Here is a 57,053-nt window from a genome sequence, read left to right as displayed (position 1 = left end):
TATGCGCATTGCGACGTGCTGGTGCTGGGCGGCGGTGCGGCAGGCATCGCGGCAGCGCTTGCGGCGGCCGAGACCGGCGTGCGCGTCATCCTCGCCGACGAGCAGGCCGAGTTCGGCGGCAGCCTGCGTTTCGAGAGCGGCGCGAAGATCGACGGCCAGGACGGTTTTGCCTGGGCGCAAGCTGCCGTGGCGAAGCTCGCCGCGATGGACAATGTCCGCGTGCTGTCGCGCACGACGGCGTTCGGCTACTATGCGCAGAATTTTATCGGGCTGGTCGAGCGTGTCAGCGAACATCTGAGGACCCCCGGCCACGATCTGGCGCGCGAGCGGCTTTGGCAGGTCCGGGCCAAGCGCGTGGTGCTGGCCTCCGGTGCGATCGAGCGCCACATGGTGTTTGCCGACAATGACCGGCCCGGCATCATGCTGGCGGGTGCCGCGCGCACCTATCTCAACCACTATGGCGTCGCCGTCGGCAGGAATGTCGGCGTCTACACCGCCAATGATTCCGCCTATGCAGCGGCGATCGACCTGAAGAAAGCCGGCGTCAACGTGGCGGCGATCGTCGATCTGCGCGACAATCCGACCGGACCGGTGATCGACGAGGCGAGGGCGCTCGGCATCGAGGTCAATTTCGGCCGCGCGGTGATCCGCGCCGGCGGCAAGCTCAGGGTCTCGTCGATGACCGTGCAGCCGAAGAATGGCGGCGGCGAACGCACCATCGCGGTCGATGCGATACTGATGTCGGCCGGCTGGACGCCGTCGGTGCATCTGTTCTCGCAGTCGCGCGGAAAGGTCGCCTTCAACGACGAGACCAAGCGCTTCGTGCCGGGCATCTATGCGCAGGACTGCGTCTCGGTCGGCGCCTGCAACGGCACCGACGGGCTGTCTGCGACGGTCGATGAGGCCTATGCGGCAGGCGCCAAGGCGGCCAGGGATGCGGGTGCCAAAACCGCCAAGGGCAGCAAGCCGAAGGTAGACGCCTCGGAGAGCTGGTCGCGCGGCATGCTGGGTGCAGCGCCCGGCGCCGGGTCGGATACGACGGTGAAGGCCTTCGTCGATTTCCAGAACGACGTCACCGCCAAGGACATCCGCCAGGCGGTGCACGAAGGCATGCGCTCGATCGAGCACGTCAAGCGCTTCACCACCAACGGCATGGCGACCGACCAGGGCAAAACCTCCAACATGCACGGCTTGGCGATTGCCGCCGAGACGCTGGGCAAGCCGATCCCGGAAGTCGGCCTGACCACGTTCCGGGCGCCCTATACGCCGGTCACCTTCGGCGCGATCGTCAGCCATGCGCGAGGTCCGCTGTTCGACCCGACACGCAGAACCGCGATCCATCCCTGGGCCGAGGCGCAAGGTGCCATGTTCGAGGATGTCGGCCAGTGGAAGCGCGCCTGGTATTTCCCCAAGGCGGGCGAGGACATGCACGCGGCGGTCGACCGCGAATGCGTCGCCGTGCGCAAGACGGCTGGCCTGTTCGATGCCTCGACGCTGGGCAAGATCGAAGTGGTCGGGCCGGACGCGGCCAAATTCATGGAACTGCTCTACACCAACCCATGGGAGAAGCTGGAGCCCGGCCGCTGCCGCTACGGCATCATGCTGCGCGAGGACGGGTTCATCTATGATGACGGCGTCGTCGGCAGGCTGGCCCCCGACCGTTTCCACGTGACGACGACGACCGGCGGCGCGCCGCGCGTCATGAACCATATGGAGGACTATCTCCAGACCGAGTTCCCGCATCTCAATGTCTGGCTGACCTCGATCACCGAGCAATGGGCTGTTATCGCGGTGCAGGGACCCAAGTCGCGCGACATCATCGCGCCGCTGCTCGAAGACATCGACATGTCGGACGAGGCGCTGCCGCACATGTCGGTGCGCGAAGGCAAGATCTGCGGCGTGCCGACGCGGCTGTTCCGCATGTCGTTCACCGGCGAGCGCGGCTTCGAGGTGAACGTGCCGGCCGACTATGGCCAGGCGGTCTGGGAAGCGCTGTGGGCCGAAGGCCAGAAGCATGGTGCGGCTGCTTATGGCACCGAGGCGATGCACGTGCTGCGCGCCGAAAAGGGCTACATCATCGTCGGCCAGGACACCGACGGCACGGTAACGCCGAACGACGCCGGCCTCGATTGGGCGGTCGGCAAGAAGAAGCCGGACTTCGTCGGCATCCGCGGCCTGACGCGGCCAGATCTGGTCGCCAAGGGCCGCAAGCAATTGGTCGGCCTGAAGACCAGGGATCCCAAGGTGGTGCTGGAAGAGGGCGCGCAGATCGTCGAGGACCCGAAGCAGGCGATCCCGATGAAGATGATCGGCCATGTCACCTCGAGCTACTGGTCGGAAAATTGCGGCCGCTCGATCGCTCTGGCGCTGGTCGCCGGCGGCCGCGACCGGATGGGCGAGACCCTCTATGTGCCGATGCCGAACGGGGTGATCGAAGTGGAGGTTACCGGCATGGTGTTCTTCGACGAGACGGGAGGGCGCCTCAATGGCTAAGGCCGCTGCAAGAAAGACGGCTCCGGCTGCATCGCCTTCGGTCGAACGCCGTCCGGCGCTGGCTGGGCGCAGCACCACTGCCGCCAGCGTCAAGGTCGAGGTGCTGCCGCCGGCCGAGCGCGTTTCATTACGGGCGCCGGAGGCTTCGGTCGCAGCGCTTTCAAAGGCGCTCGGCGTGACCTTGCCGAACAAGCCGAAAACCGCTGCCGCGAACGGCGGGCGCACCGCTCTGTGGCTCGGCCCCGACGAATGGCTGGTCATCGATGAGGCCGACAACGATCCGCTCGCCGATTGCGCCAAAGTATCCGCGCTGCATTCGGCGGTCGGCGTCTCGCATCGCAACATCGCGATATCAGTGACGGGTGCCGGAGCGGCGGCGGCGATCAATGCGGGCTGCCCGCAGGACCTGTCGCTCGACGCCTTCCCGGTGGGAGCAGCGTCGCGCACCATCCTGGGCAAGACCGAGATCGTGCTGCTGCGCACGGGTAACGACGCCTTCCGGGTCGAATGCTGGCGTTCCTTCTCGGACTATGTCTTTACTTTGCTGTCCGAGGGATCGCGCGACGCGGCGGTCTGAACTCGGAACGTTTTGCAGGGCACGCTCGTTCTGCATCCGCACGCCGAGGGAGAATGCCGATGCCGTCGAATTCCGCGCCGAAGTCGCCGGTCATAAAGACATCGGCTGTCCGCTCGCTCGAACACGAGCGGCACGAAGCGCCGAGCGCCGAAGACGAACTCGAGGAAGGCCTCGAAGACACGTTCCCGGCCAGCGATCCGATATCCATCACTGGAACGGCCATTCCTGGAGCTCCGGCAAAACCAGGCAAGGCCAAGACCGTGCCCGGGCGCAAGAGGCGCAAGCCGTAGTTTCCATCGGGCAAGATCTCATCGGGCCTTCTCAATCCCCTTGGACATGCTATTTAAAGCGCTTTGGGAGATGAAATGCCGACAAAAGCGATCGTATGGGGCGAGAACGTCCACGAGCAGACCAATGAAGCCGTGCGGGACCTCTATCCCTTGGGGATGCACGGCACCATTGCCGCCGCCCTCAACCAGGACAAGGGCATCGAGGCGACCACCGCCACCTTGCAGGAACCCGAACATGGCCTGAGCGAGAAGCGCCTGGCGGCCACCGACGTGCTTTTGTGGTGGGGCCACGCGGCGCATGGCGAGGTCAAGGACGATATCGTCGAGCGGGTGCAGAAGCGGGTCTGGGAAGGGATGGGCCTGATCGTGCTCCATTCCGGCCACTACTCGAAGATATTCAAGCGGCTGATGGGCACGCCCTGTTCGCTGAAATGGCGCGAGGCGGGCGAGCGCGAGCGCGTCTGGGCGATCAACCGCGGCCACCCGATCGCGCAAGGCATCGGCGAGTGCCTGGAGATCGGCGAGACGGAAATGTATGGCGAGCCGTTCGCCGTGCCGGAGCCGCTCGAGACGGTGTTCGTCTCCTGGTACGAGGGTGGTGAGGTGTTCCGATCCGGGCTGACCTACCAGCGCGGTGCAGGACGGATCTTCTACTTCTCGCCCGGCCACGAGACCTATCCGATCTATCACAATGAGGGCGTGCAGCAGGTGCTGCGCAACGCCGTCCATTGGGCGCACAACCCGGCGCCGGCCTGGTCCGGCATCACCAACGCGCCGAACGTGCCGACGGATGCGGCCAAGGAGAAGATCGTGCAGAAGGGGCTGCGCCTGCATGCCGACGGCGACAAGGGCCTGAGTTGATTCGGGCCTGAGCTGATCGGGGCCTGAATTGCTTAAGGCGTGAGTTGATTGGGGCTTGGGGCTAATGCACCGAATTCTTCTGCTCGGCACCGGCGGTATCGCCGGGCATCATGTCGAGGAGTTTGCCGAGATCCCGGGCTGCAGCATCGTCGCCTGTGTCGACCAGGTGCCCGGCCGCGCCGCAGCGTTTGCCGCCGTCAGCAAGATCGGCGAATCTTTCGAGAGCCTGGAGGCGGCGATCGCCTGGGGTCAGTTCGATGCCGCCATCAACGCGACGCCGGATGGTGCGCATATGGCGACGACGCTGGCGCTGCTTGCCCAGGGAAAGCATGTGTTTTGCGAAAAGCCGCTGGCGCCGAACCACGCCGACGCGCTTGATATGACCGAAGCGGCCGAGGCTGCAGGGGTGGTCAACATGGTCAACCTGACCTATCGCAACTCACCGGCGATTCATGAAGCGCGGCGCATGGTGCTGGCCGGCGAGATCGGCGAGCTGCGCCATGTCGAGGCGAGCTACCGGCAAAGCTGGCTGGTCAGCCAGTCATGGGGCGACTGGCGGGTCGAGGACAAATGGCTGTGGCGCTTGTCCAGCCGGCACGGTTCAACCGGCGTGCTGGGCGACGTCGGCATCCACATCCTGGACTTCGCCACCTATGGCGCCGATCAGGACATCGTCAGCCTCCACGCCGATCTGGTGACGTTTCCGAAGGCCGAGGGCGAGCGCATCGGCGACTATCTGCTGGATGCCAATGACAGCGTGGCGATGACGGCCCGGCTCAGTTCCGGCGCGCTCGCCACGATCGCGGCGAGCCGCTACATGACCGGCCACGCCAACGATTTGTCGCTGGCCCTGCACGGCACCAAGGGCGCCATCAGGGTCGAGACCGACGGCAAGGCATCTAACCTGTCGGCCTGTCTCGGCGGCGATGTCGATCTTCAGCAATGGCGAACGCTGGCGCTGCCCAGTGTCAAGCGCAATGCGCGACGCTTTGCCGATGCGCTGGATACAGGCCGGAATGGCGATCCGTCGTTCCGGCGTGCCGCCGACATGCAGAAGCTGATCGACGCAGCCTTTGAGAGTTCAGCGGCGAAGCTGCCGATTTCGGTCGGCTGAAACTGGCCGGCTTGTGCCGGCCAGACGTGATTTCCGCAGATATCAGAATGCGCTCGGCACAATCCACGGATTGATGCTGATGCCGAGGCGCGGGCCCTTGCCTTCAGCGGTGTTTTGCGTGGCACCCTTCTTCTCGACCGAACCGGTCGAAGCGCAATCGAGCTTCACGTTGGTCTTGGTGTCAACGCAGGCCGCCACCGGCGCATGCTTGACGGGGTGGGTGGTGTTGGCGGCGAAGGCCGAGCCCGAAAGTGCCAGCACGGCGGCGAGGGTGAGGAGTGTCTTTTTCATTGTCAGTCTCCGTTTTCGACGGGTAAATTTCTCTCGTACATGTACGATACACTGTACATATACGCCCGTCGATCGCGAAGTTCAAGGAAAACCGTACGCGTACAATAAATTTTTTGTTAACCAAGAAACCCCCAGTCTGGAGGGGATACACAAACCAAAGGAAACGGGGTTCAGCAGTTGACCGGTGTCTCGGTCAGCGGCGGGACGTTTTGCGTGCTGAGCGTGGCGAGCGTGAAATCGCACATCCGCTTCACGAAGGCCTGCGGATCGCCGAAAGGGTAAAAAGGAAAGGTGATGAGCAGCGAGATCGTGCCGTGTCCGACCGCCCACAGCATGGTGGCGATGGCGCGCGGGTCGCCCTGCAATTTGCCAGCGGCGACGCAGGCCTCGACCCTGCTGATCAGCACCTTCATAGCGGGGTTGCTCTCTTCCATTTCGTTGTAGCCTTCTGGCAGCTTGGTCTTTTCGGTCATGAACACGGTGCGGTATTCGTTGGGATTGCCGAGCCCGAAGGCGGCGTATTCGGTCATCACCGCCTGCAAGGCCTCGATCGGATCGTCGGATGGATGCCCCTCGATGCGGCGGGCGAGTGTCTCGAATGCATCCTCGGCCAGAGCGAACAGGATGTCCTGCTTGTCGGCGAAGTAGGAGTAGACCGACATCGGGGCATAGCCGACCCGCTTGGCCAGCTTGCGAATGGTCAGGCCTTCATAGCCTTCTTCCTGGACGAGCTTGTGCGCGGCCTCGACCAGTTCGGAGCGCAGTTCGGCCTTTTGTTTCTCGCGGCGTGTCTGGACGCTCTGCGGCAAGATCTGGTGCCTTTGGTTGGTTGGTGGCTGGCTAAATTATATACGCTGTACGGAAACGGACAAGGGCACGGGAAGTTCCCAAGCGGTATGCTTCGGATCGTGCCCACGCTCGTCGAAGTTGGCGGCACCCGTGATCAGCACCTTTGCTCCGTCAAAGCGGCCATCACGCCTCCTTGTCGATCAGCTTCGCGGCAAGACGCGAAAGCAGCTTCACCGCCTCGCCATAGGTCCGGGCTTTTTCCGGATTGGAGGCATTGCCGTCCAGCGCCCGCTTGTAGACGCCTTGGCAGATCGCGGCCAGCCGGAAGAAGGAAAAGGCCAGGAAGAACGTCCAGTTGCCGATACCGGTGAGCCCGCGCCGCCGGCAGTAGGCGGCGACGTAGTCCGTTTCGGAGGGCAGCCCGAGCGCCGCTCGGTTGATGCCGCCCAGGCCGCGAAAACCCGACGCGTGCGGCAGCCGCCATTGCATGCACTGATAGGCGATATCGGCGAAGGGGTGGCCTGATGTCGACAATTCCCAATCGAGCACCGCCAGCACCTTTGGCCGGTCCGGCGCGAAGATCAGATTGTCCAGCCGGTAGTCGCCATGCACCAGCGAGATCCGGCCGTCATCGGCGGGCATATGCGTTTCCAACCAGGCAATCAGCCGGTCCATGTCGGCGACGGTGCCGGTTTCCGAGGCATGGTACTGGCTCGTCCAGCGCGCCAGCTGGCGCTCGAAATAATTGCCCGGCCGCCCGAAATCGCCGAGCCCCACTGTCCCGACATCGATTTCGTGCAGCGCCGCGAGGGTTTCGTTCATGGCATCGTAGATGGCGGCGCGTTCTTCGTTGTCGCCTGCCTCCGGCAGGGCCGGATCCCAGAAAATGCGGCCGTCCAGGAAATCCATCACGTAGAACATACGGCCGATGGGCGAGTCTTCCGCCGACAGATGCAGCATGGCAGGCACAGGCACGGCGGTGCCGGCAAGCGCGCTCATCACCCTGAATTCGCGGTCGACCTGATGCGCCGATTTCAGCAATTGCCCCGGCGGCTTGGCGCGCAGCACATAACGGCCGCTTGCCGCCGTCAAAAGGTAGGTCGGGTTCGATTGGCCGGATTTGAACTTCTCGACTGCAGCAAGCCCGGAAAAGCCCGGTATGTTCGCCTCGAGGTAAGGCGCAAGCGCTGCCTGGTCGAGAACGGGATCACTCATGCCGTCTCGGGCTGGCGTTCGATCAAGGTCAGCGTCAGCCAGCGCGCGGTCAGTGCCGGCTTCTTCGAACCCTCGATCTCGATCGTCACGTCATGCGCGGTCTGCACCCAGCCCGACGGCCTGACCTTGACGTCGGCCAGCACGAACCGCGTGCGGATGCGCGCGCCGGTTTTCACCGGCGCCAGGAAGCGCAGCGAATCGAAGCCGTGGTTGACGCCCATCTTGCCGTTTTCCAGCGGCGGCATGGTCTCGAAAGTCATCGCCGACAACAGCGACAGCGACAGGAAGCCGTGCGCGATGGTGCCGCCGAACGGCGTTTCGCGCATGGCCCGCTCCGGATCGCAGTGGATGAACTGGTGGTCGTCGGTGGCGTCGGCGAACTGATCGATCATGCGTTGCGTGACCGCCCGCCACGGCGACACGCCAACCTCCTTGCCGACACTGGCCAGAAGCACATCGAGACCGATCGGTTCCACGCTCATGTCCTCCAGTTCACCCCCGGCTTCTGTGGCCGGAAAATGTCATTCCTTGAACAAGGTCAGCCCATGCTGCACCGACTGTCCGCCGTCGATCGGCAGGATGGCGCCGGTGACATAGCTGCCTGCACGGCTGCACAAATAGAGCGTTGCACCGGCAATGTCATCCGGTGCGCCGATACGGCCGATCGGAACATGGCCGCCGACATGTTTGGCCTGTTCCTCGCTGCCGGTGAAGAAAGCGGTCATCCGGCTCTGGAAAGGGCCGGGAGCAAAGGCGTTGACGGTGATGCGGCGGGCGGCGAACTCCAGCGCCAGTGTACGCGTCAGATGGTGAACCGCAGCCTTCGAGGCCGTGTAGGAATAGGCGTCGTCGGCCAGCGGCTGCGTGCCCATCACCGAACCGAGATTGATCACCCTGGCCGGATCGGCGTCGCTGGCGGCAGCGTCGAGCAGCGGCAGCAATTCGCGGGTCAGATGGAAGACCGCGGTGACGTTGACGCCGAACACCTTGGCCCAGGCATGGTAGGGGAAGCTTTCCAACGGTGCACCCCAGGAGACGCCGGCATTGTTGACCAGAATATGCAGTTTCCCGGTCCGCGCCTTGACCGCGGCGACGAGTGCAGCGATGCCGGCTTCGCTAGAAACGTCCCCGGCGAAGCCCTCGGCCCGGCCCGGTGCACCAAGCTCGTTCAACTCTTCGGCGACCTGGATGCAATCCTCGCCCTTGCGCGACGCGATCATCACGCTGGCGCCGGCCTGCACCAGCGCGGTCGCCGCCATGCGACCGATGCCGGTCGCGGCACCCGTCACCAGCGCGGTCTTGCCGGCCACCGAAAACAGCTCGTCCAGATAGCTCATCACAATCCTCCGCGCTCGGCATGCGGGCAAACAGTTCGCGTTGACAAGGCTATCCGAAGTACGGTCATCCTTGCCACTGACAAAATGCCTGGCATGCATGAAGGGTTAGCGACCGATGACGGAGATGAATCTCGGCATGACCGAGCGGCTGAAGCCGATCCACGCGCGCGTCGCGGCCATGGTTCGCGACGAGATCATGCCGCTCGACAGGGAATTCCTGAGCGAGGTGGGCAAGGCAGGCAACCGCTGGGTCTACAGTGCGCGCCAGAGCGAGATCCTCGAAGGGCTGAAGAAAACCGCAAGGGAGCGCGGCCTGTGGAATTTCTGGCTGACCGGCTCGGAACGCGGCTACGGCCTTTCCACCGTCGAATATGCCTATCTGGCCGAGGAGATGGGCAAGGCGCATCTTGGCGCCGAGACCTTCAACTGTTCGGCGCCCGACACCGGCAATATGGAGGTGCTGGAACGGTACGGCTCGGCCGACCACAAGAAAGAATGGCTGGAACCGCTGATCGAGGGCAAGATCCGCTCGGCCTATCTGATGACCGAGCCGGATGTCGCGTCGTCCGATGCCACCAACATTGCCATGCGCTGCGAACGCCAGGGCGACGACTACGTGCTCAACGGCGAGAAATGGTGGGCTTCGGGCGCCGGCGATCCGCGCTGCGCCATCTACATCGTCATGGTCAGGACCGGCGGCGATGACGAGCCGCAGCACCGCCGTCATTCGATGATCCTGGTGCCATCAGGCACAAGGGGTGTGACCAAGGTCCGGGCCATGCAGGTTTATGGCGATGACGACGCGCCGCACGGCCACATGCATCTTCGCTTCGACAATGTGCGGGTACCGACATCGAACCTGATCCTCGGCGAGGGCAGGGGGTTCGAGATCGCGCAAGGGCGGCTCGGTCCCGGCCGCATCCACCATTGCATGCGCGCCATCGGCCAGGCCGAGATGGCGCTCGAGATGCTGTGCCAGCGTTCCTTGCGCCGCGAGGCCTTCGGCCAGAAGCTGGCAAAGCTCGGCGCCAATTTCGACATCATCGCCGAATGCCGCATGGAGATCGAGATGGCCCGGCTGCTCTGCCTCAAGGCGGCGTGGATGATCGACCAGGGCGACGCCCGCGCCGCAGCCCCCTGGATCAGCCAGATCAAGGTGGTGGCACCCCGCGTCGCGCTCAAGGTCACCGACGAGGCGGTGCAGATGTTCGGCGCGCAAGGCATCAGCCAGGACACGCCGCTGGCGCGGTCGTGGACGCATCTGCGGACCTTGCGCCTCGCCGACGGGCCGGACGCCGTGCATCGCCGTCAGGTGGCGCGCACCGAGCTGAAGAAATACACGCAAGAAAAGGTCTGAGCGCCGGCATCGTCATCTGGCGATGCCGACAGTCCAAGCACGGAGTGTTCCAATGGCCGTCCCCTCCGAAATGAAGGCGCTGCTGCTGGTCGGCGACGGCTACACCAGGACGCCGAGCGGCAGTGTGCTGGAGGCGATGGAGCCGTATCTCGAGCCGGGCAACATCGCGGTGCCGACACCCGGACCGACGCAGGTGCTGATCAAGGTCAGCCTCGCCTCGATCAACCCCTCCGACATCGCCTTCGTCAAGGGCCAGTACGGCCAGCCGCGCGCCAAGGGACAGCCGGCCGGCTTCGAGGGCGTCGGCATCGTCGTCGCCAGCGGCGACGAGACCTATCCCCAAAGCCTGATCGGCAAGCGCGTCGCCTTTGCCACCGGCGTCACCAACTGGGGCTCGTGGGCCGACTATGCCGTCGCTGAAGCTGCTGCATGCATTCCGCTGCTCGACACGGTCCGCGACGAGGATGGGGCGGCGATGATCGTCAACCCGCTCACCGCGCTCGCCATGTTCGACGTCGTCAAGGAGGAAGGCGAGAAGGCCTTCGTCATGACCGCCGGCGCCAGCCAGCTCTGCAAGCTGATCATTGGCCTGGCCAGCGGAGAGGGCTTCCGGCCGATCGTCACCGTGCGCCGCGACGACCAGATCGCGGCGCTGAAAGCGCTCGGCGCGGCGCACGTCCTCAACGAAAAGGCGCCGGATTTCAAGGCAGCGCTGCGCGAGGTGATGAAGGCCGAACAGCCGCGCATCTTCCTTGACGCGGTGACCGGGCCGCTGGCTTCCGCCATCTTCGACGTCATGCCGAAGCGTTCGCGCTGGATCATCTATGGGCGGCTCGATCCCGAACACACTGTTATCCGCGAGCCCGGCCAACTGATCTTCCAGCACAAGCATATCGAAGGGTTTTGGCTGAGCGAGTGGATGCGCCAGTTCCGCGATCGCCGCGGCCCGGCGATCCTGGAAGCGCAGAAGCGTTTTTCCGATGGGCGCTGGTCGACCGACGTGACGGCGGTGGTGCCGCTTGCCGAGGCGATGGCGCGGGTGCCAGCGGAACTGGCCAAGCCGAACGGCAAGGTGTTCATCCGGCCTTAGGCCAATTCGAAAGATTCGAGCAGCTTGGACGGGAGGGGCCTCGGAGGGCTTTGCGGGCAGAGATTGCCGGTTATCCGCCGACGCGGGACCGTCAGGCCGATATCCTGGTCCATCAAGCCCCCTATGCCACGCCGCTGCGTCCGTGATATGCCGCCGCCATCGAATGCCGGGACAGGCTGGACTGAGCCTGTTCCGGGATTGTGTGGGGTGCCTTGATGACGATTTCCAAGCCGGTTTTCGACCGTTTGGGGTTTGGCCTGTGGATCGGAGCGTTCCTGGTCGTTCTTGCCATGGTCCTGTGGTCGCCGTACACGCGGACGGTATGGAAGGCCTATATAGATGGCAGCGAGGCGCTTCTGGCCGGTCTGCCACTCTACGACACCCAATCCGAGATGGGGTATCTCTACGCGCCGGCCTTCGCCGCGCTCTACACTCCAATAGTCAAGCTCGGTCCGCATCTGGGCGGCGTGATGTGGCACTCCCTCGGGTTTGCGGTGCTGACCTATGCCGCGATGCGGCAGGTGCGCAAGCTCGGTGGTGACGAGTTGATGTGGCTGCTTTCTTTCGGCCTCTTCCTCGCTGTGCCGATGGCGCTCGGCGCGATCCGCAACGGCCAGGCGACGATCCTTTTGACCGGCGCTTGCTGGCTTCTCACATTGTCGGCGCTGGAAGGACGACGGGCGGAGACGTTCTTCTGGGCTTCGCTCGCCATCATCGCCAAGCCGACCGCGATCATAATGCTGTTGTTGGTAGGAGCCCTTCGGCTTCGGTTGATACCGGTGCTGGTGCTGGCGGTGCTGTTCGTGCTCGCACTGCCTTACGCTTTTGCTCCCGCCGGCTATCTCAACGATCAGTATCGTGTCTTCGCCCAGATGCTGACCTCCATGGCCGTCGAGAACACCAGCCATTTCGTGTCCACCGATTTCACGGCACCGTTCACCACGATAGGGCTGCCGATACCGGAATTCGGCGCAACGATCGTGCGCATGGTCATGGCCCTGCTTACGCTTTCAGCCGTCATCTGGTTCGACCGCAGGCTCGAACAGGGAAAGGCGGCGCTGGCGATCTTCCTGACGGCCACCTTCTACATGTGCGTCTTCAACCCGCGCGTCGAACCCAACACCTTTGCCATGATCGCGGTACCAGCCGGTCTTGCCATCGCCCTGTTGTGGCGCGAAGAACGGGGCGGCGTCCTCGCCTCGGTGCTGTCGATGACGCTGTTCGTGACCGGGCTGAGCGGCGTCGAGCGCCATGTGCACGATTTCCTCTTCCCCTGGTTCCGGCCGGTCGCTGTCACTTTCATCGCCGGTTCGCTGATCTGGTGGTTCTGGGCCAAGGCACGGGAAAAGGTGGTGAATGCGGGAGTCGCGAATGGCTGAGTTGCGACAGAGCCTCGATATCGTTGCGCCATTCTTCAACGAGGCGGCATCGGCATCGGCCTTCGCGCGCCTGCTAGGCGAGCTCGAAGCGGCCGTGGCACAGCGCTTCGGCATGACCGTGCACAAGATCCTGGTCGATGACGGCAGCGGTGACGATGGCGCTGGACGATTTTCGCAAGCGCTGACGGGATCGTGGGAGATCGTCCGCCTCAGCCGCAATTTCGGCAAGGAAGTCGCTGTACTCGCCGGCCTCGACCAGTCGCGCGGCGACATGGTGCTGATCATGGACGCCGACCTCCAGCATTCCCTGGACATCAGCCTGAAGCTGATCGCCGAGCTGGTGGACCATCCGGACATCGACGTCGTCTTTGCCCAGAACGACCGCCGCGAGGCGAGCTGGCGGCGCAGCCAGCTTGCACGGCTTTTCTACAGCCTGATCAACAGCAGCCAGCGTTTCGATATTCCCGAAAATGCCGGCGACTTTCGCGTCATGCGCGGCGCTGTCGCGCGCGCTCTGACCAGCCTGCGTGACAAGCGTCGCTTCAACAAGGGCCTGTTTGCCTGGGCCGGCTTTCGCCAGAAGGCGTTGCCCTATTCGCCGGAAGGCCGCGCCAGCGGCACATCGAAATGGAGCCGGCTCAACCTCATCGCCTTCTCGCTGGAGGGGTTCACCTCGTTCTCCGTCATTCCGCTACGCCTGATCAGTCTTAGCGGGCTGCTCGCGGCGATGGCCGGCGCGCTCTATGGCGCCAAGGTGTTCTTCGAGGTGATCTTCTACGGCATTGCCGTTCCGGGCTACCCCAGCCTGCTGGTTGCCGTCGTTCTGCTCGGCGGCCTCAACCTGACCCTGCTTGGCCTGATCGGCGAATATGTCTGGGTGACGCTCAGCGAGAGCAAGGATCGGCCGGTCTATCTCGTGCGCGATGTCGTGCGCAGCGAGGCCCCCGCCGACCGGCCGGAGCCGGGCACTTCGAACAGATGACGCGGCGCATTCGCCTGATCGCTGACGATTACGGCCTGGCGCCTGGCGTTTCCGCCGGGATTCTCGATCTTCTCGATCGGGGGCGCCTGACCGGCACCAGCTGCATGACCGGCTTTCCCGAGTGGGCAAAGGAGGCAGAGCGCATAAAACCGCTGTGCGGCCGGGCCGCGGTTGGGCTGCACCTCACCTTGACCGACCAGTTGGCCGCCACCGGCCGGTCGGCCTTGGCGCCGGAAGGCCGGCTGCCACCGCTCCGCGCACTGGCCTTGCCTGTTCTGCGCGGCCGCATCGGCGACCGCCATGTCCATGCCGAGCTTGACGCCCAGTACGGCCGCTTCGTCGAGGCGCTTGGCCGCCGCCCCGATTTCGTCGACGGGCACCAGCATGTGCATTTCCTTCCCGTTGTGCGCACATGGCTGCGCACACGGTTTCCAGAAGGCGCCGACAGGCCGGCCCTGCGCGGCGCCCCGGCGCTGGCCGCAGGGTCGAAAGTCGCCGCCATTGCCGCGCTGGCTGCCGGGTTCAACCGCTCGATGCAGCGCGCGGGCTTCATCGTTTTCCAGCCGCTCGCCGGCATCTATGACTGGCGACAGCCCGAAAAGTTCGCTGCGGTTCTGCAGGCGGCCGTCGAAGGGTTGCCGGAGCGAGGGCTGTTCATGTGCCATCCCGGCCATGTCGACGAGACGCTGCGCGCGCGCGACACCATGCAAGATGTGCGCGAGGTGGAATTCGCGGCCCTCGCATCGGACGAATTCGGCGCTGGTCTGGCCCGCGCCGGCGTCGAGATCTTGGACGGCAAGAGATGAGCGAAGCCGATCGGCCCCAGCGTTCGGCCGGCAGCAAGATCGTCCGCTTCGCCATTGTCGGACTGGCGAACACGGCCATCGACCTTGCCAGCTTCTTCCTGCTGCTCAAGCTCGGGGTTCCGCCGGTGCCGGCCAACATCGCTGCCTGGTTCGTCGCCGTCACCTTTTCCTTCGCGGCGAACGGCTTGTGGTCGTTCGAGCGCAATCGAGCCATCCGGCTGCATGATGCGTTCCTTCGTTTCGCCACGCTTGGAGCGCTGATTTCGCTCGGTGTCTCCAGCCTCTCGATCGCGCTATTCGCCGGCATAATCGGGGTGTGGCCGGCGAAAATCGGGGGCGTCGTGGTGGCGGCGGTGCTGAATTTCCTCGCCGCGCGCTGGTCGATCGAAGGTCGGTTGCTGAGATAGCCGGAATTATTTTTCTTACGAAATTCCGGACGAAAAACCGCTACACACTTTCCTGGAATTTCTATTCTGCCGGCTCCACATTGGTGTAGGCGGCTTCCTCCAACTCGCGCTTCAGCCGGGCTTCCTCGTGGGTCTTCGGCGTGACGAAGCGGCCAAGCAGGAGATAGGCGACCGGCGTCAGGAACAGCGTCGAGACGGTGGCCAGCCCCAGGCCGCCGACGATGACCCAGCCGAGCGCGACGCGCGCCTCGGCACCGGCGCCGCTCGCCAGCACCAGCGGCAGGCCGCCGAGCACGGTGCAGATCATCGTCATCATCACCGGCCGCACGCGGATGATCGAGGCCTGTTCGATCGCCTCGCGCACGCCAAGCCCGCGGTCGCGCAACTGGTTGGCGAATTCGACGATCAGGATGCCGTTCTTGGCCATGACGCCGACCAAAAGCACCAGGCCGATCTGGCTGTAGGCGTTGAGACTGGTGCCCGAGAGGAGAAGCGCGAAAATCGCACAGGCCAGCCCGAGCGGCACCGTCGCCATGATGATGACGGCGCTGACAAAACTTTCGAACTGGGCGGCCAGCACCAAAAGGATGATGACCAGCGCGAAGCCGAAAATGGTGACCATGGCGCTGTTGGTCTCGCCTAGCGTCGCCGCCTCGGCCAGGGGCAGGATGCGGCTGCCTGGCGGCAGCAGCGGTGTGGCGATTTGCTCGGCGCGGGTGAGCGCGTCGCCAAGCGCGAAGTCGCCGCTGAGGTTGGAGGTGATCGCCACAGAGGGCTGCTGCTGTTCGCGCGACAGCGACGGTGGCACGGCGCGTTCGGTCAGCGTGGCGATGGTCGACATCGGCACGAAACGTCCGTCGGCTGTTTTCAGGAAGATGTTTTCCAGATCCGTCGGATCGTTGATCGGATTGGTGGTCGAGACCAGCTTCACGCCGTAGCTGCGGTCGGCGATGTAGACGTCGACGACGTCGTTGCCGTCGAGCATGGCCTGCAAGGTGTTGGCCAGTCCTGATATGTCGATGCCGAGGTCGGAGGCGCGCTCGCGGTCGATGGCCACGGCTAGCTGCGGCTGCGTCGGGTCGATCGACAGGCGCGGTGTCTGGAAGCGCGGGTCCTTCTGCATCTCGGCGATGATCTTCACGGCGGCATCGCCGAGTGCCTTGCGGTCGTTGCCGACCAGCGCGAACTGCAGGCCGTTGCCGGCGCCACGGATACCGAGGCTGTTGGGCTGCACCGGGAAGATGCGCACGCTCGGCACCTGCCTGGTCAGCTGGCTGATCTCGGCCATGATCTCCTGCTGGCTGCGGCTGCGCTCGTTCCACGGCGCCAGCGTCATCACCATGAAGCCGGAGTTGTAGGAGCCGTTCTGGCCGGCATTTTCGAAAGTGCTGCGGATCTCGCCGGAATCGCGCATCGGCTGGATCAGTCTCTCGATCTTCTGCATCTGCTGCGTTGTGTAGTCGAGGCTGACGCCTTGCGGGGCGCTGATGCGCAGAAGCACGGCGGCGCGGTCCTCGGTCGGCGTCAGCTCCTGGCGGATGGTGCCGAACAGCGTGAAGGCGGTGCCGGCGAACAGCACCGCGACCAGAAGCACGATCCATGGCGCGTCGAGGCAGGCGTGCAGGCTGCGCTTGTAGGCCGTATTGAGCGCGCCGCCGATGCGGGCGCCGATGCCATGGCCACCTTCGTGGTGGAGCGATGCGCTGGTCAGCATGCGCGAGGCGAGCATTGGGCACAGCGTCAGCGCCACCACGCAGGACAAGAGCACCGACATGGCAAGCACGAAGCCGAATTCGCGGAACAAGCCGCCGGTCTGGCCGGGCAGGAACGAGATCGGCACGAAGACGGCGACCAGCGTCAAGGTGGTGGCGATGACGGCGAAGAACACCTCCTGCGCGCCGAGCACGGCGGCGGCGCGCGGCCCCATGCCTTCGTTGCGTCGTCGCACGATGTTTTCGAGCACGACGATGGCGTCGTCGACGACCAGACCGGTCGCCAGCACCAGCGCGAGCAGGGTCAGGATGTTGACCGAGAAGCCGGCCAGATAGATGGCGGCGATGGTGCCGATCATGGCGACCGGCATCGACAGGCCGGGGATCAGCGTCGCACGCCAGTCGAGGAGAAACATGTAGATGACGATCAGCACCATGGTGACGGACAGGCCGAGCGCGATCTCGACCTCGTGCACCGCCCCCTTGACGAAGACAGCGTCGTCGCTGGTGATCTTGATCGACATGCCCTCGGGCAGGTTTTCCTGCAGCTTGGCGACGGCGGCCTGGACGCCGGTCGAGATGTCCAGCGTGTTCGATTCCGCCTGGCGGATGATGCCGATGCCGATGCCGGTCTTGCCGTCCGAGCGCAACGTGGTCTGGCCGACGTCGGGGCCGAGCGTGACGGTGGCGACATCGCGGATGCGCGTCGTGCCGCCGACAATTATGTTTTCGAACTCTTCAGGCGTGGTCACGTCGGCAGTCGTGCGGACGATCAGGTCCTGGTTGGTCGTGGTGATCGAACCGGCGGGGGAATCGAAGGCGACCGAGGCAAGGGCGGCCCTGAGGTCGGCGACCGTGAAGCCGAGGCTGGCCAGCTTGTTCTGGTCGACATCGATGCGGAAGATCTTGTCGCGGTCGCCATAGACCTGAACGTCGGCAACGCCGGGCACGGCGGCCAGCTCGTCCTCGATCTGGTCCTGGACCACCACGGTCATGTCCTGGATCGACATGTTGTCCGAGGTCACCGCCAGTCGCATCACCGCGTCGGAATTGGCGTCGGCCTTGACGATGCGCGGCGGATCGGCGGTGTCCGGCATCTGGTTGGCGACGCGGCCGACGGCATCACGCACGTCCGAGGCGGCGACATTCAGATCGACGCCATCGTTGAACTCGATGGTGACGCGGCTCGAGCCGAATGAGGAAGACGACGAGATCGACTTGACGCCGGAGACGCGGGCGACGGCGCCCTCGATGGTGTCGGTCAGTTCGCGATCGACGGTCTCGGCCGCCGCGCCCTCGAAGGTGGTGGAAACGGTGACCACCGCGCGATCGACGTCCGGCAGTTCGCGGATCTCGACGCCGTAGAAGGCGGCCAGGCCGGCGACCGCAATCAGTGTGTTCAGCACGAAGGCCATCACCGGCCTGCGGATGAACAGGGCGGTGAAGCCGGTCTCGCTGGCAGTGTTGGCGGGGCTGGTCATGTGCCTGCGGCGGCGTCCGCGGCGCGCTGCTCTTCGCCGGCGAGGCGGACCGCGCCGCCCTCGCTGACGCTCTGGGTGCCTTCTGTGACCACCATGTCGCCATTGTCGATCTCGGCGTCGATCAGCACGGTCTCGGTGTTGCGCTGTACGATGCGCACCGGGACCCGCCTGGCCTTGCCGTCCTCGATCTGCCAGACATAGGCGCCGTCCGCCCCCCACAGGATCGCCAGCGGGCTGACGGCCGGATAGGTTTGCCCCGGAAATTTCATGGTGATGCCGAACGACATGCCGGCGCGCAGTGAATCCGCCGGGTTGGCGATCTTGGCCTTGACCAGCAGGGTGCGGCTCTTTTCATCGATGTGGTTGTCAATGGCCGAAACGGTGCCGCTATAAGCATTGCTGGGATTGGCGATCGGCGTCGCCGTCAATTGTGCACCGATCTTGACGGCGGCAGCGAAGCGCTCGGGCACCAGGAAGTCGACCAGGATCGAGGACCGGTCGTCGAGCGTGGCGATGGCCGACTGGTTGGTGACATAATTGCCGGCCGAGATCGGCAGGATGCCGACGGTGCCGGCGATCGGCGCCAGAATCGACCGGCGCTGCAGTGCGAGTTCCGCATCCTGAAGCGCCAGCTTGGCGCCCGCCAGCACCACCTCGGCGTCAGCCACTGCGACTGGTGTCGCGGCATTGGAGGCACGAAGCGACCTGACACGGTCGAGTTTGGCCTGCGCATCCTGCAAGGCGAGCTTGGCGCGGTCCTGAGAGATCACTTCGGTCTCGGAATCCAGGGTGGCGAGAATCTGTCCCTTATCGACATGGCTGCCGGATTCGACCAGCAGTTCGGCGAGGCGGCCGGAGCTGTAGGGATTGACGGCCACCGAGGCGTTGGCACGGCCGGTGCCGATTGCCTGCAGGCGGTCGTTGATAACAGCCGAAGTGGCCGCAAGGGCGACCACGTTCACCCGCTGGTTGCCGCTATTGCGGCCGTTTGACTGCTTCGCGTTGGCGGCGCCGGTCTCAGCCGGGGGCGTTGCCGCGGAGGCCCAGTCGATGCCCCAGCGTGCCAGCACGTCCGGCGCGCCGGGATAAAAGCGCAGCCAGGCGGCTGCCGCCACCACCAGCACCACAAGTGCAAAAAGTATCTGTTTCCAGGCGGCCATCGGCACTCCGGTTGGTAAAACAATCCTTCCGTCTACCGGTTTCCCGAAATGAAGCAGACGCAGCGAGGCTATTGTAAGGCAAAGAAGCCGCCTCGATATCGCGTCTTTATGACAATTCTCCGGGGGCTGCGCACATTAAATATATGTAACGTTGAGAAAATATGCATAACGCTTTGGATCATCACACAGGCACTAACGCAGACTTTCCATCTCGCGAATGCGTTTGGCGCCTTCTGCTTCCAGTTGCCTGGTGACGGCGCCGATCAGCGTTTCGGCGACGACGAAAAGGGCAGCCGAAGAGTCCCATGCCGACGGCACCGCGGTTCGTCCGGCGATAACATGACGAGCAAAGCGGGCGATCGGCGACAGCCACTGGTCGGTGAACAGCACGATCTGGACGCCACGCTGATGCGCCTTTTCGGCGAAGCGGACGAGGCTGTCCTGGTAGCGCCTGATGTCGAAGATCACCAGCACGTCGCGCTTGCCCATGTCGATCAATCGGTCGCGCCACATGCTCTCCTGCCCGGCGAGGTGAAAGACATCCGGCTGGATGACAGCGAGGTGGGCGGCCATGTAGCGCGCCAGCGGATCGGTGAAGCGGCCGCCGATCAGGAAGGTCTTGCCGCGCCGGTCCGCTAGCCGGGCGGCGATGTCGGCAAGCTGCCTGTCGGACAGGTGTCTGAACGTCTCGCGCATGTTGTCGAGCGTCGCTTCCAGCATCGGCGACACCGTCCCACCACCAGGCGAGGGCGGATTGAGCGTCCTTGTCGCCGGCGATTGCAGTTGCGCCGCCAGTTCGTCCTGCAGGCTCGACTGGAATTCCGGATAGTTCTGAAAACCCAGCCGGGCGACGAAACGCAGGATCGTCGGCGAGGAGACGCCCGCCGCGGCCGAGAATTCAGCGACCGTTTTCAGGCCGATCATCGGATAGTTGGCGATCAGTGTCTGGGCCGCGCGCCGTTCGCCGGCCGGCATCGTGCCGAGGCGATCGGCGATCAGTTCGGCAATGCTGGAAATCATGTTTTCCCCACCCCTGGCCCGGCCGAAGGCCTTTTCCGAGATCGCATTTGACAAAGCCGGACAAACTGTATGAAATCATCCACAGGGACGCAATGAGGCAAAATACGTAACATACGATACAGCGCTCCCCGGGGACGGCACAGTATGGAGAAAGCACGGCCCGCCAGCCTTGCATCGTCTGATACCGTAAGGGTGACGAACCCCGGCGGATCGAGCCCTTTCGTGCTGACTTGCGATCACGCCTCGAACTTCCTGCCGGCCGAATTCGGTACGCTCGGCCTTGCCGCCGAGGACCTGTCCCGTCACATCGCCTGGGATCCCGGCGCGCTGCCGGTTGCCCGCCGCATGGCGCAGGCGCTCGACGCGACGCTGGTGGAAACTCGTATTTCTCGCCTTGTCATCGACTGCAACCGGCCACTCGACGCGCCCGACCTGGTACCGCCGGTCAGTGAGACAACGGCCATACCGGGCAATGCCGGCCTGTCGGAGAGCGAGCGGGCGGCGCGTGTTGCCCTGTCATGGCAGCCGTTCCACAACACGATTGCCGGTATCATCGACAACAGGCTGTCACAGGGTCAGCAAACCCGGCTGGTTTCGGTCCACTCCTTCACGCCGGTCTACAAGTCCATGAGCCGGCCCTGGCATATCGGCATCATCCACGACGAGGATCGCCGGCTGGCGGCGCCGCTGATATCGGCGCTGAAGCGGCTTGCCGGCGTCACCGTCGGCGTCAACGAGCCTTATTCGCCTGATGACCGCGTCTATTTCACGCTGGAACGGCATGCGCGCTCGCGCGGCCTGCCCTGCGCGATGATCGAAATCCGCAACGACGAAATCGCCGGCGAGACCGGGCAGCGGAAATGGGCGGATCTGCTCACGGGCATTTTTTCGGATCTGGAGCCAGAGGAGGCCGGATATTCCAGATCGCATTCAGTCGGAAAGTCAGTTCAATCGGCCAATTAGAACCACAGGGGAATGAAAATGGCAGGACCGGATTATACGGACGTTGACAAGAAGGAGGACCTGAAGGTTCTCCATGGCATGGGCTATGCCCAGGAACTGTCGCGAAGCATGAGCCGCTTCTCGAATTTCGCGATATCGTTCTCGATCATCTGCATCCTTTCGGGCGGCATCAACTCCTTCGCGCAAGCCACATCGTCGATCGGCGGCGCAGGTGCGGGCATCGGCTGGATCGTCGGCTGCTGCGTGTCGGGCTTCTTCGCCCTTGCCATGGCGCAGATCGCCTCGGCATTTCCGACCGCCGGCGGCCTCTATCACTGGTCGTCGATCCTCGGCAACCGCTTCACCGGCTGGCTGACGGCCTGGCTAAACCTGTTCGGCCTGATCACCGTGCTCGGCGCCATCAACATCGGCACCGCTTTCTTCTTCGTTGGAACGTTCGGAAGCTGGTTTGGCATCACCGGCACGCCGGGCGAAATCGTCGGGTTCGTCGCCTTCATCACCGTGCTGCAGGCGCTGTTCAACCATTTCGGCATCAAACTGACGGCAATGCTCACCGATGCTTCGGGCTTTCTTATCCTGGGCGCAACAGCAGTGCTGATCGTGGCCTGCCTGGTGTTCGCACCGGCAATCGACATCAGCCGGCTGTGGACGTTCACCAACTATTCAGGCGATGCGGGCGGCGGTGTTTTTCCGCAAACCGACTCCATGAGCTACCTGTTCCTGCTCTGCCTGCTTCTGCCCGTCTATACCATCACCGGCTATGACGCCTCGGCCCACACCTCCGAGGAGACCGTCAAGGCAGCACACTCCGTCCCGCGGGCGATCGTTTCGTCGGTGCTGTGGTCGTCGCTGATCGGCTGGGTGATGCTGTGCGCAATCGTTCTCGCGATCCCGGACCTGGCTGCCGGCGCCAAGCAGGGATGGAGCGTATTCTTCTCGACAATGGATGCAATCCTGCCGGTGTGGCTGAAGGAACTGCTTTATTTTGCAATCCTGATCTCGCAATTCCTCTGCGGCCTCGCCACCGTGACCTCGGCTTCGCGCATGCTGTTCGCCTTCTCTCGCGACGGCGGCATGCCTGTTGGCTCCGCGGCTCTCGCCAAGGTCAACCCGACCTGGCGCACGCCGGTCAATGCGATCTGGACGGCCGCGATCCTCGAGATCCTTTATGTGTTCCTTGCCCAGTTTATTTCGATCGGCGGCACCAACATCTACACCATCGTCGTCAATTCGACGCTGGTGTTCCTGTTCCTGTCGTTCACCATCCCGATCGCACTCGGCATGGTCGCATTCGGCACGGCCAAGTGGCCCAATCCTGGCCCGTGGAACCTGGGCGCCGGACTGTTCAAGCTCTTCTGTGCGCTGTCGATTGTCGGCATGGTGATCATCTTCTACATCGCCATCCAGCCGCCGAACGACAAGGTGCTTTACATCACCATAGGCTTCATCTTGCTGACCGCCGTGCTTTGGTTCGGTTTCGAGAATCGCCGCTTCCAGGGTCCGCCGATCGGTGACCAGATTGCCAAACGCCAGGCCGCGATCAGGGCAGCCGAGGTGGCTATCGGCGAAGCTGGCGCCTGATATCGCCCTATATGGCCATGGCCGGCCTCGCGCCGGCCATGGCTACGTTTATCCCTTTCAATCGACAAGTGCTGGAGTGCCAAAGGAATGGCCGGAAATTTCTCGTTCGATCAGTTGAAGAAAGCGGTCTCCAGCGGTGAGATCGACACCGTGCTGGCCTGCATCGTCGACATGCAGGGACGGTTGGCGGGAAAACGCTTCCTGGCGCAGTACTTCATCGATTCCGCGCATGACGAAACGCATGGCTGCAACTATCTGCTGGCGGCCGACATCGATATGGAACCGGTGCCGGGCTACAAGGCCGCGAGCTGGTCGAAGGGCTATGGCGATTTCGTCATGAAGCCGGATCTCGCCACGCTGCGGCGCATTCCCTGGCTGGAAAAGACCGCACTCGTGATCTGCGACGTGCTCGACCACCACACCCATGATGACCTGCCGCACTCGCCGCGCGCCATCCTCAAGAAGCAGGTCAAGCGGCTGAGCGAGCGCGGCTATATCGGCTATTTCGCTTCCGAGCTCGAATTCTATCTGTTCAACGAGACATACGATTCTGCCCGAAAGAAGCACTGGCAGGGTCTCGACACCGCATCGCCCTATATCGGCGACTACCAGATCGGCATCACCACCAAGGAAGAAGGCGTCATGCGCCGGCTTCGCAATGAGATGGAAGCGGCCGGCATCCCGATCGAAAATTCCAAGGGCGAGTGGGGTCCGGGCCAGGAAGAGATCAATGTGCGCTATGCCGAGGCGCTCGACATGGCCGACCGCCACGTCATCCTGAAGAACGGCGCCAAGGAAATCGCCGAGTCCGAGGGCAAGGCGATTTCGTTCATGTCCAAGTATAATTACGGGCTCGCCGGCAATTCCAGCCACATCCACAATTCGCTGTGGAGCGCCGACGGCAAGACACCGCTGTTCTTCGACAAGACGGCCGACTGGACGCTGTCGACGCTTGGCCAGCAATGGGCCGCCGGCCAGCTCAAATACGCCAAGGAATTCACCTGGTTCCTGGCGCCCTATATCAACTCCTACAAGCGCTTCCAGGCCGGCACCTTCGCGCCGACTAAGATCATGTGGAGCGAGGACAACCGTACCGCCGGCTTCCGCCTGTGCGGCGAGGGCACCAAGGGCATCCGCATGGAATGCCGCATCGGCGGCGCCGATCTGAATCCGTATCTTGCGTTCGCAGCGCTGATCGCCGCCGGCCTTGCCGGCATCCACGAAAAGCTGGAATTGCAGAAGCCGTTCGTCGGCGATGCCTATCAGGCATCTCGCCTGCCGGAGATCCCGAAGACGCTGCGCGATGCCACCGACACGCTGGCGAAGTCGAAGATGCTCAAGCAGGCGCTCGGCGAGGATGTGCTCGAACACTATGTCCACACCGCAAAGTGGGAGCAGTTCGAATACGACCGCCGCATTACAGATTGGGAACTGCACAGAGGGTTCGAGCGGTACTAGTTATCGACTGTTCGTCGGCGCCGTCGGCGCCGTCCCTTACCCTTCCTCTCCGTGTGAAGAAAACGGAGAGGAGGCGAAGACGCTGGAGCTCCATCCTTCTCCCCGTCACTATGCGGGGAGGGGTGCCGGCAGGCGGATTAGGGGCAGCGTCAGCCCACAAGACTTTGTTGTAGAATGCGAGGACTTCCAAAATGACCGAAACGGTCAAACTCATATCCCCCATCGATGGCTCGATCTATGCCGAGCGGCCGATCGCGACCGACCAAGCGATCAACGCCGCGGTCGAGCGTGCCAAGGCGGCGCAGGAGAAGTGGGCTGAGACGCCGATCGTCGAGCGCGGCAAGTTTATGCTGGCCATGCTGGAAGCGCTGGTCGCGATGACCGACGAGATCGTGCCGGAGATCGCCTGGCAGATGGGGCGCCCGGTGCGTTATGGCGGCGAGTTCGGTGGTGTCAAGGAGCGCACCACCTACATGGTCGAGATCGCCGAGGCGGCGCTCAAGGCGGTGCCGGCCTCCAACCCGAAGGACGGCTTCCGTCGCTATGTGAAGAAGGATCCGCTTGGCGTGGTCATGGTGATCGCGCCGTGGAATTATCCTTACCTCACCGCGGTCAACACCATCGTGCCGGCGCTGATGGCCGGCAACACCGTCATCCTCAAGCATGCGGCGCAGACGCTGCTGGTTGGCGAGCGCTTTCAGCAGGCCTTCGACAAGGCCGGTCTGCCGAAGGGTGTGTTCCAGAATATCGTGCTCAACCACGCCCAGACCGAGAAGCTGCTCGGCTCGGGCAAGATCGACCATGTCAATTTCACCGGTTCGGTCGCCGGCGGCCGCGCCATCGAAAGAGCGGCGGCGGGCACTTTCGTGACGCTCGGCCTGGAGCTGGGCGGCAAGGATCCGGCCTATGTCCTGCCGGACGCCAAGATGGACCATGCGGTCGCCAATCTGGTCGACGGCGCCTTCTACAATTCCGGCCAGTGCTGCTGCGGCATCGAACGTGTCTACGTGCACGAGAAGGTCTATGACGAATTCGTCGAAGGCTTCATCGCCGAGACCAAGAACTATGTCGTCGGCAACCCGCTCGACCAGGCGACGACGATGGGACCGATGGCGCAGGCGCGCTTCGCCGACCTGATCCGCGAACAGAAGGCCGAAGCGCTGCGCAAGGGTGCCAAGGCGCACATCAATATGAAGGTGGCTAACGACAAGGCGGGTTCGCCCTATCTGGCGCCGGAAGTGCTGACAGAAGTCGACCATCAGATGAGCGTCATGCGTGAGGAAAGCTTTGGCCCGATCGTCGGCATCATGAAGGTGCGCAACGACGAAGAGGCGATCGCGCTGATGAACGACAGCCCCTACGGGCTGACCGCTTCGATCTGGACGCGCGATACCGAGCATGCGGTGGCGATCGGCAACCGCGTCGAAACCGGCACGGTGTTCATGAACCGCTGCGACTATCTTGACCCGGCCTTGGTCTGGACCGGCGTCAAGGACACCGGCAAGGGTGCGGGCTTGTCGGCCATCGGCTACGATAATCTGACCCGGCCGAAATCTTTCCATCTGCGCGAAGCCATCTGATTTATTGAAAGACAAAAATGTCCAAGCTGATCTCCAAATGGAACTATCCCACCACCGTCCGCTTCGGCGCCGGTCGCATCAAGGAATTGCCCGAGGTATTGACGGCCACCGGCATCAAGCGGCCGTTGTTCGTCACCGATCCGGGCCTGGCGAAACTGCCGGTCGTCGCCTCGACCTTGAAGATCCTCGACGATGCGAAGGTCCCTTACGGCGTTTTCTCCGAGGTCAGGCCGAACCCGGTCGAATCCAACCTGACCGCCGGCATCGCCGTGTTCAAGAACGGCAAGCATGACGGCGTCATCGCCTTCGGCGGCGGCTCGGCGCTCGATCTTGGCAAGCTGATCGCCTTCCAGGCCGGGCAGACGCGGCCGGTGTGGGATTTCGAGGATGTCGACGACTGGTGGACGCGCGCCAACTCGGATGCCATCGCGCCGATCATCGCCGTGCCGACCACCGCCGGGACCGGATCGGAGGTTGGCCGCGCCGGCGTCATCACCAATGAGGCCACGCACACCAAGAAGGTCATCTTCCATCCCAAATTGTTGCCGGCTATCGTCATTGCCGATCCGGAGCTTTCGGTCGGCATGCCGGGCTTCATCACCGCCGGTACCGGCATGGATGCGCTGGCCCATTGCCTCGAAGCCTATTGCGCGCCCGGCTACCATCCGATGGCCGACGGCATTGCTGTCGAAGGTGTCCGGCTGGTCTTCGAGAACCTGCCCAAGGCCTATGCCAACGGCAGGGATCTCGTTGCGCGCGCCCATATGATGAGCGCCGCTGCCATGGGCGCCACCGCCTTCCAGAAAGGGCTCGGTGCCATCCATTCGCTTTCGCACCCTGTCGGCGCGCTCTACGACACCCATCACGGTATGACCAACGCGGTGTTCATGCCCTATGTTCTGGCCTTCAACCGGGACTCCATCGAGGAGCGTATTGGCCGGCTCGCCGCCTATTGCGGCATCAAGGGCGGCTTCGACGGCTTCGCCAAAGCCATCATCAAGCTTCGCAAGGAACTGAAGGTGCCGCATGCACTGCCCGGCCTTATCAAGGGGCTCGACATGGACAAGAAGCGTAAGACGCTGATCGCCGACATGGCGGTGGTCGATCCGACTGCCGGCGGCAACCCGGTCAAGCTGACCAAAAAGGCGGCGCTGACGTTGCTCGAAAACGCCATCGCCGGCACGGTCTGAGGCGTTTTCCGCACGCAAAGTGATCTGAAAAGGGGCTATGAAAACAAAGGGGGAGGATGACGGGCAAGGCAGAAATTAGTTAGCCGGAAAAAGAATCCCGAAGCGATTGCTACATCAGGTTAAAAAGAGTTTACTTTTTCGCACTGCGAGCAGCCGCTTTCACAAAGCTTTCATCTGGCTGTCACATGAAAACGATACCGCATCGCAGGCGTCCAACGGCGTCAGTTCAACGGAGAGAACACATGTTCAAATTCACGGGGAAAGTGCTTTCCCTTTCGGCCGCGGCGCTTTTCGCGTCGACGGTGATTTCGTCCGCGGATTCGCTGGACGATCTCGTCAAGGCCGCCAAGGCGGAAGGCCAGCTCACCACCATCGCGCTGCCGCACGACTGGTGCGGTTACGGCGACGTCATCGCCGGCTTCAAGGCGAAGTATCCGGAAATCACCGTCAACGAACTCAATCCCGATGCCGGTTCCGGCGACGAGATCGAGGCGATCAAGGCCAACAAAGACAACAAGGGCCCGCAGGCGCCTGACGTCATCGACGTCGGCCTGTCCTTCGGTCCGACCGCCAAGGCCGATGGCCTGATCCAGCCCTACAAGGTGTCGACCTGGGACTCGATCCCCGACAGCGCCAAGGATGCCGAAGGCTTCTGGACCGGCGACTATTACGGCGTGCTTTCCTTCCAGGTGAACAAGGACCTCGTCAAGGAAGCTCCGGCCGACTGGGCCGACCTGCTGAAGCCGGAATTCGCCAACTCGGTAGCCCTTGCCGGTGATCCGCGTGCCTCGAACCAGGCGATCCAGGCGGTTTATGCCGCCGGCCTGTCGTCAGGCGCCGCCGCCGGTGAGGCTGCCGGCACCGCGGGCCTCGACTTCTTCAAGAAGCTCAATGCCGCCGGCAATTTCGTGCCGGTCATCGGCAAGGCCGCGACGCTAGCCCAGGGCCAGACCCCGATCCTCGTCACCTGGGACTACAACGCGCTCGCCGGCCGCGACACGCTGAAGGGCAATCCGCCCGTCGACGTCGTCGTGCCGAAGACCGGTGTTGTCGCCGGTGTCTATGTGCAGGCGATCAGCGCCTACGCGCCGCATCCGAATGCAGCCAAGCTCTGGCTCGAATACCTCTACTCGGACGAAGGCCAGATCGGCTGGCTGAAAGGCTATTGCCACCCGATCCGCTTCAACGATCTCGCCAAGAACGGCAAGATCCCGGCTGACATCCTCGCCAAGCTGCCGCCGGCCGAAGCCTATGCTTCCGCCGTGTTCCCGACGCTTGACGAGCAGGGCAAGTCCAAGGAAGCCATCACCAAGAACTGGGATGCCGTCGTCGGCGCCAACGTCAAGTAACTCACACCATGCCGGGCGGCCTCGCGGCCGCCCGGTCCTTCTCTCGAAGACGGTAGCCGGCGCATGACCGATATCTCATTGTCCGACCACGCTGTTACCGGGAAGACCGCGCCTCCCGCCGAGGCACGCAGCATGCGGCTGCCGACCCAGTGGCTTGGCGTTGCACCGTTCTTCATCTTCGCCATCATGTTCCTCATCCTGCCCACGCTCTATCTGATGCTGGGTGCATTCCAGAACGATGCCGGCGAATTCACTCTCGAAAACATCGCAGCGCTGGCGCAACCGTCCATCGTTGCCGCCTACTGGATTTCTATCAAGATCAGTCTTGCTTCATCGCTGATTGGCGCATTCGCGGGCCTGGCGATTGCCATTGCCATCGTGCGCGGTGGCCTGCCGGACTGGATACGTTCGGCGACACTGACGTTTTCCGGCGTGGCCTCCAATTTTGCCGGCGTGCCGCTGGCCTTTGCCTTCCTCGCCACGCTCGGCCGCCTCGGCCTTGCGACGGTGATCCTGAACACCGTGTTCGGCCTTAACATCTACGCGCATGGCTTCAACATCCTGTCATTCTGGGGCCTGACACTGACCTATGTCTATTTCCAGATACCGCTGATGGTGGTGATCATCGTGCCAGCCATCGACGGGCTGAAGAAGGAATGGGGCGAGGCAGCCGCGACGCTGGGCGCGACCATGTCCCAGTACTGGCGCATGGTGGTCATTCCGGTGATCTGGCCGAGTTTCCTCGGCACCGTGATCCTGTTGTTCGCCAACGCCTTCGGCGCCATCGCCACCGCCTATGCGCTGACCGGCTCGTCGCTCAACATCGTGCCGATCCTGCTTTATGCACAGATCCGTGGAGATGTGCTGCACAATGCCCATCTCGGCTATGCCATCGCCTTCGGCATGATCGTCATCACCGGTCTTGCCAATGTGTTCTACATCTGGTTCCGGACCCGTTCCGAGAGGTGGCTGAAATGAAGTCGGGAAAGTTCTGGGCCTGGCTCGTCTTCGCTCTTGGCGCGGCCTACTTTTTCATCCCGCTGATCGCGACCGTGGAGTTCTCGATGCGCATGCGGCGCGGGGAGTACTCCTTCGACGCCTACAAGGTCGTGTTGGGCGACGCCCGTTTCCAGGCCACCTTCGGCTATTCGGTACTGGCCGCCGTTTTCACCATCATTCTCGGTGTGCTGATCGTGGTGCCCGCCGCTTATTGGATCCGGCTTCGGCTGCCGCAATTGCGGCCGATCGTCGAGTTCATTACCCTGCTGCCGCTGGTTATCCCAGCCATCGTCATCGTCTTCGGCTACATCAGAATGTACGGGTCGAATTCGCCGCTGCCGTTTCTGGCGACCGATACAGGCACCAATGCCTTGTTGGTCATCGGCTATGCGACACTGGCGCTGCCCTATATGTATCGCGCCGTCGACACCGGGCTTCGCACAATCGACGTGCGCACTTTGACGGAAGCGGCCCAGATCCTTGGGGCTGGCTGGGGCACCATCATCACCCGTGTCATCCTGCCCAACGTGCTGATCGCGGTGCTCTCGGGCGCCTTCCTCACCTTCGCCATCGTCATCGGCGAATTCACCATGGCCAGCCTGCTCAACCGGCCTGCCTTCGGCCCTTATCTGCAGAATATTGGTGCCAACCGCGCCTATGAGCCGGCGGCACTTGCCATCATCGCCTTCGCCATCACCTGGGGCTGCATGTCGCTGATCCAGATACTGTCCCGCTTCGCGCCGAGATCCGCGAACCGTCCCAACTGATCGAAAAGTACTGATCGAAAGAAGAACGCCATGGCCGACCCCTTCCTCTCCATCCAGCACGTTCGAAAATCCTTCGGCGCCACCACGGTCGTGGAGGATTTCAATCTTGACGTCGAGCGTGGTGAATTCGTCTCCTTCCTCGGTCCGTCCGGTTGCGGCAAGACCACCGTGTTGCGCATGGTCGCCGGTTTCGAGGAGCCGAGCGCGGGCACGATCGTCGTCGGCGGCAAGGACATTACGCGGCTGAAGCCCAACCAGCGCAATGTCGGCATGGTGTTCCAGGCCTATGCGCTGTTCCCGAACCTGACCGTGGCGCAGAACATCGGCTTCGGCCTGAAGGTCGCCGGCATGCCAAGGGCGGACATCGATGCTCGTGTCGCCGAGATGCTCGGCATCATCAAGCTGCCGCAGATGGCGGATCGCTATCCCTACCAGCTCTCGGGCGGCCAGCAGCAGCGCATCGCATTGGCCCGCGCCATCGCCCCGAAGCCGAAGCTGTTGCTGCTCGACGAGCCGCTGTCGGCGCTCGACGCCAAGGTGCGCGTGTCGCTGCGCGAGGAAATCCGCTCGATCCAGAAGAAGCTCGGCATCACCACCATCTTCGTCACGCACGACCAGGAAGAGGCGCTGTCGATCTCGGACCGCATCGCCGTGATGTATGGCGGCAAGGCCGAGCAGGTCGGCACGCCGTTCGAGATCTACAACCGCCCGGCGACCAAGTTTGTCGCCAATTTCGTCGGCACGCTGAACGTGCTCGAAGGCACCGTCACCGATGCGGCTGCAGGCACGGTGCGGGTCAATTCCGAACAGGTCTCGCTTAAGGGCAAGCTCAACGGTTCCAAGTCAGGCGACACGCTGTCGCTGGCGTTGCGACCTGAGGCAATCTCGCTCGGACGACAGCCCGGCCGCGATTCCAGCCTTTCGGGAGAGATATCCGAGGTGCATTTCCTCGGCTCGGTCATCCGGGTTCGTGTCGGCATCGGCGGCAACACGGTCTCGCTCGACACCTTCAACAGCCCGGCGACACCGCCCCCCGCAGTCGGTGAAAAGGCCGAGATCTCGTTCTCGTCGAGCGATATGCTGGTGCTTCACTAGGCTGATGCGCTTGTTCAAAATGAATGGCTGCATCCCGGTCTGCGAAGACGGGAGGATGCTTCCGTCCGCGTGGCATGGGCTGCAATGCAGGGTTTAAGCGAGCCCTCTATCGGTGATTTCGATGTCGGTGCGGTCGGCGCATTTGTCGAATTGGCAGGGCATCGGCGGAAGGCGAGGCATATTCCCCTCGGCTCAAGCTTGCTGGCCAATCAACAGTTTCCAGCCGCTTTGCCACTGCCAGCGTCTCGGCTTCCCGGCTATAACAGGCCATGGCGCTTTTCGAACTGACACTCGTTCTGCTGTTGATCGCCGTTGCGCTGACGGCGCTGTCGCGGCGCGTGCAGGTTCCCTATCCCTCTTTGCTGGCGCTGGCAGGGGTGGCCATCGCCTTCGTGCCTGGCGTGCCGACCATAGAAATCGATCCGGAACTGGCGCTAGCCCTGTTCATCGCGCCGGTGCTGCTCGATGCCGCCTATGATACCTCGCTGCGCGATCTCAACCGTTACAGGGTGCCGCTTGTGCTGCTGGCGCTTGGCGCCGTCCTTTTCACGACAGCGACGGTTGCGCTTGCCGGCTGGGCGATGGCAGGCCTGCCGATCGCCGCAGCCATAGCGCTTGGCGCCATCGTGGCGCCGCCCGATGCGGTTGCGGCATCGGCCGTGCTTGGCCAGTTCAAGGTGCCGCACCGCATCACTGCCATTCTGCAGGGCGAGAGCCTGCTCAACGACGCCACCGCCTTGCTGATTTACCGGATGGCGATTTCGGCGGCAGCAGGTTCCATTCTGCTGAGCAGCGCCGTTCCGATGATCCTGCTGTCCACGCTCGGCAGTCTTGCGGCCGGCTACCTGCTTGGCCGGGTGTCTCTGATAACGCTGGGCCGGATCGAGGACCCGGCGAGCGGCACCGTGGTGCAATTTGCCGGCACATTCGGGGTCTGGATCCTGGCCGACAGGCTCGGCCTTTCGGCCATCATCACCATCGTCGTCTATGCCATGACGATCGCCCGCACCGCGCCGCGCCGCATGCCGGCCAGAAACCGCATCAGCTCTTATTCGGTCTGGGAAACGGCGGTCTTCGTGCTCAATGTGCTGGCCTTCGTGCTGATGGGCCTGCAGGCGCGTACGATCGTCGGCCGGCTTGCCGGGCAGGGGCAAACCGATGTGTTCGTCCTGGCCGGAACAGTGCTTGCCATCGTCATCGTCTCACGCCTCATCTGGGTGCTGGGGTGCGGCGCGATCATCAGGTGGTTTGGCCGCTTCGGCGTAGCTGATCGTCAGCGTGACGCTCCGTCGTTTCGTGGCGGCGTGCTGATCGGCTGGTGCGGGATGCGCGGTTTGGTGACGCTTGCGGCGGCATTCGCCCTGCCGGCTGAATTCCCGGCCCGCGACCCGATCGTGCTCGCTGCCTTCACGGTCGTGCTCGGCACGCTGGTGCTGCAAGGCATGAGCCTGAAGCCGCTGCTGCGCCTGCTAAATCTCGACCCTGACGAAACGGTCGACCGCGAGGTTGCGCAGGCACGCGTCGTGGTCATGCAGGCCGCGCTCGACATATTGAGCGGCAAGACATCGGACGCGGCGGCCGCGGTGCGCGAGCAATATGCCGCTCAACGCAAGATCGCCAAAAATCCCGACGATGCCCAGGCAGCGACCGAATATGACCGCTTGCGTCTTTATGCGATCAAGAGCCAGCGCGACGCGCTGGAGGAATTGCGCCGCAATGGGACGATCGGCGACGAAGCCTATCATCGCCTTGAGGAAGAGATCGACTGGACCGAACTGGCGGCGTCGCCACCCGGCCGGTTCCAGCCGCTGAATACTTAAGGCATCGCACGCCGTTTTCCGGCGCACGGAAGATACCGAAGTGCTTCGGAATCGGTGCATGATCCCGGTGAAGGGCAAGGCTGGTCCAAGCCACATCCATTCTCCTGCACATTGCAACCGTGGCATCGAACCGCTACTGCCAACACGAAATTGAGCCGGATACGCAATGAAGCTGGTCAGCTACAACATCCAGTACGGGTTCGGCGGCGATGGCCGCTACGATCTTTCGCGCGCCGCGCGCATCGTTGCCGGCGCCGACATCATTGCGCTGCAAGAGGTCGAGCGGCACTGGCAGCGCAGCAATTTCGACGACCAGCCGGAGCTGCTTTCCCGTCTGCTACCGGATTATCATTGGGTCTACGGCCCGGCCTTCGACATGGATGCCAGCGAAAGGCGCGACGGCCGTCTGATCAACCGGCGCCGCCAGTTCGGCACCATGGTGCTGTCGAAACTGCCGATCGTCTGGTCGCGGCTGCATGCGCTGCCGATGCGCCGTACGCAGCGGCCGCTCAACACCCGCAATGCAGCACTTGAATGCATGATCCGCACCCCGGCAGGGCCGGTGCGGGTGCTGTCGCTGCATCTCGCCCATATCGCGGCCGAGGAGCGGCTGGAGCAGATCGACTATCTCCTGGCCGAGCATCGCCGGGCACCGTCCGATGGCGGGCCGTGGAGCGGCGTCGACGACGAGCCCACGCGCAACTGGACCAGCGGCGAAGCGGAGCCGGAAAACCCGCTGGCGGCGATCTGGATGGGTGACTTCAACATGGAGCCGGGCAGCGCCGAATATCGCCGCATCGTCGGCAGCACGCCCTACCATCGGGGTGCCGCCTATCTTGACGGTTTCGTCGATGCCGCCGCCGTTGCCGGGGAGCCGGTTCCGGACTTCCACACCCATGTGAAGACCATCGACGGCAGGCTGGCAAAACGCCGGCTCGACCATTGTTTCGTCGGCGGCATGTTCGCCGGGCGGGTGCGTTCGATCAGTGCCGACATCGGCGAGGTTGCGTCGGATCATTTTCCGCTGCGGGTCGACATCGACCTGGAAACGCCCGGCATTGCCACATGACGCTTTTCGTCTTCTTCGCAGTGCTTGCCGCCGCCGCCATGCACGCGATCTGGAACGCGCTGGTCAAGGTGCATCTCGACCGCTTCCTGTCGATCACGCTGATGACGCTCGGCATGGGCGCGGCGGCACTCGTGGTGCTGCCTTTCGTCGAAGTGCCGAAGGCGGAAGTGTGGCCTTACATCATCGCCTCCGTCATTTTCCACATGGGCTACCGGACGTTCCTGATCGGCGCCTACAAGGCCGGCGATTTCGCCCAGACCTATCCGCTGGCGCGGGGCACCGCACCTCTGCTCTCGGCCTTTGGCGGCATGTTCGTCGTTGCCGAAATCCCCGGCCCGTTCGCCATGCTCGGCATCTTCCTGTTGTCGGCCGGCACGCTGGTGATGTCGTTTCGTGGCGGCGCGCATCTGGAAAAGCTCAATCTGCGCGCGGTCGGCTTCGCGCTGGGCACTTCCATCTTCATTGCCAGTTACACGCTGTCCGACGGCAGCGGCGCGCGGCTGGCGGCAACCGCGCAGAGCTATGCAGCCTGGCTGTTCATCTGCGATGCTTTTGGCGCCTTGGTGCTGTGCCTCATCTTCCGCGGGCCGAAGGCGCTGCCGGTGCTGGCGCGCGACTGGAAGGCAGGGCTGTTCACGGGCGTGCTCAGTGGGGCCGCCTACTGGATCGTCATGTGGGCGATGACCAAGGCGCCGATCGCCTCCGTGGCCTCGCTGCGTGAAACCTCGATCCTGTTTGCCATGATGATCTCGGTCTTCGCTCTCGGCGAAAAAATGACCGGCTGGCGCGGTGCTGCCGCGCTCAGCATCGTGGCCGGCGTCGTCGCACTGAGGCTTGGTTAGGCGCCGCTCAGGTCAGGACCGTCATCACCTGGCCACGTCGTTCCGGGCTGAAGCGGATGACGACGATGATGCAGACGGCGACCACGCCTGCGAACAGCGCCAGGGCATAGCCATAGCTGCCTCCGGCGCTTTCCGCGATTCCTGCCTGATAGGGTCCGCCATAGGATGCGGCGAGATTACCCGCCTGATAGATGAAACCGGGCAAGGTCGCCCGCACCGCGCCAGGCGAAAGCTCGTTGAGGTGCACCGGGATGACGCCCCAGGCGCCTTGGACCGCGACCTGCATGACGAAGGCGCCGATGGCGAGCATGAACGGCGTGGTGCTGTAGGCCCACAGCGGAATAGACGGCAGGGCGATCAGGCACGCCAGGGTGATGGCGTTGACGCGGCCGATCTTCTCGGACAACGCGCCGAACGCCAGGCCACCGACGATGGCGCCGATATTGGCAACGATGGTGATCCAGCTCACCGTATGCGGATCGAAGCCGTGCTGCTTCTTCAGGAAGGTAGGGTAGAGGTCCTGCGTGCCATGACTGAAGAAATTGAAGAACATCATCAGCACGACGGCATAGAGCGCGACGCCCCAGTGTTTCTGCAGGGTTTCCCACATGCCCGGTCTCGCGGTCTTCTGCGCTTCGACGAAGGCCGGCGATTCCGGCACATGCGAGCGGATGAAGAGCACGATCAGCGCCGGCACGAAGCTGAGCAGGAACATGGCACGCCAGCCGATCGTGTAGCCGCCGATCGTCTGCTGATAGAGCAGACCATAGACCACCGCCGCCAGCAGATAGCCGGCCGGATAGCCGCATTGCAGGATGCCGGAGACCATGCCGCGTGCGCTCGGCGGAATGGACTCCATGGCCAGCGAACTGCCAAGCCCCCATTCGCCGCCCATGGCGATGCCGAACAAAGCACGCAGGGCGAGGAATATGCCGAGATTGGGCGAGAAGGCGGCCAGCGCGCCAATCACCGAATAGCTGACGATGTTGAGCATGAGGATCGGCTTGCGCCCGTATTTGTCGGCAAGCATGCCGAAGAAGAACGCGCCGATGAAGCGTGTCGCCAAGGTCAGGAACAGCGCCTTGGAGACCGCGGGCACGTCGGCGTGGAATTCGGTCGCGATATCGGTGAGCAGGAATGTCAGAAGGAAGAAATCGAAAGCATCGAGCGTCCAGCCCAGGAATGAGGCAAGGACGGTCTTCTTCTGCTGCGAATTAAGGGGCAAATCTTCCTCCATCATCATCGATGGGGGGAATTATCGGCCAGTTCAGGGAAGACCGGTGGTCACGTTTTCGCGTGGCTCATTTGATCGAACGCCCGCAGGAATGGCGGAAGGTGCGATGAGACCGACCGGTGCCATCTGTCGATGAACTCGATCGTGGCTTGAGGGTAGGTTTAGATTTCGAGATCAAACACCAGCAGTCCGTCCGTGCCGCCTTCCAGGGCAGCGAACAGGCGCGCGCCGGCGCGCTGGTGCGCTTCATGCACAAGATAGGCATCGCGCGCGGCAGCATCGCGGAAATCGATGGTGAAGCCGTGGGTGAAGCCGCGTGCGAACGGCTCCGGGCTGACATTGGCGCTGAATTTTACTGCGTCCATGCCGTCGATCACCTGTCGCAGCGCCTCGAGATCGGCATGGATCGCCGTGCGCTCGGTGGCGTCGACATCGTTGCGCAGCTTGACGAAAACACAGTGCCTGATCATGTCTTACTCCTCAGTGGCTAAGCAGCCCGGTTTCCGGAAAACACCGCCGGCGGCAGCGGCTCGCGGCCAAGGACCAGGTCGGCGCCCTTTTCACCGACCATGATGGTCGGCGCATTGGTGTTGGATGAAGGCACGCGCGGCATCACCGAGGCGTCGCAGACGCGCAGGCCCTCGATGCCGCGCAGCCGCAGATCCGGCGTCACGACAGCCATATCATCATGGCCCATGCGGCAGGTGCCGACCGGATGGTGGTCGGTCTTGGAACTGCGGCAGGCATAGTCGAACAGCTCGTCGTCGCTGGCGAGTGACGGGCCGGGCAGCACCTCGCGCAGCACGTAAGGGGCAAGCGCCTTCTGCCGCATGATCTCGCGGGCCAGCCGCAGCCCCTTGATCGACATGGCGCGGTCATAGGGATCGGACCAATAGTTCGGATCGATCAGCGGGTGGTCGGCCGGGTCGGCACTCTTCAGCCGCACCGTGCCGCGCGAACGCGGACGCAGGAAAGCCGAGTTCAGGGTGACGCCAGGGTTTTTCAGCTTCTCGACGCCGGCTTCGATGCCGGAACCCAAGCCGAGATGAAACTGGATGTCGGGCGAGGCGGCGGTCGGGTCGGCGTACCAGAAGCCGCCGGTCTCGAACAGGCTGGAGGCCACCGGCCCTTTCTTCAGCAGCAGATACTGCAGGCCGGCCCAGGCCGTGCGGTGCAGCTTGGCGTAGTTGTCATAGGTGTGATCGCCCGTACATTCGGCGATGACGAACAGATCAAGATGGTCCTGCATGTTGGAGCCGACGCCGGGCAGGTCGTGCACCGGCGTGACGCCGACCGACTTCAGATGGTCGGCGGGGCCGATGCCCGACTGCATCAAGAGTTTCGGCGAGCCGATGGCGCCGGACGAGACGATCACCTCGCGCTCGGCGCGCAGGATTTTCTTCTCGCCGCCCGGTCTGTCGACAATTTCGACGCCGATGGCGCGGCCCTTCTGGACGACGATGCGCGTCACCAGCACATCGGTTCGGACGGTCAGGTTCTTGCGGGCGCGGATCGGCCTCAAATAGGCGACTGAAGCGGACGAGCGCCGGGCATCCTTCTGGGTCAGCTGGTAATAGCCGACGCCTTCTTGGGCAGCGCCGTTGAAGTCCGGGTTGAAGGGGATGCCCATCTGCTGCCCGGCACGGAAATAGGCCTCGCAGATCGGCAGCGGCGCAATCGGGTTCGAGACGCCGAGCGGGCCCTGGTCACCGTGAAAATCGTTGGCGTAGCGCTGGTTGTTCTCAGCGCGCTTGAAATAGGGCAATACATTGCGATAGCCCCAGCCGGCGAGGCCTTCTTCCTTCTCCCAGTCGTCGTAGTCGCGGGCGTTGCCGCGCGTGTAGATCTGGGCATTGATGGACGAGCCGCCGCCGACCACCTTAGCCTGCGTGTACCAGAAGACGCGGTCCTTCATATGACTCTGCGGCACGGTCGACCAGCCCCAGGAAGCAATACCCTTGGTCATCTTGGCAAAGCCGGCAGGCATGTGGATATAGGGATGCCAGTCCTTGCCGCCGGCTTCCAGCAGCAGGACCGAATTTGCCGGATCCTCGCTCAATCGGTTGGCCAGAACGCAGCCGGCCGGACCGGCGCCCACGATGATGTAGTCGGTCATGACACTGTCCACTTATAGTCGCGGCACGGAGAGGGCGCCATCGACATTGATGATCGAGCCGGTCGAAAAGCCGAGCCTGCCGCCGGCGAGCGTCGCCACCACCGCACCGATGTCCGATGCTTCGCCCCAGCGTTTGGCCGGCACCAGTCCACTGTCGATGAGGGCATCGTATTTGGCGGTCACGCCTGAAGTCATGTCGGTGCGGATGATGCCGGGCCGCACCTCGAACACGCCGATGTTTTCGGGCGCCAACCGCAGCGCCAGGTTCTTCACCCACATCGAAAGCCCGGCTTTCGAGATGCAGTAATCCGGTCGCTCCGACGATGCCATTTCGGCGCTGACCGAGGTGATGGTGATGATCGACCTCTGGTGATCGCCTGGCGCAGCCAGCATCGCCTTGGCGACGGCCTGGCTGAGGAAGACGGTGCCGCGCAGATTGATGCCCAGCGTGCGGTCGAAATTCTCCGGCTTGAGGTCCAAGAGGTCACCGCGCACCACGGCGCCGATGCCGGCATTGTTGACCAGGCAGTCGATACGGCCGAAGGCGCGCATCGCGGCATCGACAAGTGCGGTGTGGCTGGCGAGATCGGCGATGTCGCAACGGACATAGGCGAACTTCGCGCCACGCTTGGTGATGTCGGTGGCAAGTCCATCAGCGGCTGTTTCGGCAAGATCTGCGATCAGAATATCGAAGCCGACATCCGCCAACGCCTGGGCGCAGGCAAGGCCGATGCCGCGCGCGCCGCCGGTGACGATGGCGGAGGGGCGGGTCATGCGGCGAGGTCCGTCTTGCGGATGTGGTCCGCGACGCGGAGCGCCTGCGCGGCGATCGACAATGCCGGATTGACCGCCGCCGAGTTCGGAAGGAAACTACCATCGACAACGAACAGGTTCCGGTGATCGAAGGAGCGGCAGAACGGATCGAGCGCCGCCGTCGCCGGATCGTCCCCCATCTTTATCGTGCCGCATTGGTGCGACGGCGTGCGCTTGTCGAAGGGGCGTGAGAGAACGATGGGATAACCGCAGGCGCGGAAATTCTCGCGCATCACCTTGGTCAGCCCGTCGAGCGACTGCATGTTGGAGCGCCGCCATTGCATGACGATGTCCTTGCCATCAACCATGATGCGGCTTTCCGGATCGGGCAAATCCTCGCACATCAGGTACCAGTCGACGGCATGGCCGGCCATGAAATCGAGCGCGAATTTCGGTGTATACTTGACGTTGGCCTGCAGCATGTTGCCGTCGATCTTGCCGAGAAGCTGGACGTTGCCGAGCGGCTTGCCGCCCTTGCCGTCGGACAGGTAATAGTCGTTCAGCATCAAAGTCTTCTGGTAGACGGCATCGTTGCGGCGGCGCGGGTCGATCGCCAGCATGGCGCTTGAATTGTGGTTCATGAAATTGCGGCCGACCTGGTCGGAGCGGTTGGCTAGGCCTTTGCCACCTCCCTTGCTGTTGTTGGGCGAGGGCGAGCGCAGCAGGATGACGGCGGAATTGACCGCGCCGGCGGAGAGGATGACCAGCTTCGGCGACACCTTCTTCAGTTCGCCGTTCTGGCGATAGTGAATCGCGGCGATGGTTTTGCCATTCGCCGAGGCTTCGAGATATTCAACATAGGCGCCAGTCTCGAGCCGAATGTTCTGGTCGGTCAGCGCCGCCGTCAGCGGTCCGGTCTGCGCATCGACCTTGCCCTGACCGGTGTTGGGAAACGCGTCCCAGCCGGTCTTGCCCTCCTTCAGCCAGGTTTCGATGTCGACACCGAGCGGCAGCGAGGCGGGATGCAGGCCGAGCCCCTTAAGTTCGGCGCGGGCGCGGGCAATCGGTGCCTCGTCGGGCACCGGCTTATAGGCGTAGGGGACCGAATGGAACGGCTCGGTCGGATCTTCGCCCAGCGTGCCGCGCACGCGAAACAGCTGTTCGGCTTTCGAATACCAGGGCTCGAACTCGTCATAGGAAAACGGCCAGGCCGGCGAGACGCCGCCGAAATGCTCCATGGCGGCAAAATCCTCTTTGCGGTAGCGGATCAGCACCGCGCCGTAGAATTTCGAATTGCCGCCGACATAGTAGTAATTTCCCGGATTGAAGGCGGCACCGCCGGCTTCGCGCCACATCTCCTTCGGCCGATAATGGCCATCGACGAAGATCGAGCGCGTGTCACGTGTGTGCGGCGTCGCCGGCAAAGGCTCGCCGCGCTCCAGCATCAGGATCGAGGCGCCGCTGCCGGCAAGGCCGGAGGCGATCGTGGCGCCGCCAATGCCGGAGCCGATGATGACGATGTCCGGATTTGTCATGGCCTAAATCGCGTCCCGACGCGCTTTAGTTTCTTGTTTTGATGCATGTCGTTGCCCCAAAACCGGATCCACTTTTGGGCGACATACATTAGCGAATACGGGTCTCGGTCGCCGGATCGAAGAACACCGCCTTGGTCAGGTTGAAGGCGAGCGGCGTGTTGGTGCCCGGCTGGATGTTGGCATCGGCGCGCAGCCGCGCCACCACGCCCTTGCCGCCGAGATTGGTGACGGCGAAGGTATCCGAGCCGGCCGGTTCGACGACCTCGATGTGACAGTCGGCGGTTGCGATGTGCGAGGCGTTGCGCTCGGCACCTTCCGGATCGGTCAGGGCTTCGGGGCGGACACCGAAGATAATCGGCTTGCCCTGGAATGCCGACAGGCCCGCCGGCGCATTCGCCATCGGCAGCGAGATCGGCTCGCGCGCCTCGCGCTGCAGCACGACCGACAGCGCATTGCCTGACGTGCCGATGGTCGCCGGGATCAGGTTCATCGCCGGCGAGCCCATGAAATCGGCGACGAAGAGATTGCTCGGGTTGTTGTAGATCTCGGCCGGGGTGCCGAACTGCTGCACCTCGCCATCCCGCATGACCGCGATCTTGGTGGCCAGCGTCATCGCCTCGATCTGGTCGTGCGTGACGTAGACGATGGTGGTGCCGGTGGTGGCGTGCAGGCGCTTGATTTCGATGCGCATGTCGACGCGCAGCTTGGCGTCGAGGTTGGACAATGGCTCGTCGAAAAGGAACAGTTTTGGGTCGCGCACCAGCGCCCGGCCCATGGCGACGCGCTGGCGCTGGCCGCCCGAAAGCTGGCTCGGCTTGCGCTGCAAGAGGTGGCCGATCTGCAGCACCTTGGCCACCTTGTCGATGGCCTTCTGGCGCTCCGCCGCCGGCACGCCGCGCATCTCCATGCCGAACGAGATGTTTCCGGCCACCGTCATGTTCGGGTAGAGCGCATAGCTCTGGAACACCATGGCGATGTCGCGCTTGGAGGGGTGCAGATCGTTGATGGTGCGGCCGTCGACACGGATTTCGCCAGACGTGATCGTCTCCAGGCCGGCGATGGTGTTGAGCAAGGTCGACTTGCCGCAGCCGGAAGGGCCGACCAGCACCAGGAAGCCGCCTTTCTCGAGTTCGACATCGATCCCTTTGAGGATCTCGACCTGGCCGAAGCGCTTTCTCAGACCATCAATTTCCAGAAAAGCCATCAGATCATCCTTTGACGGCGCCAGCCATGAGACCACGCACGAAGTAGCGGCCGGCGAGCACATAGACGAGAAGGGTGGGCAGTGCCGCGATCATCGCGGCGGCCATGTTGACGTTGTATTCGACGACGCCGGTCGAGGTGTTGACGACGTTGTTGAGCGCCACCGTCATCGGCATCGCGTCGCCGGTGCCGGCGTAAGCCGAGGCGAACAGGAAGTCGTTCCAGATGTTGGTGAACTGGTAGATCACCGTGACGACGAAGATCGGCATTGAATTCGGCAGCATGATGCGCCGGAAGATCTGGAAGAAGGAGGCGCCGTCGACCTGTGCCGCCTTGACCAGTTCGGTCGGGAACGCCTCATAGTAGTTGCGGAAGAACAGCGTGGTGAAGCCGATGCCGTAGACGACGTGGACGAAGACGAGGTTGACCGTCGGGTTGCCGAGGCCAAAGCTGGTTCCCGTTGCATTCTGCAGCGTGACGCCGAAGCGGCCGAGGCTGCCGAGGATGGTCGCCATCGGCAGCAGCACCGACTGGAACGGGATGAAGCAGGCGAACAGCATCAGCCCGAACACCAGCGTTGCCCCGCGAAAACGCCATTTGGTCAGCACGTAGCCGTTGAGCGCGCCGAGCATCGTCGAGATCAGGACGGCCGGGACGACCATCTTGATGGAGTTCCAGAAATAGCCCTTGATGCCGGCGCAGGTGAGGCCGACGCAGGTCTCGCCCCAGGCCTTCAGCCACGGATCGAAGGTCGGCGCCCTGGGCAGCGCCAGCATGTTGCCGTTCTGGATCTCGTCCATGGTCTTGAACGAGGTCACCAGCATGACGAACAGCGGCATCAGATAAAATAGCGCAAACAGCGCCAGCAGCCCGTAGATGACGATGCGGTTGATAACCTTGACGTTGACGCCGCCGGAGGCCTGGCGGGCGGGAGTGGTGACGGCGCTCATCGCGGCTTCTCCCGCAGTTCCGAATAGAGATACGGCACGATGATGGCGACGATGGTCATCAGCATGATCACGGCGCTGGCCGAGCCGACGGCCATTTCGTTGCGCTTGAACGTGTACTCATACATGAAGTTGGATGGCAGCCAGGCCGAGCCGCCGGGGCCGCCGCTGGTCAGCGCCACGACCAGATCGTAGGACTTGATGGCGAGGTGCGCGAGCACGATGAAGGCCGACAGGAAGATCGGCCGCAGCAGCGGGATGACGATGCGGCGGTAGAGCTGGAAGGTGGTGGCGCCGTCGATCTGCGCCGCCTTCATGATCTCGCCGTCGATGCCGCGCAGGCCGGCCAGGAACATCGCCATGATGAAGCCGGAGGCCTGCCAGACGCCGGCAATGACCACGGTGTAGATGACGAAATCCTTGTTCTTGATCCAGTCGAAATGGAAGCTCGTCCAGCCCCATTGATGCAAGGTCTGCTCGAGGCCGAGGCCGGGATCGAGGAACCATTTCCAGGCGACGCCGGTGACGATGAAGGACAGCGCCATCGGGTAGAGATAGATCGGCCTCAGCACGCCTTCGCCGCGGATCTTCTGGTCGAGCAGGATGGCCAGGAACAGGCCGAGCGCCAGGCAGATGAAGATGTAGAGAAAGCCGAAGATGCCCATATTGGTGATCGACGTGTACCAGCTCGAGGGCGGGTCGGTGTCGAAGGTCCAGCCCCACAGTCGCTGATAGGCGCGCGAGCCGGTGATGACATAGGATGGGAAGGTCTTGGAATTGGTGAAGGACAAATAGATCGTCCACAGGATGAAGCCGTAGACGAAGACGATGGTGATGGCAAAGCTGGGCGCCAGCACGATCTTCGGCAATGCGTCCTGCAGGCGTGAGCGCACCGAGGCGCGTGGCCACGCATGCTCCGGCGTCAGCTTGATCTGGCTTGTCGCTACCGTGCTCATGGGGCTCCTCCCGTCGACTCGCGGCCAACCAGCTTCGCGGATATAAGTTCGCGGATCTGGGCCTTCCCCGCCGGAGCGGGGAAGGCGTTTTTGGCGCGTGGCGCTTACTTGGCGTCGTCGATCGCCTTGACCAGCTCGGTCACGGCTTCGTCCGAGGTCTTGATCTGACCATGGACGAATTTGGAGACGACATCCTTATAGGCATTGGCGACCGCCGGGGGCGCGCCATAGCCCTGGGCGAGCGAGCCGAACAGCGTGCCGCCTTTGTTAGCTGCCTTCAGGTCGGCGATGCCCTTCTTGCCGCACGCGTCGAAGTCGGTGTCCGGAACGTCGGTACGGGCCGGAACCGAACCCTTGACGACGTTGAAGGCCGACTGGAAGCTCTTCGACAGGGTGGCGGTGGCCAGCGCGACCTGGGCGGCCTTGCGGTCGTCCGGAACATTGAACATGCCGAACATGTCGGAGTTGTAGATCACCGAGCCGTCGGTGCCCGGGAAGCGATAGCACAGGAAGTCGGTGCCCGGCGTTTTCTTGGCGGCGTTGAACTCGCCCTTGGCCCAGTCGCCCATGACCTGCACAAGAGCATCGCCCTTGATGACCATGGCGGTGGCAAGGTTCCAGTCGCGGCCCGAGAAGTTCGGGTCGACATACGTGACGAGCTTGGCGAGGTTATCGAACGACTTCTTCATCGTGTCGGACTTCAGGGACTCGTCATCGAGGTCATTGAAGGCCTTCTTGTAGAACTCGGGTCCGCCGGTCGACAGCACGACGGAGTCAAACATGGTGGCTTCCTGCCAGTTCTGGCCGCCGAGAGCGAGCGGGATCACCCCTGCCGCCTTGGCCTTGTCGAGCAGGGCAACGAAGTCGTCGAAGGTCTTCGGCTCGGTGCCGCCGATCTTGTCCAGGACGGCCTTGTTGATCCACAGCCAGTTGACCGAGTGAACGTTGACCGGAGCCGCGACCCACTTGCCGTCATAGACCGAAAACTTCTGCAGGGCTGCCGGAACGGACTTGTCCCAGCCTTCCTTCTTCGCCGTTTCGGTCAGGTCGCCCATGACGCCGGCAGCGGCGTAGTCGAGCACGGTGTAGCCGAGCATCTGCGAGGCGGTCGGATAATTGCCGGCCGCGACCATCGCCTTAAGCGCGGTCATGGCGGCATCGCCGCCACCGCCGGCCACCGGCACGTCCTTCCAGGCATAGCCTTCCTTGGCCAGGTCGCCCTTGAGGACGTTGAGAGCAGCCGCTTCGCCGCCCGAGGTCCACCAATGCAGCATCTGGACTTCCTTGACGTCCTCGGCGTGGGCTGTGAAAGCCAGGCCCGACGCGAGAGCCGTTCCGATAAGCAGTTTGCGCAACATGTACTTCCTCCCTTGTTGCATTACACGACCGGCGGATGCCGCCGGGTTCTTCTCAACTCAGCCGACCCACCACCCGGTGCGCTGGCCGCGATGAAACTGGATTGTCTTTTCCTCGGTATAATCCTCGACGGCGCGTTTGCCGAGTTCGCGTCCGAGACCGGACTGCTTGTAGCCTCCGAAAGGCAGCTCGGGATAACCTTCCATGAACGTGTTCACCCAAACGGTTCCCGAACGCACCCCACGCGCCACCGACATGCAGGTGTCGATGCTGGCGCTCCACACGCCCGCCGCCAAACCATAAGGCGTGTCGTTGGCGATGTGCAACGCCTTTTCAATCGATTCAAATGTCAGCACCGAGAGCACCGGGCCGAACACTTCCTCGCGGGCGATGGCCATCTCCTCGGTGACGTCGCGAATGATGGTGGGATCGAGATATTGGCCGACATTGGAGGCCAATTGCTTGCCTCCGCTGTAAACCTGGCTGCCGTCGCCTTCAGCGGCAGAAACATAGCCGGCCACCTTCTTCAGATGGTCGGACGAGATCATCGCGCCGACTTTGGTTTGGTCATCGAGCGGATCGCCGACCGTAACCCTGGCGGTAAGCGCCTTGACAGCGCTGAGAAAATCGTCGGCGATCGCCTCGTGCACGATCAGCCGGCTGCCGGCATTGCAGCACTCGCCGGCATTGAAGAAGCCGCCGAACACCGCCGCATCGGCGGCCGCTTCGAGGTCGGCGTCCGGGAAGACGACCTGACCGTTCTTGCCGCCGAGCTCCATCGAGACTTTCTTCAGCGATTGCGCGGCCGAGGCCATCGTCATCTTGCCGACGCGGGTCGAGCCGGTGAACGAGACCATCTCGACCAGGGGATGGCTGACCATCGGCGCGCCGACGTCGGCACCAAAGCCGGCCAGGATGTTGACGACGCCGGGGGGTAGGCCGGCCTGCATTAGGATATCGCCGAGCACAAAGGTCGACGCCGAGGTCATTTCGCTCGGCTTGACCACCGCCGTGCAGCCGGCGGCGAGCGCGAAGGGCAGTTTCTGGCTGACGATCAGGAACGGGAAATTCCACGGCGTGATGATCGAGACGACGCCGATCGGCTCGCGCAGCACGACGCCCAGCATGGCATCGCCGAGATTGGCATAGCTTTCGCCGTGCAGCGTGCGGGCGAGCGAGGCGGCGTAGCGCCAGATGTCGACGGCGCCGCCAATCTCACCGCGCGCCTGGGCGATCGGCTTGCCGGATTCCAGTGTATCGAGCCGGGCGATCTCTTCCAGCCGGCCCTCGATCAGGTCAGCCGCCTTGAGCAGGATCGCGGCACGCTCAGCTGCCTTCATGCGCGGCCATCGACCGGTCTCGAACGCCTTGTGGGCGGCCTGCACAGCGGCTTCCACTTCGGCCGCGCCGGCCTGCGCGTAGTGCGAGACGGTGAAGCCGTGGCCGGGGCTATTTCGAGCAATCGTGCGGCCGTCGCGGGCATCGACATGCTTGCCGTCGATCAGCAGTCTGTACGCTTTCGGTGCCGCAGCCGCCTCGGCCGGCATGGCGATCTTGAGGGGGGCGTTCATCTGTTTTCCTCTAGGATCTCGAAAAGGCTGGCTTCTGCTTGGCCTTGAAGGCATCGACGCCGGCCTTGAGATCTCCGGTCAGGGCGATGAAGCCGCTGGCCAGCGCTTCGGTGGCGGCGGCACTTTCCTCGCCTTCGGCGACCGCGATCATCAGCTTGGCGGCTTCGGTCGCCAGCGGGCCGCGCTCGGCGATCTTTTCCGCCCACGCCCTTGCTTCGTCGTATGCCTTGCCAGTCGCGACCACCCGGTCGACGATGCCCAGAGCGAGTGCCTCGGGGGCGAGAAAGATCTCGCCGCCGAGCGCCATGCGGCGCACCGTCTGCGCGCCGAAGCGGCGCACGGCGCGCTGCGTGCCTGACCAGCCGGGCACGACACCGATCGAAGTTTCAGGGAAGCCCAGTTTCACTTGTGTTTCCGCCACGCGGAAGTCGCAAGCCACAGCCAACTCCAGGCCGCCGCCCAGCGCATGGCCGGACAGGACGGCGATGGTCGGCTGCCGCAGCCGCGCCAAGCGGTCGAAGACGCGGTGGCCATAGCGCACCCATTGCACCTGGAAATCGGCGGCACTCATCCGCGCCCACGCCTCGACATCGCCGCCGGCGCAGAAGCCCTTGCCTTCGCCACGGATGAGCACGACGCGCACGCCGTCGGCCGCTTCCGCTTCGTCGAGCGCTGTTTCGAGCGCGCGAAGCATGGGGATATCCAGTGCGTTGAATTTCTCCGGCCGGCGCAGCGTGACGATGCCGAGGGCGCCATCCTGTTTGAAGGTGACGAGAGGCTCAGCCATGCGCGCCTCCGAGCGAGGCGCCGCCATTCAGTGACAGGCCTATCGGTTGCTCCTGATAGAGGGCTGCCGGTGTCGTCTTGAGGTCCTTGGCAACGCCCAACGGGATTTCCGACTGCGCCAGCACATCGCGCTGTAGATCGATGCCGGGTGCGAGTTCTGTGACGACCAGGCCCTCCGGCGTGAGCCTCATCACGCAGCGCTCGGTGACATAGGTGATGTCCTGCCCCTGCGCGACCGCGCGCTTCCCCGAAAACGAGATGTGCTCGACCTCGTTGACCACCTTCTTGACCTTGCCCTCCTGCTCGATGCGGATACCGCCATCGGCCAGAGACAGCTTGGCGCCGGCGTTGAAGAAGCCGGAGAAGACGATCTTCCTCGCCCGTGCGGTGATGTCGACAAAGCCGCCGGCGCCGGCGGTGACATGCGGGCGCGCCGAAAGCTTCGAGACATTGACCGAGCCATGGCGATCGATCTGCAGGAAGGACAGCAGCGAAGCGTCGAAGCCGCCGGCCTGGAAATAGATGAACTGGTGCGGCGAGGGCATGAAGGCGTCGGCGTTCGACGAACAGCCGAATTTGAAGTCGAGCAGCGGCACGCCGCCGACCGCGCCCTGTTCGATCACCCAGGTAATCTTGCCGTGCTGTCCTTCCTCGAGAAGGATGCGAGGGACATTGGCGGAAATACCGAAGCCGATGTTGACGGCCATGCCGTCGCGCAACTCCATGGCGACGCGGCGCGCGATCACTTTCTGGACGTTCATCTCCGGCGTGCGGAAGCTCGACAGCGGCCGGAAAATTTCTCCGGAGATGGCCGGGTCATAGGGTGTCAGCGTCGTCTGCAACTGGTCGGGCGCGACGACGATGTGGTCGACCAGGACGCCCGGCACGCGCACGTCATGCGGTTTCAGCGTGCCGTTTTCGACGACGCGCTTGACCTGCGCGATAACGATGCCGCCATTGTTGCGGGCGGCGAGTGCCTGTTCGAGGCCGCCGAGATAGGCACCCTCATGCTCATAGGTGAGGTTGCCGCGCTCGTCGGCTGACGTGGCGCGGATGATCGAGACCTGCGGCACGATGGAGCGGAAATAGAGCCATTCCTCGCCGTCGAACTGCTGCACCGAAACGATCGGCTCGCTGGCGGCGGCGTTCATGGCGCAGCCCTGGTGGCGCGGGTCGGCGAAGGTGTCGAGACCGACCTTGGTCAGCACGCCCGGCCGCTTGGCGGCCGCTTCGCGGTGCATGTCGAACAGGATGCCGGACGGCACGTTGTAGGCGACGACCGAATTGTCGCCGATCATCTTCCAGATCTGCGGCGGTTCGGAAGAGGAGGGGCCGGACGGGTAGGAGCCGCACAAAGTACGCTTCAGCAGGCCGGGCTTGGCCAGATGGTCGATGCCTTTGATGCCGTACATGTCGCCGGCGGCGATCGGGTGAAGTGTGGTGATATTTTTTGGGTGGCCTTCCCCATCGAAGCGTTCGCCGATCGCGGCAAGCACCGCGTCCGGACAGCCGAGACCGCTCGACGACGACACGGATACGACCATGCCGTCCTTGATCAGGCCCGCTGCCTGCGCTGCCGAAACGACCTTGCTCAATTCATGCTCCCCGAACCGGCCGTCCTGTTTCGGGTGCGGCGATCCGGGCCACAGCTTTCCCTGACGACCAGATTGACCGCGCCGATATGGTCCTCGGCCCGCGTGGTGCGCGACTGGATCATTTTCAGCATGACATGGGCGGCGCGTTCGCCGAGGCCGGCCGAGTCCACCGCGACGCTGGTCAGCGCCGGCATGTAATGCTCGGCCTCGGCCACGTCGTCGAAACCGACGATGGCGAAATCAGTTCCCGGCTCAAGCCTACGCTTGCGCAGCGCCAGCATGGCGCCAAAGGCGACAGCGTCGTTGAAGCAGAGCGCCGCGGTCGGCGGCTCAGCCATAGCGAGAGCGGTTTCCAGGCACGCTATACCACCTCTGCGGCTGGTCTCGCCCTCGACGACAAGTGCGTCGCGGGCGGCGATGCCCTGCGTCTCGCAGGCTTCGCGAAATCCGCCAAGCCGCTCGTGATAGACCACCAGGTCGGACGAGCCGCCGAAGAAGACCAGCCGGCGATGTCCCTTGCCGATCAGATGCGCGGTGGCGAGATAGGCGCCGCGATGATTGTCGGGCGCGATCACCGGGATGCGGCTCTCGGGAAGCCGGCGCATGGCGAAGACAACCGGCAGACCCGCCGTCTCGATCCGCCTGAAGGCGCCCGGCGTCGTGCCGCGAGCCGGCGAGACGATGAGACCGGCGACGCCTTGCTCCATCAGCGACTTCAGCACTTCTTCCTGGCGCACCGGATTTTCCGCCGTGTTGGCGATGAACGGCACGATGCCGGCCGACTGAAAGACGCGTTCCATGCCGACCGCCAGTTCGGCGAAGAAAGGATTGGTCAGATCGTTGATGACCATGCCGATGACGTTGGAGTGCGCCTTGCGCAGATTGGCGGCGCCGCGGTTGTAGACGTAACCGACATCCTCGATCGCCTTGCGCACCTTGCTCGCTGTTTCGGGCCGGATCAGTCCGCTGCCCTGGAGCACGAGCGATACCGTCGATTTGGACACGCCTGCTTCGCGGGCGATGTCGAATATCGTCGCCTTGGCCCGGTTGGCCATCCAGATGCATCCTCCTCGATTGCAGGCCCAAACTATTGGAACGTTCTAATCTCCGCTCCGCTCGTAAGTCAATCGGGATTTTCCCGCGCCTCGAACGCCGATTGTGCGTACTCAAATGGCTTGCTCCACGAGGATTTGTGTTGCAATGCAGCATTCTTCCTGCCGTGGAGCCCGAATCTTAAAGGTTCTTGATTTATTGGAACGTTCCATTTAGTAGCGTTGCGAAGGGAGAGATCGATGGACATTTCCTTGCCTGGTGAGGGTGGCGGCAGCACCCGGTACACGCTGGTCGGCGAACCGGTGCAGTCTGACATCGGCGCGCGATTTTCGCGTATTGCCTATGCCGCTGCGCACGTCGTTGCCGATCCGCTCGCCATGACCGATCCGTGGTCCAGGCCGGTGGTCGACTGGGACAGGACGATGGCGTTCCGTCACCATCTGTGGCGGCTGGGATTCCGCATCGCCGAAGCGATGGACACGTCGCAGCGCGGCATGGGCTTCGACTGGGCAAGCGCGCAGGAATTGATCCGCCGTTCGATCGCCGAGGCGCGTACCGTCGATGGCGCCGATCTCGCCTCGGGTGCCGGCACCGACCATCTGGCGCCCGCCGCCGCCAGGACGCTGGACGATGTGATCGCCGCCTATGAGCAGCAATTCGCTTTCATCGAAGGCTTGGGCGGCAAGGCGATCATGATGGCCAGCCGGGCACTGGCGGCAGTGGCCAAGGGGCCGGACGACTATGTCGGCGTCTACGACCGCATCCTGTCCCAAGCATCCGGCAAGGTCATCCTGCACTGGCTGGGCGACATGTTCGATCCGGCGCTCAGGGGCTATTGGGGCAGCGAGAATTTCGAGACTGCTCTCGATACAGTTGTTGCCATCATCGAACGCCACGTTGGCAAGGTGGAGGGGATAAAAATCTCACTGCTCGATGCCGGCAAGGAGGTCGCGCTGAGGAACCGTCTGCCGGACGGCGTCGTCATGTTCACTGGCGACGATTTCAATTATCCCGAACTGATCGCCGGCGACGAGAAAAGACACTCGCACGCACTGCTCGGTATTTTCGATGCGATTGCGCCGGTCGCCAATGCAGCGCTGGCGAAACTGGCGGAGGGTGACCGCGCCGGCTATGACACATTGATGGCGCCGACCGTGCCGCTATCGCGAAAAATCTTCGAGGCGCCGACCGAGTACTACAAGGCCGGCATCGTCTTCATGGCCTGGCTGAATGGCCATCAGGACCATTTTGCGATGGTCGGCGGCATGCAGTCGGCGCGCGGCATCCGTCACTATGCCGACGTGTTCCGCCTTGCCGACCAGGCAGGATTGCTCGCTGATCCCGATCTGGCGGTAGCCAGAATGAAGAGCCTTTGCACCGTCGCGGGCATCTGAAGCGCGGAAAGGCTGACCGGTCGAAGAGGACGCGTCGCCACGCGATTGCTGCGCCTGCCCAGGTGTTTCCGCTGTCGAACGACCGCGAGGGTGGTTTTCGCGTCACCAATTTTCTTGTGAACCAATTTCTCTCGAGGCGCGACCAAGCGATGTGTCCAAACATGGTCCATCAAGGAGAACGTCTGATGTTTACTGTTTCAAGAAACGTCCTTTTGGCCGCTATCGCCGTTTCGGTGCTGGCCGGCTGCAAGACAACCGCTCCCAGGGAATGCGACAAGCTGAAGCCTGGCGTCACCTACAACGGCAAATGCTGCGGTCTCGGAGAGCCTTGTCGCGAAGGCAAGGGCGGCGGCGACAGGCCGGGAAATACGCCAGATCCAGCGCCGCAATGATCTGATCGAGTGCGGCCCGTTCCGGTCAAACGCCGGGACGGGCGCGTTGCGCTCGAAAAACTCGCCAGTGTCCAGCTTCCCTTGGGCGAACGAAAATTGTCCAGCTCGGGCGAGCGGGCCAGGATGCCGATTCAAGTCTGATCGTCTGGTTGGATGGTGGGCGTGACAGGGATTGAACCTGTGACCCCTGCAATGTCAATGCAGTGCTCTCCCGCTGAGCTACACGCCCATCCGAAGCCGCGCATACACCATTTTTGATCCAGCGCGTCAATAGCAGGAAAAAGGAAAGAAGGCGTCGTCTCGCCGCAGTGGCGAAGAGGTGCGGCGCCTCGCTTGAAAAACGGCTCAGGCCGCCTGCAGCATCTTCTCGACCTCGTTGACGAGGTCACGCAGATGGAACGGTTTCGACAGCACCTTGGCGTCTTTCGGCGCCTTGGAATCAGGGTTCAGCGCAACGGCGGCGAAACCGGTGATGAACATGACTTTCAAATCAGGATCGATCTCTGTGGCGCGGCGCGCCAGTTCGATGCCGTCCATCTCCGGCATGACGATGTCGGTCAACAGCAGCGAGAACGGTTCCTCGCGCAGCCGCTCATAGGCGCTGGCGCCATTGTCGAAATCGCTGACCTGGTAACCGGCGCGCTCCAGCGCCTTGACGAGGAACCGACGCATATCGTCGTCGTCTTCCGCCAGAAGAATGCGTGCCATGATATCCCGTCCGAATCACCCGCCCGAGATTGCCGTTGGGCAAGCCCGTTAACCATCCTGTATATGAGGAGGTGAGGGTAAACATCAAGTGAACGCTGACGGGGATGATCCATATTTGCCGGGCGTGTGCTGCGGCCGAAATGCTGGACACGAGGCTTGCAAGGTGGCACTTTCACATCATGATGCACTGGTGTTTTCGGGTTCGTTCAAATTGAAGACGGCAGCCGAGGATTTTTCGGTCTTTCCACCCTTCGAAATCCGGTCGGGCGTCGAGCAGCGCGTCCCCTTCCTCTTCAACTCACCGCATAGCGGCCGCTACTATCCGGAGCGCTTCCTTGCCATGGCAAGGCTGGACCGCAACGCCATCCGCCGGTCGGAAGACTGTTACGTCGATGAGCTGTTCGGCGGCGCCGTGGCGCTAGGCGCGCCGTTGCTGGCAGCGAATTTTCCGCGCGCCTATCTCGACGTCAATCGCGAGCCGTGGGAACTCGATCCGCGCATGTTCGCCGAGCCAGTGCCGTCTTTCTGCAACATCCGCTCGGCGCGGGTGGCCGGCGGGCTTGGCACGGTGCCGAAGCTGGTGGGCGAGGGGCTCGACATCTATTCCGGCCGCCTGCCGCTGGCCGAAGCGATCGCCCGCATCGAGGCCGTCTACAAGCCCTATCACGAGACGCTGAAGCGGCTGTTGACCAGAACCCATGCGCGGTTCGGCTTTGCCGTGCTGATCGACTGTCATTCGATGCCGGCGAGCATCCGTGTCGGCGACAGCGGTCTGCGGCCCGACTTCATCATCGGCGACCGCTTCGGCATCTCGGCAACCGCCGCCCTGACCGAGACCGCGATCGGCCTGCTCAGCGCCATGGGCTATTCGGTTGCCCACAACAAGCCCTATGCCGGCGGCTTCATCACCGAGCATTACGGCCGCCCGGCGCGCCATCTGCATGCGCTGCAGATCGAGGTCAATCGCGGGCTCTATATGAACGAGCGGACATTCGAGAAGGCCGCCGGCTTCGATGCGCTGGCCGATGATCTGACGCGGTTCTCAGCCGACCTGATGTCGATGCCCGACCATCATTTCATCGACCTGCCGCTAGCCGCCGAGTGAGCGACCGGCCGTTGGCCGCAGAGTGAAATCGCGGCGTAAAAAAAGACCGCATCGTTTGCACGATACGGTCGAAGTCTAGGGAGGAAACGCCCAAGGAGGGCATGGACAGGAAACCCTGTCCGAGATCAAGGGTATTGTGCGCTGCACAAATGTCAAGCGACCTTGAGGCTTTTTTAATTCACTCTGATGTGGAAATTGCGTTTCGACGACGCTCGTGTGACATCCGGGCAACAGATGCCGTCACGGAAAAGTCGTCGAACACTCTTGTTTTGGTACGAAATTGGCGGCAGAGCACGGCTCGGACATGCTGCAGTGCGGGAGAATCAGTTGGACATCAGTGTCGGTTTCATGCGCCGCATCGCGCAGGTGGCAGCGGCGGAGACCTTGCCGCGCTTTCGCAGCCAAGGTGCGGTCGCCAACAAGGAACAGGGCAGTTTCGATCCGGTCACCGAGGCCGATCGCGAGGCCGAGCGCGCCATCCGGGCGCTGATCTCTGCTGAGTATCCCGACCATGGCATTCTTGGTGAAGAGCATGGCAGCGAGAACATTTCGAGCCGGCATGTCTGGGTGATCGACCCGATCGACGGCACGCGCGCGTTCATTTCCGGCCTGCCGGTGTGGGGCACACTGGTCGGGCTGACGATCGACGGCGACGCCGTTGCCGGCATGATGGCGCAACCCTTCACCGGCGAGCTGTTCTACGCCAACGGCTCGGGCTCCCATTATGAGGGGCCAGGCGGGCCGCGAAAACTGACGACCCGCAAGACGACGAAGTTGGACCAGGCGACGCTGTTCACCACCACGCCGGCCCTGTTCAAGGGCGAGGCGCGCAACCGTTACGATGCATTCGAAAGACAGATCCAGCTCGCCCGCTACGGCGCCGATTGCTATGCCTTCGCCATGATCGCCTCGGGAAGCGTCGACATCGTCGCCGATCCCGGATTGAAGCCCTACGACATCGTGGCGCTGATCCCGATCATCGAAAAGGCAGGCGGCGTCGTCACCACATTCGATGGCGGGCCGGCGGAACAGGGCGGCGATGTGCTCGCGGCGGCGACGCCGGAGCTTCATGCCGCCGCCATGGCCGCCTTGCGCGGCTAAACGAGCGTCCGCTGCCATTCAGGTGATGCCGACCGCTTGAAGCAGTCGTTTTACTGCCGGCGGCACCCCTTGGGGAGCGGGCCAGCGACCGGCGCCTGTCAGGCTGTGGGGTCGTCGCTCCCGGGAATGAAGGCGTCGAAAGCGGCGAGCAATTGCTCGCGGTAGATGTCGGCTTCCTGCAGGATTTCGTGACGGGAGCCATCGATCATCAGCAGCGAACCGAGCCGCAGACGCCTGGCGTAGGTTTCCACGGCCCTGGTCGAGACGACCTGGTCGGCGCCGGCGGCGATTATCAGCAGGGGGACCTGAATTCCTGCCATGAAGTCGGGGTCGCTGACAGCTTCGGAGGCTTTCGCGGCTGCCCGCAGCCAGCGGATCGTCGGACCCCCAAGCGCCAGTTGCGGATGTTCTTCATAGAGCCGCGTGTTGCGTCGATAGCGTACCGGGTCAGACGTCAGCTTGTTGGTCTCGAAAGGGGCCGTCACCTTCGGCCGCGGACCCCAGGCGGCATAGAGCCGGCCGAGGCCGAGAGCGCAGAACAGAGAACAGACGCGGCGAACCGTCGAGATCGAGACCGGCAGGTCGGGCAGCGTCAGGAAGGGCGCGATCAGCACCATGCGCCGGATGCGGTTCACCATCGACGGGGCGGCAAGCAGGGTGATCAAGGCACCTGCCGAATGGGCGAGGATGTAGTACGGTCCGCGGCAATCGGGCAGCACGATCTCCTCGAAGAATTGTTCGAGGTCGGCGGTGTAGTCGCGGAAGCTGCTGACGTAGCCGCGCTGGTGATCGCGGATCAGCCGGTCGGAATCGCCCTGGCCGCGCCAATCGAGGGTGGCGACGCCAAAGCCGCGATCGGCAAGGTTGCGGATGGTTTCGAAATATTTCTCGATGCACTCGTTGCGGCCGGTGAGCAGGACCACGGTGCCCTTCATCGGGCGAGCGACTGCGCCGAACAGGCCGTAGCGGATATTCTTGCGGTCACGCGTGGTGAAGAAGCCGCCGGTGGCATTTTCCGGCCGCGGATTGCCCTCGATTTCGTGAAAAAGGGAGTTTTCGGTGAAAAGATCCGTCATTCGGCGCTTCGTGCTCGGCGTCTCGCATGCCCGCCTGCGCTGGCCGGCTCCGCTAAGGTGATAGACGCCCATGCGCCAAAAGCCAAGGAATTCCCGGTGAAGGGGAGGCTGCACCAGGGAAGGCCGGAAGCCGCTCGAAAGCGTGCTTCCGGCCTCTGTCGATCCGGGAGGAAGGGACGTTACACCCGGTCGGCCTCGTTGCGGTGCCTGTTGTGCAATCGGCGCCGCCAGTCCTTGATCCTGAAATGCACCCTAGCGCCGGCTGCCTGAACGCGCGCCGAAGTGCCGGTTCATCTGCCGTTCATCAAGGGACCGGCCGCCGTGGCTTTTGCCGCCAGGTGAAATCTTGAAATGCTTTCCAGCGCTCCCCAAATGTCTCGTGCGGTCGCCAATGTCGGGGCCGCTGGCCCATCCGAAACGCCGCTCAAGGGTTTCGCACCGGCCATACGCAAACCATGTTGCTCAACAGGAGAACACCTCATGCGTCACGTTGATTTTTCCCCGCTTTATCGCTCTACCGTCGGCTTCGATCGTCTGTTCACGATGCTCGATTCGCTTGCGCAGCCGGATGGCGCGCAGACCTATCCGCCCTACAACATCGAGCGCACCGGTGAGGATTCCTACCGCATCTCGATGGCCGTTGCCGGTTTCTCGGACGAGGAAATCTCGATCGAAGCCCATCGCAACGTGCTGACCGTGAAGGGTGAGCGCAAGGACGAGGGTACCGGCGAAGGCTCTGAGCTGCTCTATCGCGGCATTGCCTCGAGGGCTTTCGAACGCCGCTTCCAGCTTGCCGACCACGTCGAAGTTGTCGGTGCTTCGCTGAAGAACGGCCTTCTGTTCGTCGACCTCAAGCGCAACATCCCCGAGGAGCTGAAGCCGCGCAAGATCGCCATTACGGCGTCTTCGGCCAAGGCCAAGCAGATCGAGGCCAAGACCGCTGCCTAAATACAAGTCTCCTCCCGAGACGGAAGCGGGGGGGGGGGGGGGCGGGGTGTTTTTTTTTGGGGTTTTGGGATATATTGTGGGAGGAGGGGACAAAACAAAACAAGAAAAAGGAGTGTGGTGAGAAAAGGGAGCGGGGGGGGTTAGAAAAAA

At 63.3% G+C, this 57,053-nt stretch carries 51 protein-coding genes and 1 tRNA gene (1 of these 52 running past the window's edge); 28 read left to right on the top strand and 24 right to left on the bottom strand.

The window, feature by feature from the left end; translation table 11 throughout:
* The 5 genes from NKH06_RS19430 to NKH06_RS19410 all read left to right on the top strand — a co-directional run.
* On the top strand, positions 1–2,493 hold the 3' portion of the coding sequence (locus NKH06_RS19430) for a sarcosine oxidase subunit alpha (RefSeq protein WP_352893703.1). Its footprint begins 501 nt before the window's first position; 2,493 of the gene's 2,994 nt are visible here — the last part of the coding sequence; the start codon falls outside the window, past its left edge; it ends in the stop codon at positions 2,491–2,493.
* Positions 2,486–3,070, top strand: coding sequence for a sarcosine oxidase subunit gamma (locus NKH06_RS19425; protein WP_023810122.1), 585 nt, complete (start codon positions 2,486–2,488; stop codon positions 3,068–3,070). The genes NKH06_RS19430 and NKH06_RS19425 overlap by 8 nt, the downstream gene beginning before the upstream one ends.
* Positions 3,071–3,129: 59 nt before the next feature.
* On the top strand, positions 3,130–3,360 hold the full coding sequence (locus tag NKH06_RS19420; protein WP_023810121.1) for a hypothetical protein: 231 nt from the start codon (positions 3,130–3,132) through the stop codon (positions 3,358–3,360).
* Between the two features lie 75 nt (positions 3,361–3,435).
* Positions 3,436–4,221: a ThuA domain-containing protein gene (locus tag NKH06_RS19415; protein ID WP_023810120.1), complete on the top strand. Its 786-nt coding sequence runs from the start codon at positions 3,436–3,438 to the stop codon at positions 4,219–4,221.
* Between the two features lie 64 nt (positions 4,222–4,285).
* A complete protein-coding gene (locus tag NKH06_RS19410) occupies positions 4,286–5,335 on the top strand; it encodes a Gfo/Idh/MocA family protein (RefSeq protein WP_352793525.1) in 1,050 nt (349 codons plus the stop codon).
* Between the two features lie 42 nt (positions 5,336–5,377).
* Here the strand turns inward: NKH06_RS19410 and NKH06_RS19405 are convergent, their stop codons facing one another.
* The 5 genes from NKH06_RS19405 to NKH06_RS19385 all read right to left on the bottom strand — a co-directional run bounded on the left by NKH06_RS19405 (position 5,378) and on the right by NKH06_RS19385 (position 8,967).
* Entirely contained in the window at positions 5,378–5,626 is a 249-nt protein-coding gene (locus NKH06_RS19405; protein WP_128303161.1) for a DUF680 domain-containing protein, read from the bottom strand.
* A 170-nt stretch (positions 5,627–5,796) separates the two neighbouring features.
* Entirely contained in the window at positions 5,797–6,435 is a 639-nt protein-coding gene (locus NKH06_RS19400; RefSeq protein ID WP_352629506.1) for a TetR/AcrR family transcriptional regulator, read from the bottom strand.
* A 163-nt stretch (positions 6,436–6,598) separates the two neighbouring features.
* On the bottom strand, positions 6,599–7,630 hold the full coding sequence (locus tag NKH06_RS19395; RefSeq protein ID WP_352440908.1) for a phosphotransferase family protein: 1,032 nt from the start codon (positions 7,628–7,630) through the stop codon (positions 6,599–6,601).
* Positions 7,627–8,112 (bottom strand): MaoC family dehydratase, encoded by a 486-nt coding sequence (locus tag NKH06_RS19390; protein WP_352893701.1) that lies wholly within the window; start codon positions 8,110–8,112, stop codon positions 7,627–7,629. The genes NKH06_RS19395 and NKH06_RS19390 overlap by 4 nt, the downstream gene beginning before the upstream one ends.
* Before the next feature lie 39 nt (positions 8,113–8,151).
* A complete protein-coding gene (locus NKH06_RS19385) occupies positions 8,152–8,967 on the bottom strand; it encodes an SDR family oxidoreductase (RefSeq protein WP_352440909.1) in 816 nt (271 codons plus the stop codon).
* 115 nt (positions 8,968–9,082) lie between these two features.
* Here NKH06_RS19385 and NKH06_RS19380 point away from each other — a divergent pair, with 115 nt between their 5' ends.
* The 6 genes from NKH06_RS19380 (at position 9,083) to NKH06_RS19355 (ending at position 14,988) form a co-directional block, all read left to right on the top strand.
* Positions 9,083–10,324: an acyl-CoA dehydrogenase family protein gene (locus NKH06_RS19380; protein WP_023810113.1), complete on the top strand. Its 1,242-nt coding sequence runs from the start codon at positions 9,083–9,085 to the stop codon at positions 10,322–10,324.
* Positions 10,325–10,376: 52 nt separating this feature from the next.
* The gene (locus NKH06_RS19375) at positions 10,377–11,414 is read left to right on the top strand and encodes a zinc-binding dehydrogenase (protein ID WP_023810112.1); all 1,038 of its coding nucleotides are present in this window, start codon (positions 10,377–10,379) and stop codon (positions 11,412–11,414) included.
* Between the two features lie 215 nt (positions 11,415–11,629).
* The gene (locus NKH06_RS19370; RefSeq protein WP_023810111.1) at positions 11,630–12,793 is read left to right on the top strand and encodes a glycosyltransferase 87 family protein; all 1,164 of its coding nucleotides are present in this window, start codon (positions 11,630–11,632) and stop codon (positions 12,791–12,793) included.
* The gene (locus NKH06_RS19365; protein ID WP_023810110.1) at positions 12,786–13,775 is read left to right on the top strand and encodes a glycosyltransferase; all 990 of its coding nucleotides are present in this window, start codon (positions 12,786–12,788) and stop codon (positions 13,773–13,775) included. The genes NKH06_RS19370 and NKH06_RS19365 overlap by 8 nt, the downstream gene beginning before the upstream one ends.
* A complete protein-coding gene (locus NKH06_RS19360) occupies positions 13,772–14,581 on the top strand; it encodes a ChbG/HpnK family deacetylase (RefSeq protein WP_023810109.1) in 810 nt (269 codons plus the stop codon). The genes NKH06_RS19365 and NKH06_RS19360 overlap by 4 nt, the downstream gene beginning before the upstream one ends.
* Complete coding sequence (locus NKH06_RS19355) at positions 14,578–14,988, top strand: GtrA family protein (protein WP_023810108.1); 411 nt, start codon at positions 14,578–14,580, stop codon at positions 14,986–14,988. Before NKH06_RS19360 ends, NKH06_RS19355 begins: the two co-directional genes overlap by 4 nt.
* Positions 14,989–15,049: 61 nt before the next feature.
* Here the strand turns inward: NKH06_RS19355 and NKH06_RS19350 are convergent, their stop codons facing one another.
* The 3 genes from NKH06_RS19350 to NKH06_RS19340 all read right to left on the bottom strand — a co-directional run bounded on the left by NKH06_RS19350 (position 15,050) and on the right by NKH06_RS19340 (position 20,361).
* Complete coding sequence (locus NKH06_RS19350; protein ID WP_023810107.1) at positions 15,050–18,181, bottom strand: efflux RND transporter permease subunit; 3,132 nt, start codon at positions 18,179–18,181, stop codon at positions 15,050–15,052.
* The gene (locus NKH06_RS19345) at positions 18,178–19,341 is read right to left on the bottom strand and encodes an efflux RND transporter periplasmic adaptor subunit (protein WP_023810106.1); all 1,164 of its coding nucleotides are present in this window, start codon (positions 19,339–19,341) and stop codon (positions 18,178–18,180) included. The genes NKH06_RS19350 and NKH06_RS19345 overlap by 4 nt, the downstream gene beginning before the upstream one ends.
* Before the next feature lie 192 nt (positions 19,342–19,533).
* A complete protein-coding gene (locus NKH06_RS19340; protein WP_023810105.1) occupies positions 19,534–20,361 on the bottom strand; it encodes a MurR/RpiR family transcriptional regulator in 828 nt (275 codons plus the stop codon).
* Positions 20,362–20,505: 144 nt separating this feature from the next.
* On the opposite strand from NKH06_RS19340, the gene NKH06_RS19335 reads away from it, so the two are divergent.
* The 12 genes from NKH06_RS19335 (at position 20,506) to NKH06_RS19280 (ending at position 35,074) form a co-directional block, all read left to right on the top strand.
* Entirely contained in the window at positions 20,506–21,324 is an 819-nt protein-coding gene (locus NKH06_RS19335) for an N-formylglutamate amidohydrolase (protein WP_023810104.1), read from the top strand.
* 18 nt (positions 21,325–21,342) lie between these two features.
* Positions 21,343–22,905, top strand: a complete 1,563-nt coding sequence (locus NKH06_RS19330) for an amino acid permease (RefSeq protein ID WP_023810103.1) — start codon at positions 21,343–21,345, stop codon at positions 22,903–22,905.
* Positions 22,906–22,992: 87 nt separating this feature from the next.
* Complete coding sequence (locus tag NKH06_RS19325; protein ID WP_023810102.1) at positions 22,993–24,363, top strand: glutamine synthetase family protein; 1,371 nt, start codon at positions 22,993–22,995, stop codon at positions 24,361–24,363.
* 191 nt (positions 24,364–24,554) lie between these two features.
* Positions 24,555–25,943: an aldehyde dehydrogenase family protein gene (locus NKH06_RS19320; RefSeq protein WP_352796407.1), complete on the top strand. Its 1,389-nt coding sequence runs from the start codon at positions 24,555–24,557 to the stop codon at positions 25,941–25,943.
* Positions 25,944–25,960: 17 nt separating this feature from the next.
* Positions 25,961–27,133, top strand: a complete 1,173-nt coding sequence (locus NKH06_RS19315) for an iron-containing alcohol dehydrogenase (RefSeq protein WP_352796411.1) — start codon at positions 25,961–25,963, stop codon at positions 27,131–27,133.
* Positions 27,134–27,375: 242 nt separating this feature from the next.
* Positions 27,376–28,482, top strand: coding sequence for an ABC transporter substrate-binding protein (locus NKH06_RS19310; protein WP_127290572.1), 1,107 nt, complete (start codon positions 27,376–27,378; stop codon positions 28,480–28,482).
* A gap of 63 nt (positions 28,483–28,545) precedes the next feature.
* A complete protein-coding gene (locus tag NKH06_RS19305) occupies positions 28,546–29,460 on the top strand; it encodes an ABC transporter permease (RefSeq protein WP_023810098.1) in 915 nt (304 codons plus the stop codon).
* A complete protein-coding gene (locus NKH06_RS19300) occupies positions 29,457–30,248 on the top strand; it encodes an ABC transporter permease (RefSeq protein ID WP_023759707.1) in 792 nt (263 codons plus the stop codon). Before NKH06_RS19305 ends, NKH06_RS19300 begins: the two co-directional genes overlap by 4 nt.
* Before the next feature lie 30 nt (positions 30,249–30,278).
* The gene (locus NKH06_RS19295; RefSeq protein WP_023810097.1) at positions 30,279–31,343 is read left to right on the top strand and encodes an ABC transporter ATP-binding protein; all 1,065 of its coding nucleotides are present in this window, start codon (positions 30,279–30,281) and stop codon (positions 31,341–31,343) included.
* A 269-nt stretch (positions 31,344–31,612) separates the two neighbouring features.
* Positions 31,613–33,163 (top strand): cation:proton antiporter, encoded by a 1,551-nt coding sequence (locus NKH06_RS19290; protein ID WP_352440921.1) that lies wholly within the window; start codon positions 31,613–31,615, stop codon positions 33,161–33,163.
* Positions 33,164–33,329: 166 nt separating this feature from the next.
* Entirely contained in the window at positions 33,330–34,232 is a 903-nt protein-coding gene (locus NKH06_RS19285) for an endonuclease/exonuclease/phosphatase family protein (protein ID WP_352796418.1), read from the top strand.
* Entirely contained in the window at positions 34,229–35,074 is an 846-nt protein-coding gene (locus NKH06_RS19280) for an EamA family transporter (RefSeq protein WP_013529691.1), read from the top strand. Before NKH06_RS19285 ends, NKH06_RS19280 begins: the two co-directional genes overlap by 4 nt.
* 7 nt (positions 35,075–35,081) lie before the next feature.
* Here the strand turns inward: NKH06_RS19280 and NKH06_RS19275 are convergent, their stop codons facing one another.
* From NKH06_RS19275 to NKH06_RS19215, 13 genes are all read right to left on the bottom strand, one after another.
* Positions 35,082–36,317, bottom strand: a complete 1,236-nt coding sequence (locus tag NKH06_RS19275; protein WP_081738768.1) for an MFS transporter — start codon at positions 36,315–36,317, stop codon at positions 35,082–35,084.
* Positions 36,318–36,469: 152 nt separating this feature from the next.
* Entirely contained in the window at positions 36,470–36,778 is a 309-nt protein-coding gene (locus NKH06_RS19270; protein ID WP_352774445.1) for a Dabb family protein, read from the bottom strand.
* Positions 36,779–36,795: 17 nt separating this feature from the next.
* Positions 36,796–38,424 carry a GMC family oxidoreductase gene (locus NKH06_RS19265; protein ID WP_352796422.1) on the bottom strand — a complete coding sequence of 543 codons (1,629 nt, stop codon included), beginning with the start codon at positions 38,422–38,424 and terminating at the stop codon, positions 36,796–36,798.
* A gap of 12 nt (positions 38,425–38,436) precedes the next feature.
* On the bottom strand, positions 38,437–39,198 hold the full coding sequence (locus tag NKH06_RS19260; protein WP_128303139.1) for a 3-ketoacyl-ACP reductase: 762 nt from the start codon (positions 39,196–39,198) through the stop codon (positions 38,437–38,439).
* Positions 39,195–40,712: a GMC oxidoreductase gene (locus NKH06_RS19255; protein WP_352796425.1), complete on the bottom strand. Its 1,518-nt coding sequence runs from the start codon at positions 40,710–40,712 to the stop codon at positions 39,195–39,197. Before NKH06_RS19255 ends, NKH06_RS19260 begins: the two co-directional genes overlap by 4 nt.
* Positions 40,713–40,800: 88 nt before the next feature.
* Positions 40,801–41,916 (bottom strand): ABC transporter ATP-binding protein, encoded by a 1,116-nt coding sequence (locus NKH06_RS19250; protein WP_023810089.1) that lies wholly within the window; start codon positions 41,914–41,916, stop codon positions 40,801–40,803.
* A gap of 4 nt (positions 41,917–41,920) precedes the next feature.
* On the bottom strand, positions 41,921–42,865 hold the full coding sequence (locus tag NKH06_RS19245; protein ID WP_023810088.1) for a carbohydrate ABC transporter permease: 945 nt from the start codon (positions 42,863–42,865) through the stop codon (positions 41,921–41,923).
* Positions 42,862–43,818 (bottom strand): carbohydrate ABC transporter permease, encoded by a 957-nt coding sequence (locus tag NKH06_RS19240; RefSeq protein ID WP_352440927.1) that lies wholly within the window; start codon positions 43,816–43,818, stop codon positions 42,862–42,864. Before NKH06_RS19240 ends, NKH06_RS19245 begins: the two co-directional genes overlap by 4 nt.
* A 104-nt stretch (positions 43,819–43,922) precedes the next feature.
* Entirely contained in the window at positions 43,923–45,176 is a 1,254-nt protein-coding gene (locus NKH06_RS19235; protein WP_352440928.1) for an ABC transporter substrate-binding protein, read from the bottom strand.
* A 57-nt stretch (positions 45,177–45,233) separates the two neighbouring features.
* A complete protein-coding gene (locus NKH06_RS19230) occupies positions 45,234–46,745 on the bottom strand; it encodes an aldehyde dehydrogenase family protein (RefSeq protein WP_352440929.1) in 1,512 nt (503 codons plus the stop codon).
* Positions 46,746–46,755: 10 nt separating this feature from the next.
* Positions 46,756–47,532: an enoyl-CoA hydratase/isomerase family protein gene (locus NKH06_RS19225; protein ID WP_128303133.1), complete on the bottom strand. Its 777-nt coding sequence runs from the start codon at positions 47,530–47,532 to the stop codon at positions 46,756–46,758.
* A complete protein-coding gene (locus NKH06_RS19220; RefSeq protein ID WP_352893692.1) occupies positions 47,525–49,126 on the bottom strand; it encodes an acyl CoA:acetate/3-ketoacid CoA transferase in 1,602 nt (533 codons plus the stop codon). Before NKH06_RS19220 ends, NKH06_RS19225 begins: the two co-directional genes overlap by 8 nt.
* Complete coding sequence (locus NKH06_RS19215) at positions 49,123–50,181, bottom strand: LacI family DNA-binding transcriptional regulator (protein WP_023810081.1); 1,059 nt, start codon at positions 50,179–50,181, stop codon at positions 49,123–49,125. The genes NKH06_RS19220 and NKH06_RS19215 overlap by 4 nt, the downstream gene beginning before the upstream one ends.
* A 237-nt stretch (positions 50,182–50,418) precedes the next feature.
* Here NKH06_RS19215 and NKH06_RS19210 point away from each other — a divergent pair, with 237 nt between their 5' ends.
* Positions 50,419–51,573 carry a dihydrodipicolinate synthase family protein gene (locus NKH06_RS19210; RefSeq protein ID WP_023810080.1) on the top strand — a complete coding sequence of 385 codons (1,155 nt, stop codon included), beginning with the start codon at positions 50,419–50,421 and terminating at the stop codon, positions 51,571–51,573.
* Positions 51,574–51,758: 185 nt separating this feature from the next.
* On the top strand, positions 51,759–51,965 hold the full coding sequence (locus tag NKH06_RS19205; protein ID WP_023810079.1) for a hypothetical protein: 207 nt from the start codon (positions 51,759–51,761) through the stop codon (positions 51,963–51,965).
* A gap of 154 nt (positions 51,966–52,119) precedes the next feature.
* Here the strand turns inward: NKH06_RS19205 and NKH06_RS19200 are convergent.
* Both NKH06_RS19200 and cpdR read right to left on the bottom strand, forming a co-directional pair.
* Positions 52,120–52,194, bottom strand: a tRNA-Val gene (locus NKH06_RS19200).
* Between the two features lie 116 nt (positions 52,195–52,310).
* Positions 52,311–52,673: a cell cycle two-component system response regulator CpdR gene (gene cpdR, locus NKH06_RS19195; RefSeq protein ID WP_006199474.1), complete on the bottom strand. Its 363-nt coding sequence runs from the start codon at positions 52,671–52,673 to the stop codon at positions 52,311–52,313.
* A gap of 163 nt (positions 52,674–52,836) precedes the next feature.
* Between cpdR and NKH06_RS19190 the strand changes: the two genes are divergently transcribed.
* Together NKH06_RS19190 and hisN are read left to right on the top strand one after the other, a co-directional pair.
* Positions 52,837–53,778, top strand: coding sequence for an N-formylglutamate amidohydrolase (locus NKH06_RS19190; RefSeq protein ID WP_128303129.1), 942 nt, complete (start codon positions 52,837–52,839; stop codon positions 53,776–53,778).
* Between the two features lie 327 nt (positions 53,779–54,105).
* On the top strand, positions 54,106–54,879 hold the full coding sequence (hisN, locus tag NKH06_RS19185; RefSeq protein ID WP_023810077.1) for a histidinol-phosphatase: 774 nt from the start codon (positions 54,106–54,108) through the stop codon (positions 54,877–54,879).
* Positions 54,880–54,977: 98 nt separating this feature from the next.
* Here hisN and NKH06_RS19180 read toward each other — a convergent pair whose 3' ends face one another.
* On the bottom strand, positions 54,978–55,955 hold the full coding sequence (locus NKH06_RS19180; protein ID WP_352440930.1) for an alpha/beta fold hydrolase: 978 nt from the start codon (positions 55,953–55,955) through the stop codon (positions 54,978–54,980).
* Between the two features lie 480 nt (positions 55,956–56,435).
* Here NKH06_RS19180 and NKH06_RS19175 point away from each other — a divergent pair, with 480 nt between their 5' ends.
* On the top strand, positions 56,436–56,903 hold the full coding sequence (locus tag NKH06_RS19175; RefSeq protein WP_013529716.1) for an Hsp20 family protein: 468 nt from the start codon (positions 56,436–56,438) through the stop codon (positions 56,901–56,903).
* Positions 56,904–57,053: the final 150 nt, after the last annotated feature.

Origin of the sequence: Mesorhizobium sp. M1342, from assembly GCF_040317955.1 — a bacterium.
GTDB lineage: Bacteria > Pseudomonadota > Alphaproteobacteria > Rhizobiales > Rhizobiaceae > Mesorhizobium.
This window is presented reverse-complemented; position numbering and strand designations above follow the sequence as displayed.

What these genes read in the sequence shown, in the direction of transcription:
- NKH06_RS19340 (WP_023810105.1), bottom strand. Translation starts at nt 20,361, where the DNA reads ATGATTTCCAGCATTGCCGAACTGATCGCCGATCGCCTCGGCACGATG.
- NKH06_RS19180 (WP_352440930.1), bottom strand. Translation starts at nt 55,955, where the DNA reads ATGACGGATCTTTTCACCGAAAACTCCCTTTTTCACGAAATCGAGGGC.
- NKH06_RS19305 (WP_023810098.1), top strand. Translation starts at nt 28,546, where the DNA reads ATGACCGATATCTCATTGTCCGACCACGCTGTTACCGGGAAGACCGCG.
- NKH06_RS19320 (WP_352796407.1), top strand. Translation starts at nt 24,555, where the DNA reads ATGACCGAAACGGTCAAACTCATATCCCCCATCGATGGCTCGATCTAT.
- NKH06_RS19280 (WP_013529691.1), top strand. Translation starts at nt 34,229, where the DNA reads ATGACGCTTTTCGTCTTCTTCGCAGTGCTTGCCGCCGCCGCCATGCAC.
- NKH06_RS19385 (WP_352440909.1), bottom strand. Translation starts at nt 8,967, where the DNA reads ATGAGCTATCTGGACGAGCTGTTTTCGGTGGCCGGCAAGACCGCGCTG.
- NKH06_RS19390 (WP_352893701.1), bottom strand. Translation starts at nt 8,112, where the DNA reads ATGAGCGTGGAACCGATCGGTCTCGATGTGCTTCTGGCCAGTGTCGGC.
- NKH06_RS19360 (WP_023810109.1), top strand. Translation starts at nt 13,772, where the DNA reads ATGACGCGGCGCATTCGCCTGATCGCTGACGATTACGGCCTGGCGCCT.
- cpdR (WP_006199474.1), bottom strand. Translation starts at nt 52,673, where the DNA reads ATGGCACGCATTCTTCTGGCGGAAGACGACGACGATATGCGTCGGTTC.
- NKH06_RS19270 (WP_352774445.1), bottom strand. Translation starts at nt 36,778, where the DNA reads ATGATCAGGCACTGTGTTTTCGTCAAGCTGCGCAACGATGTCGACGCC.
- NKH06_RS19395 (WP_352440908.1), bottom strand. Translation starts at nt 7,630, where the DNA reads ATGAGTGATCCCGTTCTCGACCAGGCAGCGCTTGCGCCTTACCTCGAG.
- NKH06_RS19205 (WP_023810079.1), top strand. Translation starts at nt 51,759, where the DNA reads ATGTTTACTGTTTCAAGAAACGTCCTTTTGGCCGCTATCGCCGTTTCG.
- NKH06_RS19215 (WP_023810081.1), bottom strand. Translation starts at nt 50,181, where the DNA reads ATGGCCAACCGGGCCAAGGCGACGATATTCGACATCGCCCGCGAAGCA.
- NKH06_RS19240 (WP_352440927.1), bottom strand. Translation starts at nt 43,818, where the DNA reads ATGAGCACGGTAGCGACAAGCCAGATCAAGCTGACGCCGGAGCATGCG.
- NKH06_RS19365 (WP_023810110.1), top strand. Translation starts at nt 12,786, where the DNA reads ATGGCTGAGTTGCGACAGAGCCTCGATATCGTTGCGCCATTCTTCAAC.
- NKH06_RS19225 (WP_128303133.1), bottom strand. Translation starts at nt 47,532, where the DNA reads ATGGCTGAGCCTCTCGTCACCTTCAAACAGGATGGCGCCCTCGGCATC.
- NKH06_RS19230 (WP_352440929.1), bottom strand. Translation starts at nt 46,745, where the DNA reads ATGAACGCCCCCCTCAAGATCGCCATGCCGGCCGAGGCGGCTGCGGCA.
- NKH06_RS19275 (WP_081738768.1), bottom strand. Translation starts at nt 36,317, where the DNA reads ATGATGATGGAGGAAGATTTGCCCCTTAATTCGCAGCAGAAGAAGACC.
- NKH06_RS19245 (WP_023810088.1), bottom strand. Translation starts at nt 42,865, where the DNA reads ATGAGCGCCGTCACCACTCCCGCCCGCCAGGCCTCCGGCGGCGTCAAC.
- NKH06_RS19335 (WP_023810104.1), top strand. Translation starts at nt 20,506, where the DNA reads ATGGAGAAAGCACGGCCCGCCAGCCTTGCATCGTCTGATACCGTAAGG.
- NKH06_RS19290 (WP_352440921.1), top strand. Translation starts at nt 31,613, where the DNA reads ATGGCGCTTTTCGAACTGACACTCGTTCTGCTGTTGATCGCCGTTGCG.
- NKH06_RS19295 (WP_023810097.1), top strand. Translation starts at nt 30,279, where the DNA reads ATGGCCGACCCCTTCCTCTCCATCCAGCACGTTCGAAAATCCTTCGGC.
- NKH06_RS19210 (WP_023810080.1), top strand. Translation starts at nt 50,419, where the DNA reads ATGGACATTTCCTTGCCTGGTGAGGGTGGCGGCAGCACCCGGTACACG.
- NKH06_RS19330 (WP_023810103.1), top strand. Translation starts at nt 21,343, where the DNA reads ATGGCAGGACCGGATTATACGGACGTTGACAAGAAGGAGGACCTGAAG.
- NKH06_RS19285 (WP_352796418.1), top strand. Translation starts at nt 33,330, where the DNA reads ATGAAGCTGGTCAGCTACAACATCCAGTACGGGTTCGGCGGCGATGGC.
- NKH06_RS19265 (WP_352796422.1), bottom strand. Translation starts at nt 38,424, where the DNA reads ATGACCGACTACATCATCGTGGGCGCCGGTCCGGCCGGCTGCGTTCTG.
- NKH06_RS19410 (WP_352793525.1), top strand. Translation starts at nt 4,286, where the DNA reads ATGCACCGAATTCTTCTGCTCGGCACCGGCGGTATCGCCGGGCATCAT.
- NKH06_RS19315 (WP_352796411.1), top strand. Translation starts at nt 25,961, where the DNA reads ATGTCCAAGCTGATCTCCAAATGGAACTATCCCACCACCGTCCGCTTC.
- NKH06_RS19350 (WP_023810107.1), bottom strand. Translation starts at nt 18,181, where the DNA reads ATGACCAGCCCCGCCAACACTGCCAGCGAGACCGGCTTCACCGCCCTG.
- NKH06_RS19370 (WP_023810111.1), top strand. Translation starts at nt 11,630, where the DNA reads ATGACGATTTCCAAGCCGGTTTTCGACCGTTTGGGGTTTGGCCTGTGG.
- NKH06_RS19325 (WP_023810102.1), top strand. Translation starts at nt 22,993, where the DNA reads ATGGCCGGAAATTTCTCGTTCGATCAGTTGAAGAAAGCGGTCTCCAGC.
- NKH06_RS19250 (WP_023810089.1), bottom strand. Translation starts at nt 41,916, where the DNA reads ATGGCTTTTCTGGAAATTGATGGTCTGAGAAAGCGCTTCGGCCAGGTC.
- NKH06_RS19355 (WP_023810108.1), top strand. Translation starts at nt 14,578, where the DNA reads ATGAGCGAAGCCGATCGGCCCCAGCGTTCGGCCGGCAGCAAGATCGTC.
- NKH06_RS19255 (WP_352796425.1), bottom strand. Translation starts at nt 40,712, where the DNA reads ATGACAAATCCGGACATCGTCATCATCGGCTCCGGCATTGGCGGCGCC.
- NKH06_RS19310 (WP_127290572.1), top strand. Translation starts at nt 27,376, where the DNA reads ATGTTCAAATTCACGGGGAAAGTGCTTTCCCTTTCGGCCGCGGCGCTT.
- NKH06_RS19420 (WP_023810121.1), top strand. Translation starts at nt 3,130, where the DNA reads ATGCCGTCGAATTCCGCGCCGAAGTCGCCGGTCATAAAGACATCGGCT.
- NKH06_RS19380 (WP_023810113.1), top strand. Translation starts at nt 9,083, where the DNA reads ATGACGGAGATGAATCTCGGCATGACCGAGCGGCTGAAGCCGATCCAC.
- NKH06_RS19345 (WP_023810106.1), bottom strand. Translation starts at nt 19,341, where the DNA reads ATGGCCGCCTGGAAACAGATACTTTTTGCACTTGTGGTGCTGGTGGTG.
- NKH06_RS19175 (WP_013529716.1), top strand. Translation starts at nt 56,436, where the DNA reads ATGCGTCACGTTGATTTTTCCCCGCTTTATCGCTCTACCGTCGGCTTC.
- NKH06_RS19415 (WP_023810120.1), top strand. Translation starts at nt 3,436, where the DNA reads ATGCCGACAAAAGCGATCGTATGGGGCGAGAACGTCCACGAGCAGACC.
- NKH06_RS19425 (WP_023810122.1), top strand. Translation starts at nt 2,486, where the DNA reads ATGGCTAAGGCCGCTGCAAGAAAGACGGCTCCGGCTGCATCGCCTTCG.
- NKH06_RS19375 (WP_023810112.1), top strand. Translation starts at nt 10,377, where the DNA reads ATGGCCGTCCCCTCCGAAATGAAGGCGCTGCTGCTGGTCGGCGACGGC.
- NKH06_RS19300 (WP_023759707.1), top strand. Translation starts at nt 29,457, where the DNA reads ATGAAGTCGGGAAAGTTCTGGGCCTGGCTCGTCTTCGCTCTTGGCGCG.
- NKH06_RS19405 (WP_128303161.1), bottom strand. Translation starts at nt 5,626, where the DNA reads ATGAAAAAGACACTCCTCACCCTCGCCGCCGTGCTGGCACTTTCGGGC.
- NKH06_RS19260 (WP_128303139.1), bottom strand. Translation starts at nt 39,198, where the DNA reads ATGACCCGCCCCTCCGCCATCGTCACCGGCGGCGCGCGCGGCATCGGC.
- NKH06_RS19235 (WP_352440928.1), bottom strand. Translation starts at nt 45,176, where the DNA reads ATGTTGCGCAAACTGCTTATCGGAACGGCTCTCGCGTCGGGCCTGGCT.